50 protein-coding genes (2 of these 50 running past the window's edge) are annotated in these 57,671 nt (G+C 45.4%); 47 read left to right on the top strand and 3 right to left on the bottom strand.

Annotation, left to right across the window (positions count from 1 at the left end; all coding sequences use genetic code 11):
- The 37 genes from pnp to mutL form a co-directional block, all read left to right on the top strand.
- A protein-coding gene (gene pnp / locus NYE68_RS09165; RefSeq protein ID WP_007611468.1) for a polyribonucleotide nucleotidyltransferase crosses the window boundary here: on the top strand, positions 1-263 show its final stretch. It extends 1,861 nt beyond the left edge of the window; 263 of the gene's 2,124 nt are visible here — the last part of the coding sequence; its start codon lies off the left edge, out of view; its stop codon occupies positions 261-263.
- A 112-nt stretch (positions 264-375) separates the two neighbouring features.
- Positions 376-1,335, top strand: coding sequence for a polysaccharide deacetylase family protein (locus NYE68_RS09170; protein ID WP_015417486.1), 960 nt, complete (start codon positions 376-378; stop codon positions 1,333-1,335).
- A 39-nt stretch (positions 1,336-1,374) separates the two neighbouring features.
- Positions 1,375-2,610, top strand: a complete 1,236-nt coding sequence (locus tag NYE68_RS09175) for a pitrilysin family protein (RefSeq protein WP_324635849.1) — start codon at positions 1,375-1,377, stop codon at positions 2,608-2,610.
- A gap of 78 nt (positions 2,611-2,688) precedes the next feature.
- On the top strand, positions 2,689-2,946 hold the full coding sequence (locus tag NYE68_RS09180; protein WP_003154176.1) for a YlmC/YmxH family sporulation protein: 258 nt from the start codon (positions 2,689-2,691) through the stop codon (positions 2,944-2,946).
- A 156-nt stretch (positions 2,947-3,102) separates the two neighbouring features.
- Positions 3,103-3,993, top strand: coding sequence for a dipicolinic acid synthetase subunit A (dpaA, locus tag NYE68_RS09185; protein WP_015417487.1), 891 nt, complete (start codon positions 3,103-3,105; stop codon positions 3,991-3,993).
- 2 nt (positions 3,994-3,995) lie between these two features.
- Positions 3,996-4,586: a dipicolinate synthase subunit B gene (gene dpaB / locus NYE68_RS09190; RefSeq protein WP_007409809.1), complete on the top strand. Its 591-nt coding sequence runs from the start codon at positions 3,996-3,998 to the stop codon at positions 4,584-4,586.
- Between the two features lie 134 nt (positions 4,587-4,720).
- Complete coding sequence (gene asd, locus NYE68_RS09195; protein ID WP_007409810.1) at positions 4,721-5,761, top strand: aspartate-semialdehyde dehydrogenase; 1,041 nt, start codon at positions 4,721-4,723, stop codon at positions 5,759-5,761.
- An 88-nt stretch (positions 5,762-5,849) separates the two neighbouring features.
- Positions 5,850-7,064 carry an aspartate kinase gene (gene dapG, locus NYE68_RS09200; RefSeq protein WP_003154168.1) on the top strand — a complete coding sequence of 405 codons (1,215 nt, stop codon included), beginning with the start codon at positions 5,850-5,852 and terminating at the stop codon, positions 7,062-7,064.
- A 30-nt stretch (positions 7,065-7,094) separates the two neighbouring features.
- Complete coding sequence (dapA, locus tag NYE68_RS09205; protein WP_003154166.1) at positions 7,095-7,964, top strand: 4-hydroxy-tetrahydrodipicolinate synthase; 870 nt, start codon at positions 7,095-7,097, stop codon at positions 7,962-7,964.
- A 178-nt stretch (positions 7,965-8,142) separates the two neighbouring features.
- Entirely contained in the window at positions 8,143-9,810 is a 1,668-nt protein-coding gene (gene rnjB, locus NYE68_RS09210; protein WP_007409811.1) for a ribonuclease J2, read from the top strand.
- Positions 9,811-9,925: 115 nt separating this feature from the next.
- Entirely contained in the window at positions 9,926-10,663 is a 738-nt protein-coding gene (locus NYE68_RS09215; RefSeq protein ID WP_015417490.1) for a ClpP family protease, read from the top strand.
- Positions 10,660-10,869, top strand: coding sequence for a YlzJ-like family protein (locus tag NYE68_RS09220; protein ID WP_003154161.1), 210 nt, complete (start codon positions 10,660-10,662; stop codon positions 10,867-10,869). The genes NYE68_RS09215 and NYE68_RS09220 overlap by 4 nt, the downstream gene beginning before the upstream one ends.
- A gap of 134 nt (positions 10,870-11,003) precedes the next feature.
- A complete protein-coding gene (locus NYE68_RS09225; RefSeq protein ID WP_324635848.1) occupies positions 11,004-13,364 on the top strand; it encodes a DNA translocase FtsK in 2,361 nt (786 codons plus the stop codon).
- 124 nt (positions 13,365-13,488) lie between these two features.
- Entirely contained in the window at positions 13,489-14,214 is a 726-nt protein-coding gene (locus NYE68_RS09230) for a GntR family transcriptional regulator (protein WP_324635847.1), read from the top strand.
- Positions 14,215-14,325: 111 nt separating this feature from the next.
- Entirely contained in the window at positions 14,326-15,555 is a 1,230-nt protein-coding gene (locus tag NYE68_RS09235) for an MFS transporter (protein ID WP_007409814.1), read from the top strand.
- Between the two features lie 106 nt (positions 15,556-15,661).
- The gene (locus NYE68_RS09240) at positions 15,662-16,117 is read left to right on the top strand and encodes a MarR family transcriptional regulator (protein ID WP_003154157.1); all 456 of its coding nucleotides are present in this window, start codon (positions 15,662-15,664) and stop codon (positions 16,115-16,117) included.
- On the top strand, positions 16,117-19,236 hold the full coding sequence (locus NYE68_RS09245; RefSeq protein WP_324635846.1) for an MMPL family transporter: 3,120 nt from the start codon (positions 16,117-16,119) through the stop codon (positions 19,234-19,236). The genes NYE68_RS09240 and NYE68_RS09245 overlap by 1 nt, the downstream gene beginning before the upstream one ends.
- Before the next feature lie 151 nt (positions 19,237-19,387).
- Positions 19,388-20,668: a pitrilysin family protein gene (locus NYE68_RS09250; protein WP_012117578.1), complete on the top strand. Its 1,281-nt coding sequence runs from the start codon at positions 19,388-19,390 to the stop codon at positions 20,666-20,668.
- A complete protein-coding gene (locus NYE68_RS09255; protein WP_064107824.1) occupies positions 20,665-21,951 on the top strand; it encodes a pitrilysin family protein in 1,287 nt (428 codons plus the stop codon). Before NYE68_RS09250 ends, NYE68_RS09255 begins: the two co-directional genes overlap by 4 nt.
- 59 nt (positions 21,952-22,010) lie before the next feature.
- Complete coding sequence (locus NYE68_RS09260; protein WP_324635845.1) at positions 22,011-22,739, top strand: SDR family oxidoreductase; 729 nt, start codon at positions 22,011-22,013, stop codon at positions 22,737-22,739.
- 75 nt (positions 22,740-22,814) lie between these two features.
- Positions 22,815-23,072 carry a DUF3243 domain-containing protein gene (locus tag NYE68_RS09265; RefSeq protein ID WP_003154150.1) on the top strand — a complete coding sequence of 86 codons (258 nt, stop codon included), beginning with the start codon at positions 22,815-22,817 and terminating at the stop codon, positions 23,070-23,072.
- Between the two features lie 127 nt (positions 23,073-23,199).
- Positions 23,200-23,991: a YmfK family protein gene (locus NYE68_RS09270; protein WP_007409819.1), complete on the top strand. Its 792-nt coding sequence runs from the start codon at positions 23,200-23,202 to the stop codon at positions 23,989-23,991.
- 18 nt (positions 23,992-24,009) lie between these two features.
- Positions 24,010-24,906 carry a RodZ domain-containing protein gene (locus NYE68_RS09275; RefSeq protein ID WP_007409820.1) on the top strand — a complete coding sequence of 299 codons (897 nt, stop codon included), beginning with the start codon at positions 24,010-24,012 and terminating at the stop codon, positions 24,904-24,906.
- Positions 24,907-24,978: 72 nt separating this feature from the next.
- The gene (gene pgsA / locus NYE68_RS09280) at positions 24,979-25,560 is read left to right on the top strand and encodes a CDP-diacylglycerol--glycerol-3-phosphate 3-phosphatidyltransferase (RefSeq protein WP_007409821.1); all 582 of its coding nucleotides are present in this window, start codon (positions 24,979-24,981) and stop codon (positions 25,558-25,560) included.
- Positions 25,561-25,577: 17 nt separating this feature from the next.
- The gene (locus NYE68_RS09285) at positions 25,578-26,828 is read left to right on the top strand and encodes a competence/damage-inducible protein A (RefSeq protein ID WP_015417497.1); all 1,251 of its coding nucleotides are present in this window, start codon (positions 25,578-25,580) and stop codon (positions 26,826-26,828) included.
- A 170-nt stretch (positions 26,829-26,998) separates the two neighbouring features.
- Positions 26,999-28,042, top strand: a complete 1,044-nt coding sequence (recA, locus tag NYE68_RS09290) for a recombinase RecA (RefSeq protein ID WP_015417498.1) — start codon at positions 26,999-27,001, stop codon at positions 28,040-28,042.
- A 168-nt stretch (positions 28,043-28,210) separates the two neighbouring features.
- Entirely contained in the window at positions 28,211-29,392 is a 1,182-nt protein-coding gene (locus NYE68_RS09295) for a serine hydrolase domain-containing protein (protein WP_229041412.1), read from the top strand.
- Positions 29,393-29,684: 292 nt separating this feature from the next.
- Complete coding sequence (gene rny / locus NYE68_RS09300) at positions 29,685-31,244, top strand: ribonuclease Y (RefSeq protein WP_003154140.1); 1,560 nt, start codon at positions 29,685-29,687, stop codon at positions 31,242-31,244.
- A 60-nt stretch (positions 31,245-31,304) separates the two neighbouring features.
- Positions 31,305-32,099, top strand: coding sequence for a TIGR00282 family metallophosphoesterase (locus NYE68_RS09305; protein WP_003154137.1), 795 nt, complete (start codon positions 31,305-31,307; stop codon positions 32,097-32,099).
- Between the two features lie 199 nt (positions 32,100-32,298).
- On the top strand, positions 32,299-32,559 hold the full coding sequence (spoVS, locus tag NYE68_RS09310) for a stage V sporulation protein SpoVS (RefSeq protein WP_003154135.1): 261 nt from the start codon (positions 32,299-32,301) through the stop codon (positions 32,557-32,559).
- Between the two features lie 257 nt (positions 32,560-32,816).
- Complete coding sequence (gene tdh, locus NYE68_RS09315; RefSeq protein ID WP_039251466.1) at positions 32,817-33,863, top strand: L-threonine 3-dehydrogenase; 1,047 nt, start codon at positions 32,817-32,819, stop codon at positions 33,861-33,863.
- A gap of 12 nt (positions 33,864-33,875) precedes the next feature.
- Positions 33,876-35,054, top strand: coding sequence for a glycine C-acetyltransferase (locus NYE68_RS09320; RefSeq protein WP_029325912.1), 1,179 nt, complete (start codon positions 33,876-33,878; stop codon positions 35,052-35,054).
- A 142-nt stretch (positions 35,055-35,196) separates the two neighbouring features.
- On the top strand, positions 35,197-36,726 hold the full coding sequence (gene miaB, locus NYE68_RS09325; protein ID WP_012117585.1) for a tRNA (N6-isopentenyl adenosine(37)-C2)-methylthiotransferase MiaB: 1,530 nt from the start codon (positions 35,197-35,199) through the stop codon (positions 36,724-36,726).
- Between the two features lie 2 nt (positions 36,727-36,728).
- Entirely contained in the window at positions 36,729-37,160 is a 432-nt protein-coding gene (locus tag NYE68_RS09330) for a RicAFT regulatory complex protein RicA family protein (RefSeq protein WP_003154113.1), read from the top strand.
- Between the two features lie 252 nt (positions 37,161-37,412).
- Complete coding sequence (gene cotE, locus NYE68_RS09335) at positions 37,413-37,958, top strand: outer spore coat protein CotE (RefSeq protein ID WP_003154111.1); 546 nt, start codon at positions 37,413-37,415, stop codon at positions 37,956-37,958.
- Positions 37,959-38,076: 118 nt separating this feature from the next.
- Positions 38,077-40,662, top strand: coding sequence for a DNA mismatch repair protein MutS (mutS, locus tag NYE68_RS09340; protein WP_053104470.1), 2,586 nt, complete (start codon positions 38,077-38,079; stop codon positions 40,660-40,662).
- A 15-nt stretch (positions 40,663-40,677) separates the two neighbouring features.
- Positions 40,678-42,552, top strand: coding sequence for a DNA mismatch repair endonuclease MutL (gene mutL, locus NYE68_RS09345; RefSeq protein WP_324635844.1), 1,875 nt, complete (start codon positions 40,678-40,680; stop codon positions 42,550-42,552).
- Positions 42,553-42,603: 51 nt separating this feature from the next.
- Here mutL and NYE68_RS09350 read toward each other — a convergent pair whose 3' ends face one another.
- Positions 42,604-43,221: a site-specific integrase gene (locus NYE68_RS09350; protein WP_052250227.1), complete on the bottom strand. Its 618-nt coding sequence runs from the start codon at positions 43,219-43,221 to the stop codon at positions 42,604-42,606.
- A 438-nt stretch (positions 43,222-43,659) separates the two neighbouring features.
- Between NYE68_RS09350 and NYE68_RS09355 the strand changes: the two genes are divergently transcribed.
- The gene (locus tag NYE68_RS09355) at positions 43,660-43,962 is read left to right on the top strand and encodes a hypothetical protein (protein WP_007409833.1); all 303 of its coding nucleotides are present in this window, start codon (positions 43,660-43,662) and stop codon (positions 43,960-43,962) included.
- A gap of 1,222 nt (positions 43,963-45,184) precedes the next feature.
- On the opposite strand, the gene NYE68_RS09360 is transcribed toward NYE68_RS09355, so the two are convergent.
- Together NYE68_RS09360 and NYE68_RS09365 are read right to left on the bottom strand one after the other, a co-directional pair.
- On the bottom strand, positions 45,185-45,394 hold the full coding sequence (locus tag NYE68_RS09360; RefSeq protein WP_015239884.1) for a hypothetical protein: 210 nt from the start codon (positions 45,392-45,394) through the stop codon (positions 45,185-45,187).
- A gap of 86 nt (positions 45,395-45,480) precedes the next feature.
- Positions 45,481-46,002: a hypothetical protein gene (locus NYE68_RS09365; protein WP_015417503.1), complete on the bottom strand. Its 522-nt coding sequence runs from the start codon at positions 46,000-46,002 to the stop codon at positions 45,481-45,483.
- Positions 46,003-47,533: 1,531 nt separating this feature from the next.
- Here NYE68_RS09365 and NYE68_RS09370 point away from each other — a divergent pair.
- The 9 genes from NYE68_RS09370 to NYE68_RS09410 form a co-directional block, all read left to right on the top strand.
- Positions 47,534-48,211 carry an MBL fold metallo-hydrolase gene (locus NYE68_RS09370; protein ID WP_003154103.1) on the top strand — a complete coding sequence of 226 codons (678 nt, stop codon included), beginning with the start codon at positions 47,534-47,536 and terminating at the stop codon, positions 48,209-48,211.
- Between the two features lie 314 nt (positions 48,212-48,525).
- Positions 48,526-49,395 (top strand): ACP S-malonyltransferase, encoded by an 870-nt coding sequence (gene fabD / locus NYE68_RS09375; RefSeq protein WP_020955843.1) that lies wholly within the window; start codon positions 48,526-48,528, stop codon positions 49,393-49,395.
- Between the two features lie 136 nt (positions 49,396-49,531).
- The gene (locus NYE68_RS09380; RefSeq protein WP_113766237.1) at positions 49,532-50,506 is read left to right on the top strand and encodes an acyltransferase domain-containing protein; all 975 of its coding nucleotides are present in this window, start codon (positions 49,532-49,534) and stop codon (positions 50,504-50,506) included.
- A 1-nt stretch (position 50,507) separates the two neighbouring features.
- A complete protein-coding gene (gene fabD, locus NYE68_RS09385; RefSeq protein WP_324635842.1) occupies positions 50,508-52,748 on the top strand; it encodes an ACP S-malonyltransferase in 2,241 nt (746 codons plus the stop codon).
- A gap of 65 nt (positions 52,749-52,813) precedes the next feature.
- Positions 52,814-53,062 carry an acyl carrier protein gene (locus NYE68_RS09390; protein ID WP_007409841.1) on the top strand — a complete coding sequence of 83 codons (249 nt, stop codon included), beginning with the start codon at positions 52,814-52,816 and terminating at the stop codon, positions 53,060-53,062.
- A gap of 51 nt (positions 53,063-53,113) precedes the next feature.
- Positions 53,114-54,376, top strand: coding sequence for a hydroxymethylglutaryl-CoA synthase family protein (locus NYE68_RS09395; RefSeq protein ID WP_031379105.1), 1,263 nt, complete (start codon positions 53,114-53,116; stop codon positions 54,374-54,376).
- On the top strand, positions 54,373-55,146 hold the full coding sequence (locus NYE68_RS09400) for an enoyl-CoA hydratase/isomerase (protein ID WP_061861475.1): 774 nt from the start codon (positions 54,373-54,375) through the stop codon (positions 55,144-55,146). Before NYE68_RS09395 ends, NYE68_RS09400 begins: the two co-directional genes overlap by 4 nt.
- 9 nt (positions 55,147-55,155) lie before the next feature.
- Positions 55,156-55,905, top strand: a complete 750-nt coding sequence (locus NYE68_RS09405) for a polyketide synthase (protein ID WP_003154094.1) — start codon at positions 55,156-55,158, stop codon at positions 55,903-55,905.
- A 39-nt stretch (positions 55,906-55,944) separates the two neighbouring features.
- On the top strand, positions 55,945-57,671 hold the start of the coding sequence (locus NYE68_RS09410; RefSeq protein WP_324635841.1) for a non-ribosomal peptide synthetase. Its footprint extends 13,222 nt past the window's final position; 1,727 of the gene's 14,949 nt are visible here — the first part of the coding sequence; its start codon is at positions 55,945-55,947; its stop codon lies off the right edge, out of view.

Raw genomic sequence — 57,671 nt, forward strand, 5'->3', positions numbered from 1 at the left:
AAGTCGGCCAGCTTTACCTCGGTAAAGTCAAACGGATTGAGAAATTCGGCGCTTTTGTTGAAATCTTCAGCGGAAAAGACGGTCTCGTTCACATCTCTGAACTAGCGCTCGAACGGGTCGGCAAGGTTGAGGATGTTGTGAAAATCGGTGACGAAATCCTTGTGAAGGTAACTGAAATTGACAAACAGGGACGAGTGAATCTGTCGCGTAAAGCAGTGCTGCGCGAAGAGAAAGAAAAAGAACAGGAACAACAACAATCTTAAATGAAAACCTAACAAGGAGCCTGGGAGACCCGGCTTCTTTATTTTGAGAAAGACAACAGACGGGTTCTACCTTGTCCTCCTCATACATAATGTGTGGTGAGGGGGGAAGGACATGTTGAAAAAATTCGTGCCGTTTGCCGTTTTTTTATTTCTTTTTTTTGTTTCGTTTGAAATGTTAAAAAATCCGTATACAGTTGATTACATAGACGCAATGAAAAAAGACGCTGTAACTGTGTCAGCATCAAAAGATCCGCTCTATGAAGAATTACTGCAAAAAGCGTCAGAGTATGAAGTGAAGCCGCAAGACGCGCGGATTGATAAAATATGGAAGAGTATACCGGGATATAACGGTTTAAAAGTCAATGTGGAAAAATCCTATAAACAAATGAAAAAGGACGGAGAATTTCACGAAGACGGCCTTGTCTATGAGCAGGTAAAACCGAAAGTCCATCTTGATTCTCTCGCGCCCGAACCTATTTATAAAGGAAATCCCGACAAACCGATGGTCGCTTTCCTGATAAATGTCGCCTGGGGAAATGAATACGTGGAGCAAATGCTGCCTATTCTGAAGCAGCACCAGGTCAAAGCAACTTTCTTTCTTGAAGGGAAATGGCTGAAAAACAATCAGGAACTGGGGAAAAAAATAGCGGCAGACGGACATGAAATCGGAAATCATTCATACAATCACCCTGATATGAGCAAACTGACTTCAGGAAGCATTTCCGAACAGCTTGACAAAACCAATGCACAAATCAGCGAGACGCTCGGCATGAAGCCGAAATGGTTTGCGCCGCCAAGCGGCAGCTTCAGAAAAGCCGTGGTCGACCTTGCGGCGGAAAAAGGAATGGGCACCATCATGTGGACCGTTGACACCATTGACTGGCAAAAACCGTCTCCCGCTGTTTTACAAACAAGGGTGTTGAGCAAAATACATAACGGAGCCATGATTTTAATGCATCCGACTGATCCGACTGCGAAAAGCCTGGATACACTGATTGCAAAAATCAAAGAAAAAGGCTACGCGCTCGGCTCAGTGTCTGACTTAATGGATGAAAACAGGCTGATGAAGTAGCAGGCGGCAGTTGCCTGTCTTTGAATAGGAGGAACAGACTTGATAAAACGCTATACATGCCAAAACGGTGTAAGAGTTGTGCTTGAAAATAATCCAACGGTGCGGTCTGTGGCAATCGGCGTCTGGATCGGGACGGGGTCACGTCATGAAACGCCGGATACAAACGGTATTTCGCACTTTCTTGAGCATATGTTTTTTAAAGGAACAAATACCAGATCCGCACGGGAAATCGCAGAATCCTTCGATCGGATAGGCGGCCAAGTGAATGCCTTCACTTCAAAAGAATATACGTGCTATTACGCCAAAGTTCTGGATGAGCATGCAAACTACGCACTTGATGTGCTGGCTGATATGTTCTTTCATTCTGCTTTTGACGAAGATGAGCTCAAAAAAGAAAAGAACGTCGTATATGAAGAAATCAAAATGTATGAAGACGCGCCGGATGACATTGTCCACGATCTGCTGAGCAAAGCGACATACGGCAATCATTCGCTCGGCTACCCGATTCTCGGGACGGAGGAAACGCTTTCGTCATTTAACGGCGATTCTCTCAGACAGCATATGGATGCCTTTTACACGCCGGACCGCGTCGTCATTTCTGTCGCCGGAAATGTAACGGAACAATTCATTAAAGACGTGGAGAAATGGTTCGGTACATACGAAGCGAAGGGCAAAGCAAGCGGCATCAGCGAGCCTGAGTTTCATTATGAAAAGCTGACCAGAAAAAAAGACACCGAACAGGCGCATCTCTGTCTCGGTTTCAAAGGCCTGAAAGTCGGAGATCCGGACATTTACGATTTGATCGTCTTAAACAACGTGCTGGGCGGAAGCATGAGCAGCCGTCTTTTCCAGGATGTGCGCGAAGATAAAGGACTGGCCTATTCTGTATACAGCTATCACAGTTCCTATGAAGACAGCGGTATGCTGACGATTTACGGAGGCACCGGCGCGAATCAGCTCGGACTTCTGTCTGAAACCATTCAGGAAACGTTATCGGTTCTAAAACGTGACGGTATCACCCCGAAAGAGCTGGAAAACAGCAAAGAGCAAATGAAGGGGAGCTTAATGCTCAGCTTAGAGAGCACAAACAGCAAAATGAGCCGGAACGGGAAAAACGAACTCCTGCTCGGAAAGCATAAGACCATGGATGAAATTATCACTGAATTAAATGCGGTCAGCCTGGAAAGCGTCAACGGCCTCAGCCGCCGCTTATTTACGGATGATTACGCACTATCGCTCATCAGCCCGACCGGCAATATGCCGGCTTCATCTTAAGCGGAAAAGCAGTCTGCCTCTATACGGGGCAGGCATTTTTTTTTGCTCCGGGTCATATAGTACAAGGGGGTGGCTATCATGAGGCTCAGTGAACTGTCAGGTAAAGAAATAGTGGACATTAAACGGGCAGAGCGGCTCGGCGTGCTCGGCCAGACCGATTTGGAAATTAATGAACAGGACGGACAAATTACCGCGCTGTTGATACCGACGGTAAAATGGTTCGGATTGCGAAAACAAGGCCACGACATCCGCGTCCCCTGGAACCATATCCAAAAAATCGGGTCAGACATGATCATTTTAGACGTTCCGGGGGAGATCACGCCTCCCGAAGAGTAGATCTTATTCATTTTTTGCAAGCACCGGCTCATACAGCCGGTGCTTTTTTTATGAAAAAGACGCTGTACATTCACCGCCCTTTCTCTTCGCACATACGATGAAGAGGAGGATGACACTTAAAAGATCCAGTAACTGTAAAGAAGGTGAACGTTTCAGATGTTAACCGGATTGACAATTGCGATCATTGGCGGTGACGCAAGACAGCTTGAGATTATAAGAAAGCTGACAGAACAGCATGCCGATATTTATCTTGCAGGGTTTGACCAATTGGATGACGGTTTTACAGGAACCGTCAAATGCAAAATCGATGAGATTCCCTTTCAAAAAATAGACAGTATCATCCTGCCTGTATCGGCAACGACCGGAGAAGGCGTTGTTTCCACGGTTTTTTCAAATGAAGAAGTGGTATTAAAGCAGAGCTATCTTGAGCGGACACCGGAGCATTGCGTCATTTATTCAGGCATCTCCAACGCGTATCTTGAGGGGATCGCCAGCGAAGCGGGCCGCAAGCTTGTGAAATTATTTGAGCGGGACGATATCGCGATATTCAACTCGATTCCCACTGTTGAAGGAACAATCATGATGGCGATTCAGCATACGGATTATACCATTCACGGATCAAATGTCGCCGTTCTCGGCATGGGGCGCACCGGTATGACGATCGCCCGGACGTTTGCGGCGTTAGGGGCGAAGGTAAAAGTGGGCGCGCGGAGTTCGGCTCATTTGGCCCGTATAACGGAAATGGGGCTTTCTCCTTTTCAACTTGAAGAGCTTACTGAACATGTAAATGATATTGATATCTGCATTAACACCGTACCGAGCTTGATTCTGAATCAAAGCGTTTTATCGCGCATGACGCCGAAGACCTTGATTTTGGATTTAGCATCCCGTCCGGGCGGAACGGATTTCAAATATGCTGAAAAACAAGGCATTAAAGCGCTGCTTGCTCCGGGTCTTCCGGGAATTGTGGCCCCGAAAACAGCCGGACAGATTATTGCGAACGTATTGAGCAAGCTTTTGGCAGACTTAAAGAAAGAGGGGGAATAACCATGTCTCTGAAAGGGAAAAGAATCGGATTCGGATTAACCGGATCGCACTGCACATATGAGGAAGTTTTTCCGCAAATAGAGGCGCTTATCAGTCAAGGAGCTGAAGTCCGGCCGGTCGTGACGTCAACCGTTCAATCGACCGATACCCGCTTTGGGGAGGGGGGAGATTGGGTCAGAAAAATTGAAGAAGCAACAGGCTTTGAGGCGATTGATTCCATCGTAAAAGCGGAGCCTCTCGGGCCGAAACTTCCGCTCGACTGCATGGTCATCGCCCCCTTAACCGGAAATTCAATGAGCAAACTCGCGAATGCGATGACTGACAGCCCCGTCCTTATGGCTGCGAAAGCCACGATCCGCAACGGCCGCCCGGTCGTGCTCGGAATTTCGACAAACGACGGACTCGGTTTAAACGGAACGAATTTAATGAGGCTGATGTCTGCAAAAAACATATATTTCATCCCGTTCGGCCAGGACGACCACGTGAAAAAACCGACATCGCTCGTCGCCAGAATGGATCTCCTTCCGATTACGGTAGAAAAAGCTCTTTTGCACCAGCAGGTTCAGCCGGTGCTCGTACACCACCATGAATAAAAAATCATGATGACAGAAAATCATTCCCGAATAAAAAAATTCGATCAATCCGTGACTATTCTATGGTAAAATAAAACGTAAAATGCAAAGTCAATTCAACAAATGATGCTTAATTGGCGGAAGGAGTTTTACAGATGGGAAGAGGATTACACGTAGCAGTTGTCGGAGCGACGGGAGCCGTAGGACAGCAAATGCTGAAAACACTGGAAGACAGAAACTTTGAAATCGAAACACTCACACTACTATCCTCAAAGCGTTCTGCTGGTACGAAAGTAACGTTTAAAGGCGAAGAATATACAGTGCAGGAAGCCGTTCCTGAAAGCTTCGAAGGCGTTCATATCGCGTTATTCAGCGCCGGCGGAAGCGTATCACAAAGCTTGGCGCCTGAGGCTGTAAAACGGGGAGCCATTGTGATTGACAATACCAGCGCATTCCGTATGGACGAAAATACACCGCTCGTGGTGCCTGAGGTGAACGAAGGTGATCTGCACAAACATAACGGCATTATCGCCAACCCTAACTGTTCAACGATTCAGATGGTGGCTGCGCTTGAACCGATCCGCAAAGCGTACGGATTGAAAAAAGTCATTGTATCTACTTACCAAGCTGTGTCCGGGGCCGGCAATGAAGCGGCGAAGGAATTGTACAGCCAGACAAAGGCGATTTTAAACAATGAACCCGCAGAACCGTCCATTATGCCGGTTAAAGGCGACAAAAAGCATTATCAAATCGCATTTAACGCCATTCCGCAAATTGATAAATTCCAAGATAACGGCTATACGTTTGAGGAAATGAAAATGATTAATGAAACGAAAAAAATCATGCATATGCCGAATCTGGAAGTGGCTGCGACATGTGTCAGACTGCCGATTGAAACAGGGCACTCAGAATCTGTTTACATTGAGCTTGACCGTGATGACGCAACCGTTGAAGATATTAAACAGCTTTTAAAAGAAGCTCCGGGTGTTACGCTTCAGGATGATCCGGCGGAGCAGCTTTACCCGATGCCTGCTGATTGCGTCGGCAAACGCGATGTATTTGTAGGAAGAATCCGTAAAGATTTGGACAGAGCAAACGGTTTTCATTTGTGGGTTGTTTCTGATAACCTGTTAAAAGGCGCCGCTTGGAACTCAGTCCAAATCGCGGAAAGCCTGCAAAAACTGAACCTCGTATAAAACAAACGTATTTTCTATAGGCGAACAGAAGAGAGTAAGGCTCTGCCTGCTCTCTTCTGTTACGTCAGACTAATTTGGAGTGAAAATAGTGAAGATCATTGTTCAAAAATTCGGCGGAACATCCGTAAAAGATGACAAAGGCCGCAAGCTTGCGCTAGCACACATTAAAGATGCCATCAGTGAAGGTTATAAAGTTGTCGTTGTCGTATCGGCGATGGGAAGAAAAGGAGACCCGTACGCGACAGATTCTTTAATCGGGCTCCTTTACGGCAGCCAGTCCGACATTTCTCCGAGAGAGCAGGATATGCTTCTGTCTTGCGGAGAAACGATTTCGTCCGTTGTTTTTTCCAGCATGCTGAAGGAAAACGGCATAAAAGCCGCAGCTTTAACAGGAGCCCAGGCCGGCTTTTTAACCAATGCCCAGCATACTGACGCCAAAATTATAGAAATGAAAACAGAGCGGCTTTTCGCTGCACTCGCCAGCCATGACGCTGTCGTTGTCGCGGGATTTCAGGGAGCGACTGAAAAAGGCGACACGACGACGATCGGCAGAGGAGGAAGCGATACTTCAGCAGCGGCGCTCGGCGCGGCGGTAGATGCTGAGTTTATCGACATTTTTACGGACGTGGAAGGCGTTATGACAGCCGATCCGAGAATCGTGGAAAATGCTAAGCCGCTTCCGAACGTCACATATACGGAAATCTGCAACCTTGCCTATCAAGGCGCGAAAGTCATTCATCCGCGCGCGGTGGAAATCGCCATGCAGGCAAAGGTGCCGATCCGCGTGCGCTCCACTTATTCAAAAGACAAAGGCACTTTGGTGACGTCCCATCATTCGTCTAACATCGGCAGCGATGTATTCGAACGGCTGATCACGGGGATCGCCCATGTGAAAGATGTGACGCAATTTAAGGTTCCCGCCAAAATGGGGCAATACAACGTTCAGACTGAAGTCTTTAAAGCAATGGCAAATGCCGGAATCAGCGTAGATTTCTTTAACATTACGCCGAGTGAAATCGTATATACCGTAGCCGGCAGTAAAACGGAAGCCGCGCGCAGCATTTTGGCTGAATTAGGATATGAGCCGACAGTGACGGAGAGCTGTGCGAAAGTGTCGGCGGTCGGCGCCGGAATAATGGGTGTTCCGGGTGTCACGTCTAAAATCGTCTCCGCACTTTCTGATAAAGGCATTCCGATTCTGCAATCTGCCGACAGCCATACGACGATCTGGGTGCTCGTTCATGAAAAAGATATGGTAACGGCCGTAAATGCGCTGCATGAAGTGTTTGAACTTTCAAAGTAAATGTGATTGAATCATGATGAGGTGAAAAAAATGAATGTCGGAAATATATCTACAGCGATGATTACCCCCTTTGACAGTAAAGGGAATGTAGACTTTCAAAAACTGTCTACATTAATCGACTATTTGTTGAAAAACGGCACGGATTCTTTAGTTGTCGCAGGCACGACCGGCGAATCTCCGACACTTTCAACGGAAGAAAAAATTGCACTCTTTGAATTTACAGTCAAAGAAGTGAACGGACGCGTGCCTGTTATTGCGGGTACGGGAAGCAACAATACGAAAGACTCCATTAAACTGACAAAAAAAGCTGAAGAAGCCGGCGTCGATTGCGTTATGCTTGTCACGCCGTATTATAATAAGCCTTCCCAAGAGGGGATGTACCGTCATTTTAAAGCCATAGCTGAAGAAACGTCTCTTCCTGTGATGCTTTACAACGTGCCGGGCAGAACGGTCGCTTCGCTTGCGCCGGAAACGGCCATCAGACTTGCGGAGATACCGAATATCTCTGCGATTAAAGAAGCGAGCGGCGATCTTGATGCCATTACGAAAATCATTGCCGAAACACCGGAAGATTTTTACGTCTATTCAGGTGATGACGGGTTAACGCTTCCTATTCTCGCAGTCGGCGGAAGAGGAGTCGTGTCAGTGGCCAGCCATATTGTAGGTTCTGACATGCAGCAGATGATTAAAAACTATACGAACGGGCAGACGGCAACCGCGGCACTGATTCATCAGAAGCTTCTGCCGATCATGAAGGAGCTCTTTAAAGCGCCTAATCCGGCTCCGGTCAAAACGGCGTTACAGCTGAAAGGCCTTGATGTCGGATCTGTGCGTCTTCCTCTTATCCCGCTGAATGAAGATGAACGTCTGAGCCTGAGCAGCGTCATCAGCGAACTGTAAGAAAAAATTTATACAGTTAAAATACGCGGTCATTCTCATTTTTATCGTGAGTTTGACCGTTTTGTATACATATTGGTTTTCCCTAAACCTTCCGCTTCTTCTTGTTTTCTAAAATTGATATCAGTTATAATAGGAACAAGTGATGATGGACGGGTATGAGACTAGGAGGATACAGATTTTGAAAAAGAAAAATACAGAAAACGTCAGAATTATCGCCCTTGGCGGCGTCGGAGAAATTGGGAAGAACCTATATGTCATTGAAATTGACTCAGACATATTTGTAGTGGATGCAGGGCTGATGCACCCTGAAAATGAAATGCTCGGTATTGATGTCGTCATTCCGGATATTTCCTACTTAGTAGAACGGGCTGACCGCGTGAAGGCCATCTTTCTGACACACGGGCACGATGAAAACATCGGAGGCGTCTTTTATTTATTGAACAAGCTGTCGGTGCCGGTATACGGAACGAAGCTTACGCTTGCATTACTGAGAGAAAAACTCAAGCAGTACGGGCATAATCGAAAAGCTGATTTGCGTGAAGTTCACTCTAAATCAGTCATTACATTTGAATCAACGAAAGTATCGTTCTTTAAAACGATTCACAGTATTCCGGATTCAGTGGGAGTCAGCTTCAAAACATCACTTGGCTCTATTGTATGCACGGGAGACTTTAAATTTGACCAGACGCCTGCTTATCACCAATCATGTGATATTGGCGAAATTGCCAAAATCGGAAACAGCGGCGTGCTCGCCCTGCTTTCTGACAGCGCCAATGCGGAGCGCCCGGGGTATACTCCGTCAGAAGCATATGTAAGCGGTGAAATTTCCGATGCGATGAACAATTCAGAAAACCGTGTCATCATTGCTGTATTCGCGTCTAATATCAACCGGATCCAGCAAGTGATACAGGCTGCCGTCCAGAACGGCCGCAAACTTGCAATCGCCGGAAAAAATCTGCAAAACGTGCTTCAGCTTGGGCGCAAGCTCGGCTATATTGAAGCCGAAGATGAAATGTTTATTCCTGTGCAGGATGTGAAAAAATATCCGAAGCGGGAAGTGGCAATTGTTACAGCCGGAAGCCATGGTGAGCCGCTGGCCGCTCTTACGCGGATGGCCAAGCAGGCGCACAAGCAGCTTAACATTGAAGAAGGAGACACCGTTGTCATTGCATCAACACCGATTCCGGGGCATGAATTGATATATTCCAAAACCGTCAACCTGCTTGCCCGAGCCGGCGCTCAAGTCATTTTCGCCCAAAAGCGCGTGCATGTGTCCGGTCACGGTTCGCAGGAAGAATTGAAACTCATGCTTAATTTGCTGAAACCGAAATATTTAATTCCGGTTAACGGTGAATTCAGAATGCAAAAAGCGCATTCCAAAATCGCAGAAGAGATCGGCATGAAACGCAGCGACATTTTCTTGATTGAAAAAGGTGACGTCGTTGAATTCCGCGGCCAGAATGTGAAAATCGGGGATAAAGTCACGTACGGAAACGTTCTGATTGACGGCCTCGGAGTCGGCGACATCGGCAACATCGTGCTGAGAGACCGCCGCTTATTGTCACAAGACGGCATTCTCATCGTCGTGATTTCACTCGATAAGCAGAAAAAGAACCTCGTATCAGGTCCTGAGATCATTACGCGCGGTTTCGTATATGTCAGAGAATCAGAAGGTTTAATTGTACAAGCTACTGAGCTCGTCCGCTCTATCGTGACTGAAGCGACGGAAACATCTGCCGTAGAATGGTCCACGCTGAAACAAGCCATGCGTGATGCGCTGAATCAATTCCTTTATGAAAAAACAAAACGCAAGCCGATGATCATTCCGATCATTATGGAAGTATAATGTATACAAAGCCGGAGCGCATGATGCTCCGGCTTTGTTTTTGTTCATGTCCCGGATGGAAATCATCATCTTTGTTCATAATACAAAGAGACATTCGGAAAGGGTGAAAGATAAAATGGATCATCGTATGGAAAACACCGAAGAACAGCAGCCCGAAAAATCAGATGCGAAAGACAGCATTATGAGCAAAATTCAGCAGCTGGGAGAGACATCTCTGCCGCAAATGTCCCAAGATAGCAATATTCACTGCCTGACGATCATCGGCCAAATTGAGGGGCACGTCCAGCTCCCGCCGCAAAATAAAACAACCAAATATGAACACGTCATTCCGCAAATCGTCGCCATTGAGCAAAATCCGAAAATCGAAGGACTTCTGATCATCTTAAACACCGTCGGAGGCGATGTGGAAGCGGGGCTTGCGATTGCGGAAATGCTCGCATCCTTATCAAAACCGACCGTCTCAATCGTACTCGGCGGGGGACACTCGATAGGTGTGCCGATCGCCGTGTCATGTGATCATAGTTTTATCGCGGAAACAGCGACTATGACCATTCACCCCGTTCGGCTTACAGGTCTGGTTATCGGGGTTCCGCAAACATTTGAATACTTGGACAAAATGCAGGAGCGGGTCGTCAACTTTGTGACCCATCATTCAAATATTTCCGAAGAAAAATTCAAAGAGCTGATGTTTTCAAAAGGAAACTTAACCAGGGACATCGGGACGAACGTAGTCGGGAAAGATGCGGCTGATTACGGATTAATTGATGCCGTGGGCGGCGTCGGACAGGCGATAAAAAAGCTGAATCAGCTGATTGAGGAACGAAAGAGCGAGGAAGGAAGGATGATTCAATGATCCTTTATACCGTCATGCCCCAAGAAGTCGTTTACGGTCAGGATATAGAGCAAAGCGTGCATGAACAGGTAGATTACGCCGGCGTGCCGCTGCTAGTTGAGATGAAGGGAAATGAAGCTGAAGTCGTACAGATTTTAAGTACGAACCCGATGGATTTCTTGAATCCGGACATCGCTCCGGGACAAAAAATCAAGCTGAAAATCTAACCGGCATTCAGTCCGTTTCTCGGGGGCAAAATATGCTATAATAGGGGAATCCTACAGAAAAATGCAGCCGGCAAAAGGCTGCTTTTCTTCATGATGTATGATTTTACATTTTTTAACGCAGTAAGGTGATGAGTGTGGCAAAGAAAAAACGGAAATCTAAAAAGAAACAAGAGAGTAAGCTCAATCTAAAATACGAACTAAGCGGACTGCTCTGTGTTGCAATCTCAATTATTGCTGTTTTGCAGCTCGGCGTTGTGGGACAGACATTTGTGTACTTGTTCCGTTTTTTTGCCGGAGAGTGGTTTATTTTATGCTTAATTGCGCTCTTCCTTCTCGGAATTTCGCTGTTTTGGAAAAAGAAGAGTCCAAGCCTTTTAACGAGAAGAAAGACAGGGCTGTACTGTATTATCGCCAGTATATTGCTGCTGTCTCACGTGCAGCTCTTTAAAAATCTGTCTCATCACGGGTCGATTCGGTCGGCAAGTGTCATCGGCAACACGTGGGAGCTGTTTATGATTGACATGAAACAGCAGGCTGCTTCCCCTGATTTGGGCGGCGGCATGATCGGCGCGGTACTGTTTGCAGCTTCCCACTTTTTATTTGCATCAACGGGTTCACAGATCATGGCGATCGTGCTGATCTTAATGGGGCTGATTCTTGTAACGGGCCGTTCACTGCAGGAAACGCTCAAAAAGTGGACGAGCCCCGTCGGCCGGTTTATCCGCGGTCAATGGCAGGCATTTCTTGAGGATATGAAGACGGTCAGAACGAATATGTCTTCGCCGAAAACAAAAACAAAATCGGGCAAAAAACAAAAACGGGTTCAAAAGAAAAAAGAAGAGCCTGAACCGGAGGAAGAGGATGAGGAAATCATTTCGCCGATCATCCATTCAGAGCCGATTATTTCAAGCTTTTCAGACCGTCAGGAAGAGCCCGCCGAACCGCTGATTCCGGAAAAAACGCAGGAGGCTGCACAAGCGGCAAAAGATGAGCCTTCCGGCGGCGCTCAAGACAGTGGCGAAACGGCTGCGGCTCCGCCGATGACGTTTACAGAGCTTGAAAATAAAGATTATCAAATGCCTTCATTGGACATACTGGCTGACCCGAAACATACCGGCCAGCAGACCGATAAGAAAAACATTTACGAGAATGCAAGAAAACTCGAACGGACTTTTCAAAGCTTCGGCGTAAAGGCGAAAGTGACGCAGGTTCATCTCGGTCCGGCGGTCACAAAATATGAGGTGTATCCGGACGTCGGGGTCAAAGTCAGTAAAATCGTGAATCTGAGCGATGACCTCGCGCTCGCGCTTGCCGCGAAGGATATCCGGATCGAAGCGCCGATTCCGGGTAAATCGGCAATCGGCATCGAGGTGCCCAATGCTGAAGTTGCGATGGTTTCGTTAAAAGAAGTGCTTGAATCCAAGCTCAATGACAAGCCGGATGCGAAGCTTCTGATCGGCTTGGGACGAAATATTTCCGGGGAAGCCGTGCTTGCCGAACTGAACAAAATGCCCCACCTGCTCGTAGCGGGGGCAACGGGAAGCGGAAAAAGCGTCTGTGTCAACGGTATTATTACGAGCATTCTGATGAGGGCCAAACCGCATGAAGTGAAGATGATGATGATTGACCCAAAAATGGTTGAGCTGAATGTGTATAACGGCATTCCTCATCTGCTTGCGCCGGTCGTGACAGATCCGAAAAAGGCCTCGCAGGCTTTGAAAAAGGTCGTCAATGAGATGGAGCGCCGCTATGAGCTGTTCTCCCATACGGGTACGAGAAATATAGAAGGCTATAACGATCATATTAAGCGGTCAAATGCCGAAGAAGAAGTCAAGCAGCCTGAGCTGCCATACATCGTCGTCATCGTTGACGAGCTTGCCGATCTGATGATGGTCGCTTCTTCCGACGTGGAAGATTCAATTACGAGACTTTCACAGATGGCGCGGGCGGCGGGAATTCATTTGATTATCGCGACACAGCGGCCTTCAGTCGACGTTATTACCGGTGTTATTAAAGCCAACATCCCGTCAAGAATCGCCTTCAGTGTCTCATCTCAGACCGATTCACGGACAATTTTAGACATGGGCGGCGCTGAAAAGCTTCTGGGGCGCGGAGACATGCTGTTTCTGCCTGTAGGCGCAAATAAGCCGGTGCGTGTGCAAGGGGCATTCTTATCCGATGAAGAGGTTGAGCATGTCGTTGATCATGTCATTACGCAGCAAAAAGCGCAGTACCAAGAAGAGATGATTCCGGAAGAAGTTTCGGAAACACACAGTGAAGTAACGGATGATCTCTATGACGAAGCGGTCGATTTGATTATCGGCATGCAGACGGCATCAGTCTCCATGCTTCAAAGGCGGTTCAGAATCGGATATACGAGAGCTGCCCGTCTGATTGACGCAATGGAGGAACGGGGCGTCGTCGGACCGTATGAAGGAAGCAAACCGAGGGAAGTACTATTATCTAAGGAACAATATGATGAGCTCTCTTCTTAAAAAGGAGAGAGTTTTCACTGAAAATGATATCACCAAAATCATTCCTATTTATTTTTTTATCAAAACATGATATAGTTGTCCCAATTGTTCAATAATTTATGAAAGTGGTTTACGGAGGGGAAACATGTCTACAAAAGCTGACAATCGTCACTTGTATCTAAAAGTGATTGAGCGAATCAAAGAGGATATACAAAACGGAATTTACACCGAAAAGGAAAAGCTTCCTTCTGAATTTGAGCTTTCAAAATCAATGGGTGTCAGCCGGGCAACTCTGCGTGAAGCTTTGCGTATCCTTGAAGAGGAGCATGTGATTATCAGAAGGCACGGTGTGGGCACTTTCGTCCATACAAAACCGCTGTTTCTTTCAGGTATTGAACAGCTCAACAGCGTGACGAAAACGATTCAGCAGGCGAACATGGTACCGGGTACGATTTTTTTGTCGTCTCAGGTCATCACGCCGTCTGATGAAGATATCGCTAGATTCCGGCTTGAGCCTGAGCAGGAGCTTTTTTATGTGGAACGCGTGAGAACGGCAAGCGGCACTCCGGTCGTTTACTGTTTAGATACGATTCCGATGCACATTCTGCCGAATTCTTTCTGTCATGAACAGGAATCTATTTTTGATCTTTTGGAAAAAAACTCCGGATCTTTGATCAGCTATGCCGTTGCTGATATCGAACCGATCGGATATCACGATACGATTTCACCGGTTTTGGAATGCGAGCCGGAGACGGCGCTTTTATTGCTGAAGCAAACCCACTATAATCAGAATGATGAACCTGTGCTGTATTCATTAAATTATTTCCGGGCTGATAAGTTCAGTTTTCATGTTGTAAGAAAACGTTTTTAAGACAGACGCGTCATGTGTCTGTTTTTTTATTTGCCGTTTCAGTACATACTTTGTTTTCTGCAAGGCACAATAAAACAGGAAACAACCAAGTATAGTGAATGGGTGAATAAGTTGAGTAAGAAGAAAAATGGAACGAAAAATATCATTGCTCTGGCTTCTGTACCGCTCGTGATGACACTCGGGAATTCCATGCTGATTCCTGTGCTTCCGATGATTGAAAAGAAGCTGTCCATATCGTCTTTTCAAGTATCGTTAATTATAACGGTCTATTCGATTGTGGCGATTATTTGTATTCCGATTGCCGGATATCTGTCCGATAAATTCGGAAGAAAAAAGGTTCTTCTGCCTTGTCTTCTCATAGCCGGTGCGGGCGGAGCGCTTGCCGCGATAGCTTCCACCGCGTTCAAGCATCCTTATCCCATTATCTTGGCGGGGCGGGTGCTGCAGGGAATCGGTTCGGCAGGAGCGGCTCCTGTAGTGATGCCGTTTATCGGTGATTTATTCAAAGGGGATGATGAGCGGATTACCGCGGGGCTCGGCGATATTGAGACGTCTAACACTGCCGGGAAAGTAATAAGCCCGATTCTCGGTTCGCTCTTGGCTGCATGGTTTTGGTTTATGCCATTTTGGTTCATTCCGTTTTTTTCGCTCATCAGTTTTTTTCTCGTATTGTTTTTGGTGGCAAAGCCGGAGGAACAAAAAGAAGCGCCTTCTATTTCCGAATTTGTGAAAAATGTCGGCCGCATATTTAAGCGTGACGGACGCTGGCTCTTTACGGTTTTTATCATCGGCTGCGTGATTATGTTTTTGCTGTTCGGGGTTCTTTTTTATTTATCAGACTCACTGGAGAAGAAATACGGCATTGACGGTGTGGCTAAAGGAGCGCTTTTGGCAATCCCGCTTTTATTTCTATCCGTCAGTTCATATATAGCAGGCAGGAAAATCGGAAAAGACCAAGGCAAAATGAAGTTTTGCATCGTTTTCGGAATGAGTGCCGTGACACTGTCGTTTATCGGCCTATGGTGGAATCACAGTTTTTATTTATTATTTATCTTTTTGTGTGTCAGCGGTATCGGTATCGGAATGGCATTGCCGGCTTTAGACGCTGTCATCACAGAAGGCGTAGACAACGAGGAATCGGGAACCATCACCTCATTTTATAACAGCATGCGGTTTATCGGAGTAGCGGCGGGACCGCCGATCTTTGCTGCCCTGATGTCAAATGCAGGCTGGCTGATTTTTATTTTATCCGCTTTTTGCGGCATTGTGTCTGTATTTTTAGCGCTGTTAAATATCTCATCACAAGCAAAAGAAAAAAAGGAATCATTAAAGACGGTGTAATCTGCACTGTCTTTTTTTATTTTATTTTGAAGATTGACATGATACCGTCAAGTCGTTATCCTTTTTAATAGTTAAACATATTAACTACCGGAAGGAGGGGGAAAAGGTGCATGAAGAAAAAGTAAAGCAGCTGATTCAGCGTTATTCCGATGTATACCTGCACGTCTTAAAAAAAATTGACAGCATTATCGCTGAAAAAGTGAACAAAGAACTGACATTGGATCAATATTACATCCTCCGCTATATTATGCTCAATCCCGATTGCAAATCAATTGAACTGGCCGCGGTGTGCCACGTCAATAAAAGCGCCATTACATCTATGACGAACCGCCTGTATGAAAAAGGCTACATCAATAGAGAACGCAGCCAAAGCGACCGCCGGAGCATACTTTTAAATGTCACGGAAAAGGGGACGGAAGTATTTCACCGTGTGGAGCGGCGGATTGAGGAACTCGTCCGTTCATATATTATGTATTTTGATGAAGACGAGGCGGAGATGTTCGTAAATACATATGAAAAATTATATCGATTGATGATGACTGAGGAGGATCAGCAGACATAATGAAAAACATTATCCGAGCCCGCTGGATCATCGCCGCGGTGTGGGTCGCCGCAACGGTGATATTTATGCTTACAGCGCCTGATATGGCTGAATTGACACGGGAGAAAGGGCAGATTTCCGTACCGGACGGATATTCCTCTTCTTACGCCCATGAATTGCTTGATGAAATGTCTGATTCAGATGCACCGTCTTCTTCTGCCGTCATCGTATTTCACGAAAAAGGCTTAATGACAGACAAAAAAAATCGTCTGGAAGAAGCCGTCAGCACTTTGTCTGAACATAAAAAAGCGCTTCAGATTAAAACGGTGACTTCATACTTCGGGGAGAAAAATGACGACATTAAAAAACAGCTGCTCTCAAAAGACAGACAAACGATGCTCGTTCAGCTGCAGCTTGATACATCCAAAAACGATATCATCGAAATAAAAAATAAAATTGATAAACAGCTGAAACCGTACGGCGTATCATACGGCATTACAGGCCAATCGCTGATCGACGAAGATGTGTTAAAAAGCTCACAGGACGGCTTGAAAAAGACTGAATATATAACGGTCGCTTTTATCCTGATCGTGCTGATCCTTGTATTTCGGTCAGTGGTCGCTCCGTTCGTGCCGCTTTTATCAGTATTGATATCTTATTTAGTCAGCCAGTCGATTGTCGCATTTTTAGTCGATCAGCTGAATTTTCCGCTCTCAACTTTTACGCAGATTTTTATGGTTGCGATTATGTTCGGGATCGGCACAGACTACTGCATTCTGCTTCTCAGCAGATTTAAAGAAGAACTGTCGCATGGCGCTGATATAAGAGAAGCGATCGTCGTCACCTACAAAACGGCCGGAAAGACGGTTTTGTACAGCGGCGGTGCGGTGCTGATCGGATTTGCCTGCATCGGATTTGCGACATTTAAGCTGTATCAGTCGGCAGCGGCCGTTGCGGTCGGTGTCGCGGTGCTCCTGCTTGCGCTCATGACGATCGTGCCGTTTTTTATGGCTGTTTTAGGAAAAAGCCTGTTTTGGCCTGTTAAGGGCGATATTTCCCATCCTCAAAGCAAAGCATGGGAAACGTCAGGGCGGTTTTCATTTAAAAGGCCGCTCATCAGTCTTGCAATCGTTGCGGTATTCACCGTCCCGCCTATCCTTCTTTACAAAGGGTCGCTGTCTTACAACAGTCTTGACGAAATCGGGGATAAATATGAATCCGTCCGCGCGTTTAATAAGATTTCAGACGCATTCGGCCCGGGAGAACTTCTTCCGGCCACAGTCGTCATCAAAAATGATGAGACATTAAATACCGAAAAACATCTGATTGATATCGAAAAAATCAGCAGAGAACTTGAAAAAACAGAGGGTGTAAAAACGGTCAGAAGCGCCACGCGCCCCGCTGGAAACGGATTGAATCAATTATTTGTCACAAATCAGGCAAAGCAGCTTCAAGAAGGGCTTGATAAAGGCAATACAGGACTTGAAAAAATCACGGATGGATTAGGGCATGCCGCAAAGTCGTTAGCTGATTCACAGCCGCAGATCGAAGAGTCGGGCAAAAGCGTCAATCAGCTTATTGACGGAACATTGTCTCTGAAATCCGGGCTTTCTGATATAGGAGAAAACCTGAATAAACTGCAGGCTGGCGTGAACGAGAATAAAGCCGGCGTCGCCCAGATGAGAAAGCGGATTGAAGAGCAAAAACAAATGCTGACTTCACAGCTCAAACAAAACAGCGGTCTCGCTTCAGAAACGCAAAACGCTTTAAAATTGGTAAAAACCGTCCTGCCGATGAAAGATGAAGCCAGCAGACAGCTTGCCGATTTGAACAAGCAGCTTGCCCGGCTGCCGTTTGCAAAATTGGAAGCGTCAATACCGTCAGTCAAAACCGATCCCTCTTACCAAGAAATCAAATCGGCCTTTACGGGTGTACAGTCAGCCGTTTCCAAGGCAAACGCGGATGCAGAAGCGTTTTCTAAACAGGTCGACAGTCAAAAGGCTCATCTGCAGCAAGCGGAAAAACAATTTGCCCGACTGGCAGCCGCTCAGAAGAAGATTGACACTCAAATTAACGCAATGATCAACGGTCTGACCAGTATTGAAAACGGTCTGCAGCAAGTGTCAGACGGACAGGGGGCTCTCGCAGGACAAATGCCGCGCCTTGAATCGGCGGCAGGACAGCTCGCCGAGGGCCAGAAAAAAATGAAGAGCGGTCTCGGTGATTTTTCTTCCCGGCTCAGCGAACTTTCTTCCGGCCTTAACGACAGTGTAAAAGGGCTTAAGAAAGTATCAAGCGGCATGATGGGGGCGAATGATTACCTGGGTGAGCTTCACAAGGCGTCAGACAAAGAAATGACAGGCTGGTTTGTGCCGAAAGACGCGTTGACAAACAGTGATTTCACAAGCGTGTTTAATACGTACATGTCAGATGACAGAAAAACGACAGAATTGACCGTCGTTCTTGATAACAATCCTTACTCAAATACGGCCATTCAAGATATTCAAGCGATCAAAGCGAGCGTAAAAAGGGCCATTCCGAACACGGATCTGAAGAATGCTTCCTTCGGCGTTTCGGGAGTCTCCAGCATGAATGCCGATCTGAAGGAAGTATCGGATTCAGACTTCAAACGGACGGCCATGTTTATGCTGGCGGGAATTTTTCTGATTCTCATCGTGATGCTGCGCTCCCTCATTATGCCTGTTTATTTAGTGGCGTCGCTCGTACTGACGTATTTCGCATCCATCGGCGTGACGGAATACATCTTTACACACTTCTTCGGGTATCCGGGCGTAAACTGGGCCGTGCCGTTCTTCGGCTTTGTCATTTTGATGGCTCTAGGCGTGGATTATTCCATCTTTTTAATGGACCGCTTTAATGAGCTTAAAAAAGAAGGAACGGAACCCGCAATGATCAGCAGTATGAAAAATATGGGTTCCGTCATCATTTCTGCGGCCATTATTTTAGCGGGAACCTTTGCGGCCATGCTGCCGTCAGGCGTTCTTTCCTTATTACAGATTGCAACCGTGGTATTAACAGGCCTTCTCATGTACGCAATTGTCGTCCTTCCGTTTTTTGTACCGGTCATGGTGAAAATATTCGGAAGAGCCAACTGGTGGCCTTTCAATTTGAAAAAATAACGTTCAATGCCTCTGCCTGTTTTCGGGCAGAGGTTTTTTGTTTCCTTATAAATCCTCCAGTTGATATAATTACATCTGCGTACTCTTTTTTGCGAATGCTGAAATTTGGTCATAATACATACTATGAAAGAATGAACGAAGGAGGTTTCACATGACTTACGTAAATGAAATGAAGTCAAAGCACGGCGGGATCACCGCCCACATCGTAAAGACCGAGAAATTTAAAACCGTTTCGCTGACGTTTAAAATGCTGGCTCCTTTAACGAAAGAGCTTGTAACAAAAAGGGCGCTGTTTCCGCATGTGCTTCTGCGCGGAACAGAAAGCCGCCCGAAAACCGCTGATCTGCGGTCTTATTTTGATGAACTGTACGGCACATCCGTTTCAGCTGATCTGACAAAAAAGGGAGAACGTCATGTCATTACGTTCAGACTTGAGATTCCTAATGAAAAGTATCTGAAGGACCGCACACCGTTATTGGAAAAAGGCCTTCAGCTTTTATCAGAGCTTGTCTTTTCGCCCGCTTTGGAAAACGGCGCCTTCCTGCCCCTTTATGTCACGCAGGAAAAACGGACGCTGAAACAGCGGATTCAAGCCGTATATGATGATAAGATGAGATATTCTAATCTGCGTCTCGTTCAGGAAATGTGCAAAAGCGAACCGTATGCCCTTCACGTCAACGGCGAGTTCGATGATGTTGAACACATTACACCGCAAGATTTGTATGAAGCCTATCAAAAAGCCATACGCGAAGATCAGCTGGACCTGTACGTCATCGGCGATGTTGATACTGATCAGGTGAAAACGGCCGTTGATACGTATTTTAAAACGGAAGAACGGGAGCTGCAGCCTTTTGAAAGAAGCGCGGCGAATGAACAGCCCGATCCGAAGGAAGTCATTGATGAAGAGGACGTCAAGCAGGGCAAGCTGAATATCGGATTCCGGACCAATACGACATATACAGATCCGGATTATCCGGCATTGCAGGTGTTTAACGGGCTGTTCGGAGGTTTCTCTCATTCAAAGCTGTTTATAAATGTCCGTGAAAAAGCGAGCCTCGCCTATTATGCAGCCTCAAGGGTGGAAAGCTTCAAAGGGCTTTTGATGGTCATGTCGGGCATTGAGGTGAAAAATTACAAGCAGGCCGTCACCATCATTGAAGAACAGTTTCAGGCTATGCAAAACGGTGACTTTTCAGAAGATGATATCGCCCAAACGAAAGCCGTTATTAAAAATCAAGTATTAGAAACCATTGATACGGCATACGGCTTAGCGGAATTTCTGTATCAGCAGGCCTCAGCCCAAGTAGAGATACCGATCGAAAGATTCCTTGACAATATCGAGAAAGTGACAAAAGAGGACATTATCAATGTCGGAAAGAACATTAAGCTGGATACGACTTATTTCTTAAAAGGGACGGGGGGAGCATCTTGACTAAACCGATAAACTTCGAACAGCTTCAGGAAACGCTGTATCATGAAAAAATGGCAAACGGCCTTGATGTCTATGTGCTGCCGAAACAGGGCTTTAATAAAACATACGCTGTGTTTACGACAAAGTACGGTTCCATTGACAATCAATTCGTTCCTTTAAATAAGGAAGAAATGGTACACGTCCCTGACGGAATCGCGCATTTTCTGGAGCATAAACTGTTTGAAAAAGCGGACGGCGACGTGTTTCAGGACTTCAGTAAGCAGGGGGCGTCGGCAAATGCCTTTACATCATTTACACGAACCGCTTATCTGTTCTCCAGCACTTCTAATGTGGAGAAAAACCTGGAAACACTCGTAGATTTTGTTCAGGACCCGTATTTCACGGAAAAATCAGTTGAAAAAGAAAAAGGCATCATCGGCCAGGAAATCAATATGTATGATGATAATCCGGATTGGCGGCTGTTTTTCGGCCTTATCGAAAATATGTATAAAGACCACCCCGTGAAAATTGACATTGCCGGAACGGTGGAGAGCATCTCTCATATTACGAAAGATCTGCTGTATGAGTGCTATGAAACGTTTTATCACCCGAGCAATATGCTGCTCTTTATCGTCGGTCCCGTAGATCCTGAAGCGGTCATCAGCCAGGTGCGGGAAAACCAGGAGAAAAAGCCGTTTACAGACCAGCCCGAAATCAAACGTGAAGAAGTTCAGGAGCAGGAAGCGGTTTTCCGCCGGGAGCAGGAATTAAAAATGAACGTGCAAGGCTCAAAATGTCTTGTCGGTTTAAAGGCGAAAGACCCTTATAAAACGGGGCGGGAGCTGTTAAAGCACGAGCTCAGCATGAACCTCATGCTTGAATGTCTCTTCGGAAAAAGCTCACCGCATTACGGTGACTTGTACGACAAAGGCTACATTGATGAGACCTTCAGCTTCGATTACACGGCTGAATACGGATTCGGTTTTGCCTCTGTCGGAGGAGATACACCGGAGCCGGATAAGCTCGCTGACGAATTAAAACACATGCTGCTTGATGCAGAATCAGCCGTGACTGCGGAAAAACTTGATCTTGCGAGAAAAAAGAAGATCGGGTCATTCTTAAAAGCGCTCAATTCGCCTGAATATATCGCCAACCAATTCACACGCTACGCCTTTTTAGATATGAGTCTGTTTGATGTCGTAACCGTACTGGAGCAGATTACGCTGGATGACGTAAAGCGGGTCATTGAAGAAGAAATATCAGAAGACAGGCTGACAGTCTGCAAAGTCGTGCCAAAATCATAACAAAAACATCCCTCACGCCCTGAGGGATGTTTTTCTGGGGAAAGAAGGAGTATTGATTGATGAAACAGACAGCGCTCGTAACCGGAGCAAGCGGCGGAATCGGACAAAGTATAAGTGAAGTCCTCGCAAAAAACGGATATGACGTCCTCTTGCATTATCATTCTAATAAGGAAGCCGCACACAGGCTTGCGGAAAGGCTGAGCGCATCATTCGGCGTAAAAGTCTCCGTTATTCAGGCGGATCTGTCCTCACCGGATGGCGCGGAGACACTCAGCCGTTCCGTTAAGCAGCCTGTGGATGCTCTGATATTAAACAGCGGCAAAAGTCATTTCGGCCTGATTACGGACGTTACGGATGACACGGCGCGGGAGATGGTGCAGCTGCATGTAACGAGTCCGTTTCTTTTGGCGCGTAATCTGATGCCCGGCATGATCCGGAAAAAAAGCGGGGGCATCGTCGCGATCGGTTCCGTCTGGGGAGAAACAGGCGCATCGTGCGAGGTATTATACAGCATGGTCAAGGGAGCGCAGCATTCGTTCGTCAAAGCGCTTGCCAAAGAGCTTGCTCCGAGCGGCGTCCGCGTGAATGCGGTCTCGCCGGGTGCCGTTGACACAAATATGCTTGATCAGTTCACGTCTGATGAAAAAGAAGCGTTGGCAGAGGAAATTCCCGCGGGCCGGCTGGCAAAGCCGGAGGAAATCGCCGAAGCGGCGGCCTTTTTATTATCGGACAAGGCTTCCTATATTACGGGGCATATATTATCCGTAAACGGCGGCTGGCACTGCTGAAAAAAATGTGTGTATAGTTTGCATCTGTACGGACAAAATAATTTTGTAACAACAGATGAAATGGAGGAACCCAACATGTCAGTATTAGAAAACTGGGATAATTGGAAGAATTTCCTTGGCGACAGATTGAACTATGCGCAGGAAAAAGGGATGAGTGATGAAACGATCACTGACCTCGCTACAGAAATCGGCGGTTACCTTGCGAACGAAGTCGACTCGAAAAACCATCAGGAAAAAGTGCTTGCTGATCTTTGGAGCGTTGCTTCTGAAGATGAACAGCGCGCCATCGCAAATATGATGGTGAAGCTTGTTGAAAATAACAGCACTCATTAAGAGGGGGGATTTCTCCTCTCTTTTTTTATGTTTTCCTCTATAGAGCAACATTCTTCTTTCTAATTAGAGAAAAATGTTTTATGATAAAGGAAGGTAAAAATTTGCCACAATGGAGGGGGTATATCATTTGGCAAAGCTCGAATGGTATTTTGAATATGAAATTCAAGTGAACCGCCCCGGCCTGCTCGGGGATATTTCATCTCTTCTCGGGATGCTGTCAATTAATATTGTCACAATTAACGGTGTCGACCTTTCCAGAAGGGGAATGCTGCTCAGATGCCGGCATATAGATCAAATTAAACGATTGGAATCAATTTTAAAAACAATGGAGACCATTAAAGTAACGAAGCTGAGAGAACCGAGGCTTCGCGACCGTCTCGCAGTCCGCCACGGAAGATACATTCAGCGTGATGCCGATGACAAAAAAACCTTCCGTTTTGAAAGGGACGAGCTCGGTCTTCTGGTTGACTTTATGGCCGAGCTGTTTAAAAAAGAAGGGCACAAACTGATCGGAATCCGGGGAATGCCGAGGGTCGGAAAAACGGAGTCCATCGTTGCGTCAAGCGTTTGTGCCAGCAAAAGATGGCTTTTCGTATCATCAACGTTGCTAAAACAAACGATCCGGAGCCAGCTGGTTGCCGATGAATACAGCACGGAAAACGTGTTTATCCTCGACGGCATCGTTTCGACAAGACGGGGATCTGAGCGCCATCTTCAGCTCGTCAGTGAAATTATGCGGCTTCCGGCGACAAAGGTCGTGGAGCACCCCGATATTTTTGTTCAAAATTCGGAGTATACGCTCGATGATTTCGATTATATTATCGAACTCAGAAATGATCCTGACGAAGTTATTACATATGAACATGCAGAAGAACCGCAAATATTTGATCAGACCGGTTTTTCAAGCTTTGATTTTTAATATTGGAAGGTGTTTGTTGTGACAGAATTAGCAATCCGGCTTAAAGAAGCCAGAGAGGAAAAAGGGATGTCATTGGATGAACTCCAGGCGGCGACGAAAATTCAGAAAAGATACTTAACCGCTCTGGAAGAAGGCAATTATGACGTCATTCCCGGCAATTTTTATGTGCGGGCGTTTATCAAGCAATACGCTGAAGCTGTCGGGCTTGATTCAGATCAGTTATTTGAAGAATATAAAAAAGACATCCCTAACACGTACCATGACGATGTGTCGGAAAAAATCTCCGGTCTCGCCATGCAAAGGGAGCTTCCTAAGTCCGCTTCAAAGGCGGCGGAATGGCTTCCGACCGTCCTTGTCGTCATCGGTGTCATTATCGTCATCGCGATCATTTATGCGATTATTCAGCTCGGAATGAGCAAATCCGGGCAGACAGATGGAGATAAGGCAGTCACCCAAAGTGAGAGCAAGTATGAGATTCCTAAGGATTCTGCGCTGAAAAACGACGGCAATACAAATGACGAAGCGCAATCTGACAGCAAAAAAGACAAAAAGGACACAAAAGCGTCAGAGCAGAAGAAAGAAAAAAGCAGTGAAAAGACGGAGATCAAAGCGGCCGGAACGGAAGGCTCGGCTTCTTCATACAACGTCTCCGGGGCAGATAAGTATAAGCTTGAACTGATTGCTTCTGACAGCGCATGGATCCGCGTCCGTGATGACAGCGGCGGTTCTTTAAAAGAAGGAACGCTGCAAAAAGGCGAAACCTTTAAAAAAGACGTCACGGATCAAAAGCAGATTGAAATCCGCACGGGCTATGCCCCTAACCTGAAAATTAAAATCAACGGAGAGGTTCTGTCCTATGAACTCAATCCGCATGATGTGATGGCGCAGACCATCACAATCAAGATGAAAAAATAAAAGGGGAAAAGTCATCTGAACGATTAAGATGACTTTTTCTTCACGTCCGAGTACATATATTGGAGGGGCTTTATGTTTAACTTACCGAATAAAATCACACTGGCAAGAATCGCTTTAATTCCTGTATTTATGATTATCATGCTTGTTCCTTTTCAGTGGGGCAGCGTTCATATAGGGGATGAATCGATTCCGGTCGCGCATCTTACGGGAGCTGTTTTGTTCATTATCGCATCAACGACTGACTGGGTGGATGGCTACTATGCCAGAAAACTGAACCTCGTGACAAATTTCGGGAAATTTTTAGATCCGCTGGCTGACAAACTGCTGGTGTCCGCGGCATTAATTACGCTTGTGCAGTTTGACCTTGCGCCGGCGTGGATGGTCATCATCATCATCAGCCGCGAATTTGCCGTAACGGGATTAAGACTTGTGCTGGCGGGAACGGGGGAAGTTGTAGCCGCCAATATGCTGGGGAAAATTAAAACATGGGCTCAGATCATCGCTGTTGCCGCGCTTTTGCTGCATAATCTTCCGTTTGAGCTCGTTTCTTTCCCGTTCGGCGATATCGCTTTATGGGTGGCCGTGCTCTTCACAGTCATTTCCGGCTGGGATTATTTTGCGAAGAACTGGGATGCGTTAAAAACATCTAACTAAGAAAGAAGGACTTAAAGATGGAAATAGCAAAAAAAGCAGAAATCATTGCAGTCGGTTCGGAGCTTCTGCTCGGCCAGATCGCCAATACGAACGCGCAGTTTATCAGTAAAGAGCTGGCGGAAATCGGTGTAAACGTGTTTTATCATACCGCTGTCGGTGACAATCCGGAGCGGCTTAAGCAAGTCATCCGAATTGCCGAAGAGCGCTCAGACCTGATTATTTTTTCAGGCGGCCTCGGACCGACCAAGGACGATTTGACGAAAGAAACCATTGCAAACACACTGGGGCGTCCGCTCGTTCTGAATGACGAAGCATTCCGGTCGATCGAAGAATATTTCGCGAAAACAAAACGGACCATGTCGCCGAATAACCGCAAACAGGCGCTCGTCATTGAGGGCTCAGACGTTTTGGCGAATCATTTCGGCATGGCGCCTGGAATGCTTGCAGAGCACGGCTCAAGGCTTTATATGCTGCTTCCCGGGCCGCCGAGCGAGCTGCGTCCGATGTTTGAAAATGAAGCGAAGCCGCTGCTTCTTAAAAGGCTCGGTTCTAATGAGAAAATCGTTTCAACCGTGCTGCGGTTTTTCGGAATCGGTGAATCCCAGCTTGAAGCTGATTTAGAAGATATTATTGATGCGCAGACGAACCCGACGATTGCGCCGCTCGCTGCTGACGGAGAGGTCACGCTGCGTTTAACGGCGAAACATGCGGACGAAAAAGAAACAGAACGGCTTTTAAAAGAAACGGAAGCCGCCATTTTAGAACGTGTCGGTGAATTTTTCTACGGATATGATGATACGTCTCTGGTGAAGGAGCTTTCAAAAGCATGCAGACAAAACGGAATTACGATTTCTTCTGCCGAAAGCTTTACAGGCGGCCTGTTTTCAGAGTGGGTGACTGATTTAAGCGGTGCGTCTCAACTATTTGCAGGGGGCGTTGTCTGTTATTCCGACAGCGTGAAACAGCATGTGCTCGGCGTGAAAGCTGAGACGCTCGCAGAAAGCGGAGCGGTCAGCAAAGAGTGTGCGAAAGAGCTTGCAGCCGGTGTGAGAAAGCTGACCGGAAGCGATATCGGCATCAGCTTTACCGGGGTGGCGGGTCCCGACCCGCAGGAAGGGCATGCGCCGGGCCGCGTCTTTATCGGCATTGCGGCGGAAGGAAAAGAAGAGGTGCACGAATTTAACTTTGCCGGCTCAAGAACCGGAATCAGAAAGCGCGCCGCTAAATACGGCTGCCATCTCATTTTGAAAATGCTGGATCAAAAATAAAGTTTTAAAGAGGCGTTTTCTCTGATTTTTAAGTTTTACAAGGGAAATTATGCTCTTTTGCAGAAAAGCGAACGCGGAAAAAATCCGAATATGCGTTCGCTTTTTTCTTGGCAAATGCCAGTAAACAAGGTATAGTATATGTAGTGGCAAGATAAAGGAGGAAAAAATAAATGAGTGATCGTCAGGCAGCCTTAGATATGGCTCTTAAGCAAATAGAAAAACAATTCGGCAAAGGTTCCATCATGAAGCTCGGAGAAAAAACGGATACAAGAATTTCAACGGTGCCAAGCGGTTCCCTTGCACTTGATACCGCTCTCGGAATAGGCGGATACCCGCGCGGACGGATTATTGAAGTATACGGACCTGAAAGCTCAGGTAAAACGACTGTAGCGCTTCACGCAATCGCTGAGGTTCAGGAAAAAGGCGGACAGGCAGCATTTATTGATGCTGAGCATGCTCTTGATCCTGTTTACGCGCAAAAGCTCGGTGTCAATATCGAAGAGCTTCTGCTTTCTCAGCCGGATACGGGAGAGCAGGCGCTAGAGATTGCTGAAGCGCTGGTGCGAAGCGGAGCTGTTGATATCGTAGTCGTTGACTCTGTTGCGGCGCTTGTTCCAAAAGCTGAAATTGAAGGTGACATGGGTGATTCACACGTCGGTTTACAGGCGCGTCTCATGTCTCAGGCGCTCCGTAAGCTTTCCGGCGCCATCAATAAATCTAAAACAATCGCAATCTTTATTAACCAGATTCGTGAAAAAGTCGGCGTTATGTTCGGAAATCCGGAGACGACACCGGGCGGCCGCGCGCTGAAATTCTATTCTTCCGTGCGCCTTGAAGTGCGCCGTGCCGAGCAATTAAAGCAGGGCAATGACGTGATGGGGAATAAAACGAGAATTAAAGTCGTAAAAAACAAAGTCGCTCCTCCGTTCCGTACGGCTGAAGTGGACATTATGTACGGTGAAGGAATCTCCAAAGAAGGGGAAATCATCGACCTTGGAACTGAACTGGATATCGTGCAAAAAAGCGGTTCGTGGTATTCTTATGAAGAAGAACGCCTCGGTCAGGGCCGTGAAAATGCCAAGCAGTTCTTAAAAGAAAATAAAGACATCATGCTGATGATTCAGGAACAAATCCGTGAACATTACGGTTTAGACAATAACGGTGTTACGGAAAAATCGGAAGAAACTCAGGAAGAGCTTGAATTTGAAGAATAAAAAAGCACGATCAAAAGGGCGGAATAAGCAATTTCCGCTCTTTTTTTGTGTGTTTAAAAAAACACTGGCTGTTTCGGAAAATTTTATCTGAAATGTTATAACTTTTTTCACCCTTCACTCGTCTAACATCATGGCGAAAGTTGAAATTATATCTGAGGAGGAAAAAAGATGACGAGCCCCCGCCGCACAAGAATTAACAAAAAAAGAAAGAAGAAGCTTATGAAAACGGGAGGGCTGTTTCTTTTTCTGCTGCTTGTCACTGTTTTTATTATGATCTGGACCGTCACGGCGCATCACCGGGAGAAGGAATCCGTTAAAAACGCTCCCGCCGCTCAATCTGATACTTCAAAAGACCAGACTCAACAGAAAAAAGAAAAGACGCAAAAAGAGAAAACACCTAAATCAATCGATCACAATAAACAGATCAGCAATTACTTGCAACAGATCGGGTTCAGCGGCACGGCAATGATCGTAAAAGATGGAAAAGTTGTGCTGAAAAAAGGCTTTGGCTATGCGGACCGAAAACAAAAAATTAAAAACAATCCGGAGACATCATATTATATCGGTTCTTCACAAAAAGCGTTAATCGCGACGGCTGTCCTGCAGCTTGAAGAAAAAGGGCTGCTGCAGACGAGTGACCCCGTCAGTACATACTTGCCGAATTTTCCTAACGGCACGCGCATTACATTGAAAAACCTGCTCAATCATACGTCCGGCATAAGCGGGCATATTGAGGGACAGGGACCGATTTCTCCAATTGATTTAATCAAGGATATAGAATACCGCGGAATTAAACGGCAGCCCGGGGTTTGGGATTACAGGGATTCCAACTATTCAGTGCTTGCTTATATCGTATCTCAAGTCAGCGGGGAGTCTTATGAACAATATATAAAAGAACACGTGTTCAAACCGGCCGGAATGAAGCATGCCGGATTTTACAAAACATTTGTCAAAGCCAAATATCCTGCCGTCGGCTACAAAGTCGATGAGAGCGGCAGTCTTGTAACGCCGCACCTTCTGGACTTATCGCAGCTGTACGGGGCGGGCGACATGTATATGAGCGCTGAAGATCTCTATAAATTTGATAAAGCGATCGTAAATGGTACGCTCCTTTCAAAAGAAAGCTTCACAAAAATGTTTACAGCAGGAAGCAGTGCCGCTTACGGCATGGGGTTTTACATTGATCCGGGAAGCTATTCCAATCACGGTGTTATGCCCGGTTACAACATTTTGAACAGCTTCAGCCATTCGGCAAGCAAATATGTCATATTACTGTCAAACATTCAGAATAACGCCAAATTAGGACAGGTAAACAATAGAATTTACCAACTGCTTAACCAGCCGGACTGACAGAGCCGTCATTCACGAAAAGCGGATGAAGGTATGGTATGATATATACATGGGCGAAGATCCAAGCTGAAGGCGAATCGTTAAGCTGGCAAGCTTGACAAGTATTTCCGACACAATTACAATGAAGTTGTAACATTTGTTTTTTTAACATGATTGTTAAACCATTTAAACTTGACAAGGGCATGAGAGACTCATTCCCTGTGAAGGTTCTGTATGTTGAGAAAATCAGACAATGTACATGCCGGCACTTATTTAAGCAAAAACCAAGTTCATAGCAAGAGGAGGTGAAAGTATGACCCCAATGACGGTTCTCATCTCCATTTTGCTGACTCTGCTCGGTTTAGTTGTTGGCTACTATGTTCGTAAAACCATTGCCGAAGCAAAGATTGCGGGCGCACGCGGTGCTGCCGAGCAAATCCTTGAAGATGCAAAGCGTGATGCTGAAGCACTGAAAAAAGAAGCTCTGCTTGAAGCAAAGGACGAAATCCATACACTTCGAATAGATGCTGAACAGGAAGTTCGTGAAAGACGAAATGAGCTTCAAAAACAAGAAAACCGTTTACTTCAAAAAGAAGAAAATCTTGACCGTAAACATGAAGGAATTGATAAACGGGAAGCGATGTTGGAGAAGAAAGATCATTCTCTGAATGAACGACAACAACATATTGAAGAGATGGAAAGCAAAGTGGATGAGATGATTCGTATGCAGCAGTCAGAACTCGAACGCATTTCGAGCCTGACACGGGATGAAGCGAAACAAATCATTCTTGACCGGGTTGAAAATGAGCTTTCACATGACATCGCCATCATGACAAAAGAAACCGAAAACCGTGCGAAAGAAGAGGCAGATAAAAAGGCGAAAAACATTCTGTCGCTTGCTTTGCAGCGCTGTGCAGCAGATCATGTTGCCGAAACGACGGTATCGGTCGTCAATCTTCCGAATGATGAGATGAAAGGACGTATCATCGGCCGTGAAGGGCGTAACATTCGTACGCTTGAAACGCTTACAGGTATTGACCTGATTATTGATGACACACCTGAAGCAGTCATTCTTTCCGGATTTGATCCGATCAGACGGGAGACGGCAAGAATCGCTCTTGATAAACTCGTTCAGGATGGCCGTATTCACCCGGCGCGCATTGAAGAAATGGTTGAAAAATCCCGCCGTGAGGTAGATGACTATATCCGGGAAATGGGTGAGCAGACGACGTTTGAAGTCGGCGTTCACGGACTCCACCCGGATCTGATCAAGATCCTCGGCCGGTTGAAATTCCGTACAAGCTACGGGCAGAACGTACTGAAACATTCAATGGAAGTTGCGTTTTTAGCAGGTTTAATGGCTTCCGAGCTTGGAGAAGATGCAAAGCTTGCCAAGCGGGCCGGTCTTCTGCATGACATCGGAAAAGCAATTGACCATGAAGTGGAAGGAAGCCACGTGGAAATCGGAGTGGAGCTTGCGACCAAATATAAAGAGCATCCAGTCGTCATTAACAGTATTGCGTCACACCACGGAGACGAAGAGCCGACATCCATTATCGCCGTTCTGGTCGCTGCCGCTGATGCACTGTCAGCCGCAAGACCGGGCGCGAGAAGTGAAACGCTCGAAAACTATATCCGCAGACTTGAAAAGCTTGAAGAAATCTCCGAGTCTTACGAAGGCGTTGAAAAATCATTTGCGATTCAGGCCGGCCGTGAAGTTCGCATCATGGTGAAGCCGGACTCCATTAATGATTTAGAAGCCCATCGTTTGGCACGTGATATCCGTAAACGAATTGAGGACGAGCTTGATTATCCGGGCCACATTAAAGTGACCGTAATCAGAGAAACTCGAGCCGTAGAGTATGCAAAATAAAGTGATGCTTAGCGCATCACTTTATTTTTTTGAGTCCCTGAAAAGGAAGGAATGGAATGTATGAGAATTTTATTTATCGGAGATGTTGTCGGTTCCCCTGGCCGCGACATGGTAAAAGAATATGTCCCGAAACTGAAAGCGAAACATAAACCGCATTTTACAATTATTAACGGAGAAAATGCAGCACATGGAAAAGGACTGACAGAAAAGATCTACCACAGCCTGATGGAAGCGGGAGCAGATGCCATTACAATGGGAAACCATACGTGGGATAAAAGAGAGATCTTCGACTTTATTGATGATGTGCCGCATCTTGTCCGGCCGGCGAATTTCCCGGAAGGTACGCCGGGCAAAGGCATTACTTATATTAAATCGAACGGAAAAGAGCTTGCCGTCATTAATTTACAGGGGCGGACGTTTCTTCCGCCGCTTGATGATCCGTTTGCTAAAGCGGATGAATTAATAGAAGAAGCGAAAAAGCGCACGCCGTACATTTTTATTGATTTTCACGCCGAAGCGACAAGCGAAAAAATTGCGATCGGCTGGTACACAGACGGAAGAGCCTCTGCCGTGGTAGGCACCCATACACACGTGCAAACGGCAGATAACCGTATTTTGCCGAAAGGAACGGCATATATTACTGATGTAGGCATGACGGGTCCGTACGACGGAATTCTCGGTATGGACAGAGAAACGGTCATCAAGCGGTTTAAAACCAATCTTCCCGTCCGGTTTACGGTGGCGGAAGGTAAAACTACGCTGAGCGGAGTGCTCATTGACATCGACGATCAAACGAAAAAGGCCGTAAATATCGAACGGATATTAATCAATGATGACCATATGTTCTTTGAATAGGTGATCATGTGTTTATTTTATAAAAATATTAAAAGGAAAAGCAGGAATATAGCAACTTCTTAGTGAATATAGTAGAAATGGAAGGTAGCCCGCTATTTTTGAAAAGCATTGTGGGGATGGCTTTTTGGATAGCAACATCTAATAATGATTGTTCTAATGAACACTCACTTATCCATTGTAAAACTAAGGGGGAGCAGAAATGGAAATCTTAAAAGTTTCAGCAAAATCAAGTCCAAATTCAGTAGCAGGCGCGCTTGCCGGTGTATTGAGGGAACGCGGAGCCGCCGAAATTCAAGCAATTGGGGCGGGTGCCTTAAACCAGGCTGTTAAAGCGGTTGCGATTGCCAGAGGCTTTGTCGCGCCAAGCGGCGTAGATTTGATTTGTATTCCGGCTTTTACAGATATACAGATTGACGGAGAAGAAAGAACGGCGATTAAGTTAATCGTCGAACCCCGTTAAAAACAAAAACATGACATTCTCAACCTGCTTGCGTAAGGCGAGCGGGTTGTTTTTATTGTTGTCATATTTTCTCACAATATTATATTAATAGTACGAAGAGATGATAAATGGCTTTATTCATATAATATTCAAAAAAAATCCCGCCCATTTTTTCGGACGGAAGCAGTTGTTTTCTTGGAGTGGACACTGGTGTTTACCTCCTTTTTATCTCATGTTACAATCCAGTTATTACAGTGTTTTTTCGAGGAGGAGTGTACATGTTGGGAGGAAAGATGAAAGCTATCGTCAAAAATGAAAACGCTTTCGGAGCAACTCTGAAAGAAATTCCCATACCTTCCATTAATGAGAATGAAGTTCTCATTAAAGTACAGGCCGCATCTATATGCGGTACAGATGTGCATATTTATAATTGGGATCAATGGGCGCAGAAACGAATCAAAACACCTCAAGTATTCGGACATGAATTCAGCGGTATCATAGCGGAAACGGGCAAGCACGTCACAAATGTCAAAATAGGTGACTACGTTTCGGCTGAAACCCACTTCGTCTGCGGTACTTGTGTTCCTTGTTTAACAGGAAAACATCATGTGTGCACCCATACAAAGATCCTCGGCGTAGATACAGCCGGTTCCTTCGCTGAATATGTCAAAGTGCCGGCTCGAAATGTTTGGGAAAATCCCGCTGATATGGACCCAGCCGTCGCTTCTGTTCAAGAGCCGCTTGGCAACGCGGTGCATACAGTGCTGGAAAGCAGCCAGCTTGCGGGCGGTTCCGCTGCAATTATCGGCTGCGGACCGATCGGGCTGATGGCGGTGGCGGTGGCTAAAGCGGCCGGTGCATCCCGTATTGCGGCGATTGATAAAAATGATTACAGGCTGGCTCTTGCGAAGAAATTGGGAGCTGCGATCACCATTTCAGCTGATAAGGAAGATCCGCTTGAGGTGATCGACACCTTAACAGGCGGAGAAGGGATCGACCTTGTCTGCGAAATGTCAGGCCACCCGGCAGCTATCGCACAAGGATTAAAGATGGCGGCCAACGGGGGAAGGTTCCATATGCTGAGTCTGCCGGAACGTCCGGTGACGGTTGACCTGACAAATGACGTGGTGTTTAAAGGACTTACCGTCCAAGGCATCACAGGCAGAAAAATGTTTGAAACATGGCGGCAGGTATCGCACATGCTTGAATTCGGCCTTGTTGATCTGACGCCGGTGATCACGCATCAGTTTCCGCTTGAAGACTTTGAAAAAGGGTTTGACCTGATGAGAAAGGGCCAGTGCGGCAAAGTCATTTTGATTCCATAAGGGGAGGGTTCTATAATGAAAGAATTTGAATTTCTAAAAGCAGAGCTTGATAAAATGAAAGAAAATAAAACGTGGCAGCAAATGAAACAAATTGAAACGAAGCAGGGTCCGTCGGTGGAAGTCAAAGGGGAAAACGTGATACAGCTTTCATCGAACAATTATCTCGGTTTGACGTCGCATCCAAGGCTTGTCGAAGCGGCCAAACGCGCCGCGGAAGAATTCGGAGCGGGTACGGGGTCCGTCCGGACAATCGCCGGAACATTCACCATGCACAATGAGCTGGAGAAAAAATTGGCAAACTTTAAAAAAACAGAAGCGGCACTTGTTTTTCAATCGGGGTTCACAACGAATCAGGGCGTCTTATCAAGCATTCTTACAAAAGAAGATATCGTGATCTCTGACGAACTGAACCATGCTTCCATTATTGACGGGATCAGGCTGACGAAAGCAGATAAAAAGGTGTACCGCCATGTTGATATGGACGATTTGGAAAGGGTGCTGAAAAAATCAATGAATTACCGCATGCGCCTGATCGTCACCGACGGCGTATTCTCAATGGACGGCAACATCGCTCCTTTGCCTGACATCGTCAAACTTGCAGAGGCGTATGATGCCTTTGTGATGGTCGACGACGCGCATGCTTCCGGCGTACTCGGAAAAAACGGTAGGGGAACGGTTAATCACTTCGGGCTTGACGGAAGAGTCCACATACAGGTGGGCACATTAAGCAAAGCCATCGGAGTGCTTGGCGGTTACGCCGCAGGGTCGCAGGTTCTGATCGATTACCTGCGCCATAAAGGGCGTCCTTTCTTATTCAGCACTTCTCATCCGCCTGCGGTAACGGCCGCATGCATAGAAGCCATTGACGTCCTGCTGGAAGAGCCTGAGCATATGGAAAAGCTATGGGAGAACACGGCGTATTTCAAAGACAAACTGGTTCAAATGGGGCTGACCCTCACAAAAAGCGAAACACCGATCGTGCCGATATTAATAGGGGAGGAAGAAAAAGCCCAGGCATTATCAGACCTTTTATTGACCCGCGGCGTCTTTGCACAAAGCATCGTGTATCCGACGGTCGCCCAAGGAAAAGCGAGAATCCGCACCATTATTACGGCGGAGCATACAAAAGAGGAGCTTGACCGGGCGCTGGAAGTAATCCGTTCAGCCGCAAAAGAGCTTCAGCTTGTGTAAGGGGGAAATGATTCCCTCTTTTTTATTTCTTATTGATTCTTATTCTCAATAAGGTGTACAATAATAGGCTGGCGGTTGTGCCAAACGCTTTTAACCAGTATACTTGAGGGTGGAAGTTTCGGTTGAAAGGAGACATTCGAACATGAATGAAAAGCAAAAGCAGGAAAGCGGACAAGTGAATCCGGCGGACAAAACATCCGAAAAGGATTACAGCAAGTATTTTGAAGCCGTATATATTCCGCCTTCTTTAAAAGATGCGAAAAAACGGGGCAAAGAATCCGTTCAATATCATAACGATTTTAAAATCTCAGAAGAATTTAAAGGCCTCGGTGAAGGCAGGAAATTTTATATCCGCACGTACGGATGCCAAATGAACGAGCATGATACGGAAGTCATGGCGGGTATTTTTATGGCGCTCGGTTATGAAGCGACAAATTCGGTTGATGACGCGAACGTTATTTTATTAAACACTTGCGCTATCCGGGAAAATGCTGAAAACAAAGTGTTCGGAGAGCTCGGCCATTTAAAGGCGCTCAAAAAAAATAACCCGGACCTGATTCTGGGCGTCTGCGGCTGCATGTCACAGGAAGAATCAGTCGTAAACCGCATCCTTAAGAAGCACCCGTTTGTCGATATGATTTTCGGCACGCACAACATTCACCGTCTGCCGGAACTGTTATCAGAGGCATATTTATCAAAAGAGATGGTCATTGAAGTGTGGTCGAAGGAAGGGGATGTCATTGAAAACCTTCCGAAAGTCCGCAACGGGAAAATTAAAGGCTGGGTCAACATTATGTACGGCTGTGACAAGTTCTGCACATACTGCATCGTACCGTATACCCGCGGAAAAGAGAGAAGCCGCCGTCCTGAGGAAATTATCCAGGAAGTCAGAAGACTTGCAAGCGAAGGCTATAAAGAAATCACACTGCTCGGTCAAAACGTGAATGCGTACGGAAAAGATTTTGAGGATATGACGTACGGTCTCGGTGATTTAATGGACGAACTGCGTAAAATTGATATTCCGAGAATCCGATTCACGACGAGTCATCCGCGTGACTTTGATGATCATCTGATCGAAGTGCTCGCCAAAGGCGGCAACCTTCTTGACCATATCCATCTTCCGGTTCAATCAGGAAGCTCAGCGATGTTAAAAATGATGGCGCGCAAATATGACAGAGAACGCTATCTGGAGCTTGTCGGAAAAATTAAAGCGGCGATGCCGAACGCTTCACTGACGACCGATATTATTGTCGGTTTTCCGAATGAAACCGATGAACAATTTGAAGAAACGCTTTCGTTATATCGCGAAGTGGAATTTGACAGCGCATATACGTTTATTTACTCTCCTCGTGAAGGCACGCCGGCAGCGAAGATGAAAGACAATGTTCCGATGAGGGTCAAGAAAGAACGTCTTCAGCGCCTCAATGATTTGGTGAAAGAAATTTCAGCCAAAAAAATGAAGGAATATGAAGGCAGGACTGTCGAAGTATTAGTTGAGGGAGAAAGCAAAAATAACCCTGACATTCTTGCCGGCTATACGGAAAAAAGCAAGCTCGTCAACTTCAAAGGGCCGAAAGACGCCATCGGCAAGATTGTACGCGTCAAAATCGAACAGGCGAAAACATGGTCGCTTGACGGTGTGATGGCAGGAGAAGCAATCGAGGTGAAATAATAATGACGCTTTACTCTAAGAAAGACATTGTACAGCAGGCTAGGAACCTTGCGAAAATGATTTCTGAAACAGAAGAAGTTGATTTTTTCAAACGCGCCGAGGCGCAGATTAACGAAAATGAAAAAGTCTCTGCGATTATTAATCAGATTAAAACCCTGCAAAAGCAAGCCGTTAACCTGAAGCACTACGAAAAGCTTGAAGCGCTGAAACAAGTGGAAAGTAAAATTGACGCCCTGCAGGAAGAACTTGAAGGGATTCCGATCATTCAGGAATTCAGAGATTCCCAGATTGAGGTCAATGACCTTCTTCAGCTTGTCGCACATACGATCTCAAATCAGGTGACAAACGAAATCATTACATCTACCGGAGGCAACCTGCTGACGGGAGAAACCGGTTCAAAAGTAAAACATTCGAATAACAGCTGTTCTATTTAAACACAGGGCCTTCATCGGCCCGTGTTTTTTTGCTGTTTGAGAACTAATTGTAATATGTACTAAATTTTCATTGACTCACCGTTTTGTCCCATTTTACTGGAAAGTTTTATCATACTTAAAAGTAAAGTTTCTGGGCAGGGCTGCATACAATGAAACAGAAACTTTGTATTTTTATATTTTTATTATAAAAATGCACATGAGACAAATGCCCAGCATAAGATAACACGAAGAAGAACAAGGAGGCCTGCCGGAATGTCTGAATACAGGGAAATTATTACGAAAGCGGTAGTTGCGAAAGGAAGAAAATTCACCCAATGCACCAACACGATCTCACCTGGAGAAAAACCGTCAAGTATATTGGGCGGCTGGATTATCAACCACAAGTACGATGCCGAAAAGATCGGGAAGACTGTAGAAATTGAAGGGTATTATGATATAAACGTCTGGTACTCTTACGCCGATAATACAAAAACGGAAGTTGTAACCGAGAGAGTAAAGTATGTCGATGTGATTAAACTCAGATACAGAGACACAAATTACTTAGATGACGAACACGAAGTCATTGCCAAAGTGCTGCAGCAGCCGAATTGTCTTGAAGTCACCATTTCTCCTAACGGAAATAAAATCGTGGTTCAGGCAGAGAGAGAATTTTTAGCAGAAGTGGTCGGTGAAACGAAAGTCGTCGTCGAAGTCAATCCTGACTGGGAAGAAGACGATGATGATGATTGGGAAGACGATCTTGATGAAGAATTAGAGGACATTAACCCTGAATTTTTAGTCGGAGATCCTGAAGAATAAGTTGAGGCTAGGGGAGTTTAACACCCCAAGTCTCTTTTTTATATATAAAGATATCACTCTTTTGTTTATGTTATAATGGGATTCGGATAAGAGAAGATACATAGTGAGGGATTAAATGATGGCTAGTTACACGCCTATGATACAGCAATACTTGAAGATAAAGGCAGAGCACCAAGATGCCTTTTTATTTTTTCGGCTTGGTGACTTTTATGAAATGTTTTTTGAAGATGCAAAAAAAGCGTCACAAGAGCTTGAAATTACACTGACAAGCAGAGACGGAGGTTCGGCTGATAAAATTCCGATGTGCGGCGTGCCTTATCATTCCGCGGCGGCTTATATTGAACAGCTGATTAAAAAGGGCTATAAAGTGGCGATCTGTGAACAGACGGAAGATCCGAAGGCGGCTAAAGGCGTTGTAAAAAGAGAAGTCGTCCAGCTGATCACACCGGGAACCGTGATGGATGGAAAAGGCATCCACGAGTCGGAAAACAACTTTATCGCTTCCGTTTCCGAATTTCGTGACGGATACGGTCTCGCTTTATCGGACTTAACGACCGGAGAAAACCTGGCCGTATTTATTGAGCGGATTGAAGATGTCATGTCAGAAATTTACTCAGTCGGCGCAAAGGAAATTGTCGTATCGAGCAAGTTTAACGAACATACAGCTGCTCAGCTGAAAGAACGGTGCGGCGCCACGATTTCCATCGAAGACGGGGAAATAACAGAACGCATTGAAATCGCAAAGCACTTGCCGGGCGAAGAGCTGACAGAGACGTTTATGCGTTTATATACGTATTTGCAGAAAACGCAAAAACGGAGCCTGGATCACCTGCAGCCGGTTCAAGTATATGAATTGGAAGAAGCGATGAAAATTGACCTGTATTCAAAACGGAATCTTGAGCTGACGGAAACGATCCGTTCGAAAAGCAAAAAAGGGTCATTGCTTTGGCTTTTAGACGAGACGAAAACAGCGATGGGCGGCCGGCTTCTCAAACAATGGATTGACCGCCCGCTGATCAGGGCATCCCAAATCGAAGAACGCCAGGAAATGGTCGAGACGCTGATCAATCATCTGTTTGAGCGTGAAGATCTGCGAGAGCGCCTGAAAGAAGTATACGATTTAGAACGTCTGGCGGGCCGGGTCGCATTCGGAAACGTCAACGCAAGGGATTTAATCCAGCTGAAAGAATCTTTAAAACAAGTGCCGAGCATCAAAGAGCTTGTAGGGTCTCTTAACCATAAAAAAGCAAAAGAACGCGCCGGCTTGATTGATCCGTGCGGAGATTTGCTTGACCTGTTAGAAGATGCCCTTCATGAAAACCCGCCGTTATCGTTAAAAGAAGGCAATTTAATTAAAGACGGCTATCATCAGAAGCTCGATGAGTACCGTGACGCCAGCAAAAACGGTAAAGACTGGATTGCCAGACTGGAGCAGCAGGAACGCGCTTATACGGGCATCCGTTCATTAAAGGTCGGTTTCAATAAAGTGTTCGGCTATTATATTGAAGTCACAAAAGCAAACCTTCATCTGCTTGAAGACGGACGGTATGAGCGGAAGCAGACCCTCACAAACGCCGAACGGTACATTACGCCGGAATTGAAGGAAAAAGAAGCGCTTATTTTAGAAGCGGAAAACAACATCTGCGAGCTGGAATATGAGCTTTTTGCCGGACTGCGTGAAAAGGTGAAACAATTTATTCCGCGCTTGCAGCGTCTTGCCAAACAAATGAGTGAGCTGGACGCACTGCAATGCTTTGCTACGATCAGTGAAAACAGGCATTACACAAAGCCCGTCTTTTCTGATAATGAAGTAAAAGTCATTGAAGGGAGACACCCCGTCGTTGAAAAGGTGATGGACAGTCAAGAATACGTCCCGAACAACTGCCTGATGGGCGATTCGCGGGAAATGCTCCTGATTACGGGTCCGAATATGTCAGGTAAAAGCACGTACATGAGACAGATCGCACTTCTATCGATCATGGCCCAGATCGGCTGTTTTGTGCCCGCGAAAGAAGCGGTTCTGCCGATTTTTGATCAAATCTTCACGAGAATCGGGGCAGCGGATGATTTGATTTCCGGACAAAGCACCTTTATGGTGGAAATGCTGGAAGCGAAAAACGCGATTGTGAACGCCACAAAAGACAGCCTGATCCTGTTTGATGAAATCGGCCGCGGGACATCAACGTACGACGGAATGGCGCTGGCACAGGCGATTATTGAATATGTCCATGATCATATCGGCGCTAAAACACTGTTCAGCACGCATTATCATGAGCTGACGGTGCTTGAAGATAAGCTTCCTCAGCTGAAAAACGTTCATGTGCGCGCAGAGGAATATAACGGAACGGTCGTGTTTCTCCATCAAATCAAAGAAGGAGCCGCAGATAAAAGTTACGGCATTCATGTCGCCCAGCTTGCCGAGCTCCCGGACGATCTGATCAGCCGCGCGCAGGAGATTTTGAAACAGCTTGAGCAGACGGGAGATAAACCGGAGCTTCCGGCGGTATCTGAGAAAAAGTCCGCCGTCAGAGAAGAACCGGCACAGCTGTCCTTTTTTGCTGACGGTGAAAAAGAACAGAAGGCACCGGCAGTTTCTAATAAAGAAAAACAAGTGCTTGAAGCTTTTAAGTCAATCAATATTCTCGATATGACGCCGCTTGAGGCGATGAATGAAATGTACAAGCTGCAAAAAAAATTAAAATAGAAAGAGGTGACGGACTTGGCAAAAGTCATCCAGCTCTCAGATGAACTCTCGAATAAAATAGCGGCCGGCGAGGTGGTCGAACGGCCTGCCTCAGTCGTTAAAGAATTGGTGGAAAACGCCATCGACGCAAACAGCACAGTCATTGAAATCGACATAGAGGAAGCGGGGCTTTCGTCGATTCGGGTGCTCGATAACGGCGAAGGGATGGAAACCGATGATTGCAAGCGGGCTTTCCGCCGCCACGCGACCAGTAAAATCAAAGATGAAAACGACCTGTTCCGGGTGAGAACACTCGGTTTCCGCGGAGAAGCTTTGCCAAGTATCGCGTCTGTTTCTCATCTGGAAATAAAAACGAGTATCGGCGAGGGAGCGGGAACCCATCTCATTCTTCAGGGCGGGAATATCATTTCTGAGCAGAAATCCTCCAGCAGAAAAGGAACGGAGATTATCGTTACCAACCTGTTTTTCAATACACCCGCCAGATTGAAATATATGAAAACCGTGCATACGGAGCTCGGCAATATTACGGATGTTGTCAACCGGATCGCTCTTGCGCATCCGGAAGTATCGATCCGTCTCCGCCATCAGGGGAAAAATCTGCTGCAGACAAACGGTAACGGGGATGTGCGCCATGTGCTGGCCGCAATTTACGGGACGGCGGTTGCGAAAAAAATGATACCGCTCCATGTCAGCTCGCTTGATTTTGAAGTCAAGGGCTACATTGCGCTTCCGGAAATCACGCGTGCATCCAGAAACTACATGTCATCTGTCATTAACGGAAGATACATTAAGAATTTCCCGCTTGTAAAAGCAGTGCATGAGGGCTATCACACACTTCTGCCGATCGGCCGCCATCCGATTATGTTTATCGAAATTACGATGGACCCGATTTTGGTCGATGTCAATGTCCATCCGTCGAAGCTTGAAGTCCGCCTCAGCAAAGAGACGGAGCTGCATGAGCTGATCCGTGACGGGATAAAGGAAGTGTTTCAAAAGCAGCGGCTTATTCCGAGCGCCCAGCTCCCGAAAAAATCCGCGCCGGCACCGGCCAAAAACGAACAGCAATTTATGACATTCGAGGAAAGCGCGCCTGAGCGGAAACTTCCTGAAAAAACGCCGGAGCCGTCTTACTCACCAATGAAGCTGAGTTCGGTCGTAAAAGAGCCTGAGCCGGTAATAATAGAAGAAGAGATCCTCCCGAATGAAGCGGATCACGATGTGCCGCCGGAGATCGGCATGCCGGAACCGGAAGCGCCTGTTTCCGATACTCCGGAACCGGAAGCTGTCGCTGAAGAAATACGGGAAGAAAGAGTTCCGGTGATGTATCCGATCGGCCAAATGCACGGGACATATATTTTAGCCCAAAACGAAAACGGCTTGTATATCATTGACCAGCATGCTGCACAAGAACGGATTAAATACGAATATTTCCGGGAGAAAGTCGGGCAGGTCGAGCCTGAAGTGCAGGATATGATCGTGCCGCTCACCTTTCATTATGCGGCAAATGAAGCGCTGATCATTGACCAGCATCAGCATGAGCTTGAAAGCGTCGGAGTATTTTTAGAAGCATTCGGCACGAACAGCTACATCGTCCGCTGCCATCCGGCCTGGTTTCCAAAAGGGGAAGAAGCTGAACTGATTGAAGAAATCATTCAGCAGGTGCTTGACGCCAAACAGATCGATATTAAAAAACTGCGGGAGGAAGCGGCCATTATGATGAGCTGCAAAGGCTCAATCAAAGCGAACCGCCATTTGCGAAACGACGAAATCAAAGCGCTCTTGGACGATCTGCGCCGAACGACAGACCCGTTCACATGCCCGCACGGCCGGCCGATCATAATTCATCACAGCACGTATGAGATGGAGAAGATGTTTAAGCGTGTGATGTAGAAGGATTCTGTGAGGGATTTATCTCTCGTGCCCACATTTTGCCCACTGATTTTAGCTGTTTAGGTATTCATCAAACTGATTAATGCTTTTTTGATTGTGATTCTGCAAGATATGGATATAGACATCAGCTGTCATTTTCACATCCGTATGACCGAGTCTCTCACTTGCAAATTTGATATCTGCACCACTTTCTAGCAGCATAATGGCGTGTGTGTGTCTCAAACCATGTGGAGTAATGTGGTGCAGATCAGTTTTCTTTAGCAAGGAATCTATGACTTTATCAATTCCAAACGGTCCAAGGTCATCTCCCTTATGGTTGGTAATAAAAAAGGGAGACTGGTTATAATTATCACCGTGTTTTATTTTATTTTTTTCTTGCCATTCCTTAAACTTTTTCATCTCTTTAATTAAAGTGTCATCGATGCTTATAGTTCTAACACTTTTACGGGTTTTAGGTGCTATGATTCCAAACTCGTTCTTAGATTTAGCAATCCTTAAAGTTTTGTTATTAAAGTCAATATCGGACCAATATAAAGCAATGAGTTCACCTTTTCTTAAGCCGGTCCTTAAAAGAGTTAAAGCGATCATGTAATGATGATATTTAGAAGATTTTGCTGCCTCCATAAAGACAGATACTTGTTCCTTGTCCAGGTAATTGTCTTTAAGCATTCTATAATCCGAATCTTTTTTTATAGAAATGTTTTGATATTATCAGGAATTGTCTTAACCATCTTACTAAAGCCGCAAGCTGATGAGCGGACTGAATAACTTCAAATACAGATTCACAGCAGACCGCAATCATATTGCGGTTTTTCCATTTGTGCAAATTACGGGGATAGTAGTAAAATCAAATAAAAGAAAAACAGGGGAGGACTAAAAAACTTAATCGTGTAGCTTTAAAATAAAGATGATTATGTAAAACAAAGTCCGATAATTTATAAAAAAGTTTGATAGAATCACATTAACAATACAGATTTTTAGAATTCAACAAACGGTCCATTTAATGGCACAATTAATTTGTGATGCAAGTTAAAATTTGTTATCATCAATAACAATAGAATTAAACTAAAGATTATTTAAACAGCATAGAAAGGGGGGGGAAATGCTTTGAATATAAATTTAATATTATTTGTCTCATCAATTAATCAAGAACCTACAGAGGAAAATACTCAAACATTAGTGAAAACATTTGAATCTGACTTTCGCCCTCAAGTAGGAGATATAATTGACGATCCTGGATTTGATTCAGGTTTCCATAATGGATACGAGGTGGTAAAAGTTACAATAAATTATACTTCAAATGAGTGCCTTGTTTCACTGACGCCGTTAGCAATTGAAGTTGAAAAAATTAGTGTTGAAGATTATATAAAAAAGCTTAAAACACATGGGTGGAGTATTCAGTCTAGGTAGCACTCAGCAGTTTTTATTATAAGGTACTATTCCTCAGACTGCGCGTTTGTTGAAGATTCTAGACATAAAATGATCAAACTTTTTTATAAAACGATGATTGAAATGAATATAGAAAAAACGTGTTTTGATCAATCTTTTTTTCAAAACACGTTTTTTCTATTTGTACTTTTATCAAGGTTTATTAAGTTCATTTAATCAAACTTTATTTTAAGGCTACAAATCGCTTTCTCCCCGCTTAAATTAAAAGCCCAACTTTTTAGAGTTTGGGCTTTTTTAGATGATGCAATTTTGTATTTTGTCTTACGGAACCTCTCCTTGTCGCATGAGACTTTTTACAACTGCACGTAAATCTATTTCGCTTTTTCCTGTTTTTCTCTTTAACTGGCCTTTTACATCGGTAGCTCATGTTAAGTATAATACGGTATATTTCCTTTCAGAGTCAGCATATCTTTCATTCCCTTAAATTAAAAAGTTAAGACTATTTCTTAGATATAAACATCCGCTATATTTATAATAGGGGTTCGCTTAAATTTAATTTTGTAACCATTCTCGGTCCACTCATCATCATATTTATTATCATCAAAAAAGGAGGCTGCTCTCTTTATGTCTAACCATGCTAATTTAATAAAAATATTTACCCAGAAAACTATTAGAAGCTCTGAAATATCAATGTTTTGAGTAATCATGGTTTATTGTCAAAAAACTAAAATAACAGTACGTATGAGATGGAGAAGATGTTTAAGCGTGTGATGCAAGAACAATGATTTATGTGAGACTAAACCGTTATTTGCCCACAAGCAGCCTTACTAGTTTGAATGACCCAGCCTGTCAGAGATAACTTTTGAGTTTTTTAATTTCTGGTATAATTGTTGCATCTGTATGCCGTAAATCATGAAAATAATTTGTTTAACATCCAGCTGCTTTTCTTTCATATAAAAATTGTTTATGGATAGTATTTGGGGTGACAGCGCAGCATCTTGTGTTTGGTGTAACCGTCTATATGTCACTGCATTAATAGTGAAATAATGGAGAAAACGATTCCTTAAAATCTTAAAGTTATCTGTGAAGAACCAGATGACTACCCTGAGTTATATAGATGGGTACCTGCTTTTCCAAATTCACAGGGAGGAGATGGAGGGGGAATTTAAATAAAATTCGAATTTGGCAGGTTATACTATCCGCAAGTTAGTCAAGGGGGACTAGTAATTAGCCCCCCTTACATTTAGTTCTTCCTGCGGTTTTTTCTATTTTTGATCAAACTGAAAACCACTAAGAGAACCACACCGATAGCAACGATATAAAATGAAATTTCTGCTGCTGCGGTATTAATATTCTTAAGAACAAGGATAAGCCCTATTAAAACTATAGGAATAATGTAAGTTAGAATTTTTATAGCTTTTGGGCTCGGTTCAGCGTTACTTTTATCTTCCATAGTTACCTCCTGTCTTAACACTTTAGAAATAATCACTTTAAAGCTTAACACAGGATAAATTTGTTAAACACCAACAATAGTCCCGTTTAAAGGAAAAGCATAAGAGTTTTAGTAATCCACCAAGCGGCTGTTGGGTTCCCAGTTACTTTTAAAGCACCCGCATAGCACGCATCTTCAACCGCACCAGTAAAATTGTCGATGGTATTAAGAATTATTTCAAAACCGCCGATTCCGCCCATAGCAGCTTTAACCTTAGTAGGTATTGCATCCCAAGCTGCTCTGAGTGCTTTTACAGCCCAGGACAATTTACCTTGAGCAGTAAACTCCGACCCTTGTTTTTCTTTAACAGTTTTAACAGCTTCTTTAAGTTGATTTGTTTCACTTTTGGTTAATTCAAAGTGTTTAGCTATTTCGTCAAGACTAACGTTATCTTTCGGTAATTGTGCAGTTTTATGTAAGACTGCTTCGTTTTGGTATTGGCTTTGTATTGTTTGATTAGTTTGGACTTCTTTTTCTGCTGAAACAGCTCCTGCTAGTGGAACTAATGAAAAAATAGATACACTTGCGACAGTGGACATAATAAGACCTTTAGTTACAGACTTTTTCATTGTTAATCCTCCGTTTAATCTATATTATTGTTTTTTGATCTTCTCTGGAAACCCAAGATAACCAATATTGTAAAATGAGTAATGTTTTATCGATAATGTTTGGATTTGATAATTTACCGGAGAACCAATCAAATCTCTAAAGGCAGGTTCAATCTTAGTAAACCTGGCTTCAAGTTCAATTCTAATTCTGTTTCCTGCCAAAAACTTTGTTTTATGATTTAATACATACCTAATTACAACTTTTATAGATTGAGAAACACTTTAATTTGTAAGAAAATTTGTTTTATCTCCTGAAAAGTGATGCATAATTCATAGCTGTTTATTTAGAATCTGTAGCCCGATTGTTTGACAACATATAGAGAGAAAAGACTAAAGACCCTGTAAGTAAAATGCTTTTTGAAATAGTATGAGCCTCCAATATTAAACAGAGCTTAAAATGTTGATTTTCGGTTTATTCTCTGTTTTTGGATTGAACACAGTTAATTACTCCTCCTTCCTTAGTTGCTATTCTAGCAATATGGATTTTTTAGGTAAATAGGTATATCGTACCTAAATGGAAAATATTATAAGTGTAAATAATAGAATTATATATAAAAGTATGGATCTATCTCATTCTTATAAACGTATAATATTCGATTATTTGACAAGGAGATCAGATGTTTTTGTTAATTCTGATTAAAGATTTATTGGACAATTGAAGAAGATAAATGAGGTTTATCTTTTTACTGTGTAAATCAAAATTAATATAAAATCATTAAGTAAAAGTTTAGGCGAAAATATAGCAACTAGACTAGCTGTTCTAAAAGTATGTTGATCCCTGCCTTAAGGGAAGTCCCTAAGAATTTTAATTTTTATAAAACCTCCTTTTGGTAATCTGGATATTTTATGATCAATTATTGGGGCAATTGTTTTATCAGTTGATGTTGCGCCTGTTTGTTCAATTTGATCAAAATATGCTTAAATCATTGGGTAGCAGATCAAATATTAATCGTCTTCAACTGACGTCTTTTTTCATGCGCGACGCTTTCGTGAATTGTTGCAGCTAGACTGGTTTTTGAACGGTTTTCTCGCAAAAGAAATGAGTGTAAATTACGCTGTACTTTTCTAAATCTAATTATGTTAATGTCAACATAACGTTGCAATTCGGTATTATCTTGAAGAAAAGGATTGAGATAATAATCTTGATTGCGGGTCATTTCTAAAAACTGATCATCCCCTTCGGCCGCTTCGGCAATTGCTTTTCAAAACAAAAGCTCAATTTGTTTTCTTTTTATCCGAAACTCATATCCATTCTTGATTTTCTGAATAAAATTCCCTAAAGAATTCATCTAAATGAACATCCTGATTTCCTTATATATCAGCATAGCAATTTGTAAAAAAAGTCCAGACTGGTGCTTTTGGCGGGAGCAGAAAGTTTTTTTATCTTTACCGGAAAATCCATGGAAAAACGTGGTGTCATCTGGTAAAGTGGTTACAGTCGGCTGGGCGGCGGCAGCAGTCTGCCCGGATCTTTTAAATGGGAATGGTGACAATGGATCATACATATGAAGTGCATCAAATCAAAACTTATCACCAGATGTGGTCCAACTATTGTTATATTATCGCAGACCGCTCAAAAAAATCTGCGATAGCGGTGGACCCGTCCTGGGAAATCGATAAAATAACCGATAAACTGCATGAATTGGATGTTGATTTATCAGCTATTTTATTAACACATTCGCATTATGACCATGTAAACTTGGCGGAGCCGCTTCAGCAAATCTATCATTCTGATATATACATGTCGTCGGCGGAAATCGATTTCTATCAATTCCGGTGCAGAAACTTAATAGCGCTTGAAGACGGCCAAACCTTTGCGGCCGGAGGGTTTATCATCAGAAGTATACTGACCCCGGGACATACGGCCGGGGGAATGTGCTATTTGCTATCTGATCATCTTTTTACCGGTGACACCGTGTTTACAGAAGGGTGCGGTATATGTGAGGACAGGGGCAGCTCAGCTGAAGATATGTTTCACAGTATACAGAGGATCAAAGCCTCCATTCCGCCGCATGTGCGTGTGTATCCGGGGCACTCCTTCGGGGAGAAGCCGGGTCAAAAAATGGAGAGTCTTTTGAAAAACAATATTTACTTTCAGATTGAAAAAAAAGAACATTTTGTGAATTTCCGCAACAGAAAAAATCAAAAAGGGCTGTTTCATTTTAAGTAATGTGTGATTTAGTTCTTTCTAACTAGCTTTTCTTTTGAGGCAAAGAAGTTCTGAAATGGAATGGTAGTTATTACTAGATTTCTGGTGATGAATGGCTGAGTAACGGGAGTTTGCGGAAGAGAACGCCGGGCAGGCCGGATGGGACATTCTGCTTACGCCTGTTCCGAAAGCCCTGAGCCCGCCTTTCGACAGGGAAAAATAGGCATTATTCAGGAGTTCGCATAGGATAAATTAACTTGACATGGTATTTTTGTGAAGTTACTATCAACTTGAACATGCTTCTTATCTGAATCCGAGAAAGGATGGCTGAGAAAATGATCACATACTTATTCCCCGGACAAGGTTCTCAAAAGCAGGGAATGGGGAGCTCATTGTTTGATGAATTTAAAGACTTAACGGAGCAGGCTGATGAAACACTCGGATATTCCATGAAACGGCTTTGTCTTGAGAATCCGTATTCCAACCTTCACAAGACGCAGTTCACCCAGCCTGCTTTATATGTTGTAAACGCGTTAAGCTATTTGAAAAAAATCCAAGACAATGACATAAAGCCGGATTATGTGGCCGGCCACAGTTTGGGAGAATATAATGCGCTGTTTGCAGCAGGTGCGTTTGATTTTATTACCGGCCTGCAGCTTGTCCGTAAAAGAGGCGAATTAATGAGTATGGCCACTGACGGAAAAATGGCCGCTGTTATGGGGTTAACTGCAGCTCAAGTGTCAGACGCCCTTCAAACGCACGGATTACATACGATTGATATTGCCAATATGAATTCTCCTCACCAAGTTGTCATATCCGGACGCAAAGAAGACATTGAAAGAGCCAAAACCGTATTCGAAGGATTAAAAGACGTTACGATGTTTCATCCGTTAAACGTAAGCGGCGCTTTTCACTCGAGGTATATGAGTGAAGCAAAACAAGAGTTCGAAAAATTTTTACAGTCATTTCATTTTTCTGCTATATCAATTCCTGTCATTTCTAATGTGCATGCCAGACCTTATGAGCAAGACGGAATCCACTCCGTTCTGGCCGATCAGATCGACCATTCAGTGCGATGGAACGACAGCATCCGCTATCTGCTGGACAAAGGGCGGATGGAATTTGAAGAAGTCGGCCCGGGCCATGTGCTGACAGGACTTATTCACCGCATCAAAAAAGAAACTGAAGCTTCACCCGCCATGTAGCGGAACGCAAGTCAAAATTCTTATCTCACACAATAGTGCCAGCCATACAGCATCACGACCACTTCACCTGCACACGACATCACGAAAAACTCACAAATCAATATTTTGAAAAAATAAAGAGCAAAAAGGAGAACAAATGAACCAGCCAATTGTTTTCATGTTTTCTGGACAGGGTTCCCAATACTATCAAATGGGGAAAGAGCTGTTTGCACATAACGCCGCTTTTCGGCAGAAAATGCTTGACTTGGACGATTTTGCAGTCAGCCGTTTCGGTTACTCTGTCCTTAAAGAGATGTATCATACAGGCAATCGTCTGTCTGATCCATTTGACCGCCTTCTTTTCAGCCATCCTGCCATTTTTATGGCTGAGTACGCACTTGCATATGCTTTGGAGCAAAGAGGCATACGTCCCGATTATGTGATCGGAGCAAGCCTCGGAGAGTATGCAGCGGCCGCTGTGTCGGGCGTGCTGAGCGCCGAGGATGCTTTAGATTGCGTGCTGGAACAGGCCCGAATCGTTACGGAAACTTGCCGTAACGGCAGCATGCTTGCGATACTGGGTGATCCGGCTTTATATCAAGATGATCCGCTGCTCGGCGAACATAGTGAATTGGCATCTGTAAACTATCATTCTCACTTTGTCATCTCGGGGGAGCGGGAACATATCAAAAAGATCATGGACGATCTGAGAGAAAAGCAGATTCCTCATCAGCTATTGCCGGTATCTTACGGGTTTCACTCAGCGCTGGTTGATCAGGCGGAACAGCCGTACAAGCGCTTTTTAGCTCAGAAATCAATCCGGACTCCGTTTATACCGTACATCTCCAGTGCGACCGGAGAGGCTGAGACCGATATACAAGCGGACTTTTTCTGGGATATCGTAAGAAAGCCGATTCGATTCCGCGAAGCGCTTCAATTCGCAGACAGCCGCCAAAAAGGATTCTATATCGATGCCGGGCCTTCCGGAACATTGGCCGCATTTGCCAAACAGATTCTTCCCGCAGGATCGGCTGAACGCATCCGTGCCATTATGACGCCGTTTCATAAAGAACAAACACATTTGCAGCAAATCGAAGACAGCATTTTATCACCGCGCGGAAGGAGACTGTAAGATGATCAGCTTTGTTTTTCCAGGCCAAGGCTCGCAAAGAATAGGGATGGGGGAGGACCTGTTCGGCCGCTATCCTGAATTAACCGCAAAGGCCGATCACATTCTCGGATATTCCATTCAGGAGCTGTGCCGGGACGGAGAACGTCTCAATCAGACTCAATTCACTCAGCCGGCGCTCTATGTCGTCAATGCCCTCAGTTATTTGAAAAAAACAGAAGAAACCGGCTTGAAACCGGATTTTACCGCCGGACACAGTTTGGGCGAATATAACGCGTTATACGCTTCGGGCGCCTTTGATTTTGAAGAAGGCTTACAGCTGGTCAAAAAAAGGGGCGAACTGATGAGCCGCGCAAAAGGAGGCGGCATGGCAGCGGTGATCGGCCTGACTCATGAGCAGGTGACGGATGTTTTAAGAGAAAATCACTTGGATATGATTGATATCGCCAACATGAACACACCGCAGCAAATTGTCATTTCCGGATATAAAGAAGATATTGAAAAAGCAGCATCCGTTTTTGAAGCCGTAAACGGCGTAAAAATGGTTCACCGCTTAAATGTCAGCGGCGCCTTTCATTCCAGATACATGCTGGAAGCGAAGGAAGAGTTTTCACGGTTTATTGAATCTTTCCATTTTAAGCCGCTGTCCATCCCGGTCATTTCAAATGTGACGGCAAGACCCTATGAGCAGAGAGAGCTGAAAGAGACACTCACCGGACAAATAACGGGATCGGTGAACTGGACAGACAGCATCCGTTTCTTAATGGGAAGAAAGAACATGAGCTTTGAGGAAATCGGTCCCGGAAAAGTGCTGACGGGGCTGATACAAAGAATTACGGCTGAAGCGGAGCCGATAACAGATGAAATCAAAGTCCCGGCTGAGGCTGGAAAAAGCTCAATTACGGCGGCGTCTTTAGGAAATGAAGAGTTTAAGCGCGATTATCAATTGAAATACGCCTACTTGGCCGGCGGCATGTACCGCGGAATTTCTTCGAAGGAAATGGTCGTCAAACTGGCCGAAAAAGGAATGATGGGCTTTTTCGGAACGGGCGGTTTGAACATCGCGCACGTTGAGGACGCCATTTTGTCAATTCAGCATGAGCTTCGTGACGGCGGTTCCTTCGGCATAAATGTTGTACATAACATGAAGCATACAGATTCAGAAGAAAAAATGATTGATCTTTTACTGAAGCATGGGATTCAGAACTTGGAAGCATCAGCGTTTTTAACGGTTACTCCCGCTTTAGTAAGGTTTCGCGCTAAGGGGTTAAAACGCGGTGCCGGCGGACAAATAATAGCGCGTCAGCGGATTATCGCCAAGCTGTCCCGTCCGGAAGTAGCGGAAGCGTTTCTCAGCCCGGCGCCTGATCACATTCTGCAGAAACTTGCAGCCGAAAACAAAATTACCGCTGAAGAAGCAAGTCTGATGAGAGAAATACCCGTTGCGCATGACATCTGCGTAGAGGCTGATTCAGGCGGCCACACTGACGGCGGAGTTGCTTACAGTCTCATGCCGGCGATCATCCGTTTACGAGATGACATGATGAAAAAATACCGATACGGCAAAACCGTCCGCGTCGGAGCCGCAGGGGGAATCGGAACGCCCGAGGCTGCCATGGCCGCATTTATGCTCGGCGCTGATTTTATTGTGACCGGATCTATTAACCAATGCACCGTTGAGGCAGCGACGAGCGGCCTCGTAAAGGACCTCCTGCAGCAGATGAATGTACAGGACACGGCCTACGCGCCGGCCGGCGATATGTTTGAATCAGGCAGCAAGGTGCAGGTATTAAAGAAAGGGCTGTTCTTTCCGACCCGCGCCTCTAAGCTGCATGAACTGTATCAGCGTCACCGCTCAATTGAAGAAATTGATGAAAAGACACTCAGACAAATAGAAGAGAAGTATTTTAAGGCAAGTGTAAGCAGTATTTATGACAAAGTGAAGGCTCATTATTCGCATGAAGACATTTCAAAAGCCGAACGGAATCCGAAACAGAAAATGGCGCTCATATTCAAATGGTATTTCAGGCAAAGCTCTGCTTCGGCGATTAAAGGAGACCCGGATGCCAAGGTAGACTTCCAGATTCATTGCGGCCCGGCATTAGGCGCCTTTAATCAATGGGTGAAAGGTACGGAGCTGGAGTCCTGGAAAAACCGCCATGCCGATGGTATCGGCATGCGGCTTATGGAAGAGACGGCCTCGCTTTTGAATCAGAAGTTAGGTTCATTTTTGCAAACGTGTTGACAAGACGAAATGATAGATTGAAAACATGGAATATTCATAAAAGATGAAACAGGGAGGAACTGACAATGAGTAAAGAAAGAATCTTTGAATTGCTGCAGAACACAATCTACGAGGTTTTACCTGATTTAGAAGGCGAACAGCTTTCGCAGGAAGACCGGTTAGTTGATCTGGGGGCGGATTCAGTGGACCGCGCCGAAATTATCACGATGATGCTTGAAGAATTATCACTGCAGATCCCGCGTGTTGAGCTGACGGGAGTGTCAAACATCGGCGAATTGGCGGCAAAGCTTTATGAAAAGGTACAGGCTGTCTGATAAAACGGTGAAATAATCGGAAACTCAAAATTCATATTGGAGGCGAAGTTCATGGCGGCTGCCGGAATAGAAGCGATAAATGTGTTTGGCGGGACAGCATACCTTGATGTCATGCAGCTGGCGGAGTACAGAAACTTAGACCCTGCCAGATTTGAGAATTTACTGATGAAAGAAAAAGCGGTGGCGCTTCCGTACGAAGACCCCGTTACATTCGGCGTTAACGCGGCAAAGCCGATTATCGACCGATTGACAGAGGCTGAAAAAGACAGAATCGAGCTGCTGATTACCTGCTCGGAGTCCGGCATCGACTTCGGAAAATCACTCAGTACATATATTCATGATTACTTAGGCCTCAACCGGAACTGCCGTTTATTTGAACTGAAACAAGCCTGTTATTCAGGAACGGCGGGTTTGCAGATGGCGCTTAACTTTATTTTGTCGCAGACATCCCCCGGAGCGAAGGCGCTTGTCGTCGCGACGGATATTTCCCGGTTTTTAATTGCCGAAGGCGGTGATGCGTTAAGTGAGGATTGGTCTTACGCCGAACCCAGCGCCGGAGCGGGTGCCGTCGCCTTATTGATCGGTGAAAATCCAATTGTATTTCAGGCGGATGCGGGCGCTAACGGCTACTACGGCTATGAGGTGATGGATACATGCCGTCCGATCCCGGACAGTGAAGCCGGTGACGCCGATTTGTCATTGATGTCTTACCTCGATTGCTGTGAACAGACATTTCGCGAGTACAAAAACCGTGTGCCGGGCGCTGACTACAAAGAGACGTTTCACTATCTAGCCTTCCATACACCGTTTGGCGGCATGGTCAAAGGGGCCCACCGGACGATGATGCGCAAGCTTGCAAAAGCGAAAAACGCTGAAATCGAACAGGATTTTCAAACCAGAGTAGAGCCGGGGCTCCGCTACTGCCAAAGAGTCGGAAACATTATGGGAGCAGCCTCTTTACTGGCTCTTGCAAGCACGATTGACCAAGGGGCATTTGACACTTCTAAGCGGATCGGCTGTTTCTCCTACGGCTCCGGATGCTGTTCAGAATTTTACAGCGGCGTTGTGACGCCTGAAGGGCAAGCGCGGCAGCATTCTTTCAAAATAGAAGAGCATCTGAACAACAGATACAGGCTGTCCATGGAAGAGTATGAAGAACTGTTTAAAGGCAGCGGTCTGGTGAAGTTCGGAACCCGAAATGTCAAATTGGATATGAATATGATTCCGAACATTTTAGACCATCATGCCGGGAGCCCTCGTTTATATTTGGAAGAAATCACGGAATTTCATCGGAAATACAGGTGGATATCGTGACCTATGAAACGATAAACGTCCGTTTTCAGCAAAATGTCTGCTTCATCACCTTTGATCGGCCTGAAGCCAACAATACGATTAATGAGCGTTTAGTGGAGGAATGCCTGCATGTTCTTTCTGAATGTGAAGACTCCGTGACCTCCGTAGTGCTTGAAGGGCAGCCGGAGGTATTTTGTTTCGGGGCGGATTTTGATGAGATGTACCGGAAAATGAGGCAGGGAATGCAGCATGCGGAATCGCAGGAGCCGCTTTACCGTTTGTGGCTGGCATTAAAATCCGGGCCGTACATCACAATCGCCCGTGTCCGCGGAAAAGTAAATGCGGGAGGTGTCGGTTTTGCCGCCGCGTGCGATATCGTCATAGCAGAGGAGAATGCTTCGTTCAGTTTATCTGAACTGTTATTCGGACTTTATCCAGCCTGCGTTCTGCCGTTTTTAATTCAAAGAATCGGATGTCAAAAGGCGCATTATATGACGATCATGACAAAGCCCGTGCCGGCACGCCAGGCGCTTGAATGGGGACTTTGTGACGTATGCGTCCCGGACTCAGCAACAGAGCTGAGAAAGCATTTGCTGCGCCTCCGCCCGCTGTCGAAAAAAGCAGTCATCCGCTATAAACAATACATGGATTCCTTAAACGACCTTGTTCATCGTTCGAAATCCATTGCTCTAGCCGAAAATCAAGCGATGTTTTCAGATCCGGATAACCAATCAGCCATCACCCGTTATGCAGAAACGGGGCGGCTTCCTTGGGAAACGGAGAACAGTTAGGAGGATATCATGCCGAACGCCGCAGTTGAACTGCTCGAAATTGAACCGGATATTATCCAAGTGACAATGCAGGATAAAGCCCATAAAAACGCCTTCTCCAAAGAACTGACGGATGGATTGATGGAAGCATTCACCCGTATAAAAAAATCGTCAGTCTATAAAGCTGTGATTTTAACAGGATACGGCCATTACTTTGCTTCCGGAGGCACACAGGAAGGCCTGCTCAGGATTCAGCAGGGCATCACGAAGTTTACGGAAGACCGCATGTACTCTTTGGCGCTGGAATGTGATATCCCCGTCATTTCCGCCATGCAGGGACACGGAATCGGAGGCGGGTTTGTCATGGGGCTTTTCAGTGATTTTGTCATTTTAAGCAAAGAAAGCGTGTATACCGCAAACTTTATGAAATACGGTTTCACCCCCGGAATGGGCGCTACCTTTATCGTTCCGGAGAAGCTTGGGGCAAGCCTCGGCCATGAAATGCTGTTAAACGGCGGCCACTACCGCGGCGGTGACCTGGAGAAAAGAGGGGTGCCTTTTCCGGTGCTTCCTCGGCAGGAAGTACTAGACTATGCGCAGGAATTGGCCCGTGAGCTTGCGGAAAAACCGAGAAACTCTTTAATTACATTGAAAAGGCACTTGGTGACGCCGTTTCGCGAGCAGCTTCCGGCCGTCATTGAGAAGGAGTTAATCATGCACGATGAGACGTTTCATGATGATGAAGTGAAAAAACGAATCACGACGATGTACGGAGTATAAGACATACATCTTACATACAGATGAAATGGAGGCAGCTCTATGAAAAGTGATATGAAGGCAAGCGGGTTACTCAAGCCATCTGTCAGCTATGGAAAATCATTGCGGCTTTCAGCGGACCAGCCGATGACGATTCCTGAAGTCCTGCACAAAACCGCCGCGGCAGCGGGAGATCAAAAGGGCATCTCATATATACAGCCTGACGGAACCAAAGTGTACCAGACTTACAGCGGCCTGAAAAAGATCGCTCTTTCGATTGTGAAAGGGCTCCGCCAATCAGGAGTGAAGGCTCAGGATGAAGTCATATTACAGCTCAGTGACAATTCCCAGCTGATTCCTGCTTTTTGGGGCTGTGTTTTTTTAGGAGCGATCCCGGTTCCGCTTGCGGCCGCTCCGGCTTATACAGAAATGAACAGCGGGACGCAAAAACTGAAAGACGCCTGGATGCTTTTGAATCGGCCGTATGTCATCACAAGCCGTGACGTGCTGCCGGAGATGACTGAATGGGCGGAGGAGCAGGAGCTTTCCGGGTTTTGCGCTTTGGCGGCAGAAGATCTCAGTGCGCATGAAATGGATACGGACTGTCATCATCCCCGTCCGGAAGATTTGGCGATGCTGCTTTTGACCTCGGGAAGCACGGGCACGCCGAAAGCCGTGATGCTCAGCCATGAAAACATCGTCTGCATGGTCAAAGGAAATATTCAGATGCAGGGCTATACAAGTGAGGATGTCACGTTTAACTGGATGCCTTTTGACCATGTCGGCGGCATCGGAATGCTTCATCTGCGTGATGTTTATCTCGGATGTGAGGAAATCAACATACCGAGCGAATCCATTTTGATGGACCCTTTAAAATGGCTCGACCTGATTGATCATTACCGCGCTTCGGTCACGTGGGCCCCAAATTTTGCCTTTGGGCTGCTTGCTGATTTTGCAGAAGAGATTCAAACGCGGAAATGGGACTTATCTTCCATGCGTTACATGCTGAACGGCGGGGAGGCCGCGGTTGCGAAAGTCGGACGCAGAATTATGGAGCTTTTAGAGCCGCACGGTCTGCCGGCTAATGCCATCCGTCCCGCATGGGGAATGTCCGAAACGTCTTCGGGCGTTATTTTCTCAGATGAGTTTACACTGGAAAACACGAATGACGACGATCGTTTCGTCGAGATCGGTCTGCCGATCCCGGGATTTAATATGAGAATTACGGATGACCGCAATCAAGTGGTGGAAGAAGGAGAAATCGGCCGCTTCCAAGTGTCGGGTCTGACTGTAACGAGCGGATATTATGAGCGCCCGGACTTAAACGAGAGTGTCTTTACAGAAGACGGCTGGTTTGAAACGGGAGATCTCGGATTTCTGCGTGAAGGCCGCCTGACGATAACGGGGCGCACGAAAGATGCCATCATTATCAACGGTGTGAATTATTACAGCCATGCCATTGAATCAGCCGTTGAGGAATTGCCGGAAATTGAAACGTCATATACAGCGGCATGCGCCGTCCGGCCGAATCAAAGCACGACAGATGAGCTGGCGATTTTCTTTGTGACATCTGTTCCGTTGGATGAGAACCGTATGACGAAGCTTCTTCATCACATTCACCAGCACGTGACACAGAGAATCGGCGTTACCCCTGATTATCTGCTTCCGGTCGCAAAAGAAGACATTCCTAAGACGGCGATCGGGAAAATCCAGCGCACTCAGCTGAAACATTCATTTGAACAAGGGCAATTTGATTCATTACATAATAACAGACAAGAAGGCGGCAATTC

Origin of the sequence: Bacillus sp. FSL R5-0447, assembly GCF_038606125.1 — a bacterium.
GTDB classification, from domain to species: Bacteria; Bacillota; Bacilli; order Bacillales; family Bacillaceae; genus Bacillus; species Bacillus velezensis.

Excerpts from the sequence above, each read along its gene's own strand:
- mutS (WP_053104470.1), top strand. The coding sequence starts at position 38,077 with ATGGCTAGTTACACGCCTATGATACAGCAATACTTGAAGATAAAGGCA.
- dpaA (WP_015417487.1), top strand. The coding sequence starts at position 3,103 with ATGTTAACCGGATTGACAATTGCGATCATTGGCGGTGACGCAAGACAG.
- fabD (WP_020955843.1), top strand. The coding sequence starts at position 48,526 with ATGATCACATACTTATTCCCCGGACAAGGTTCTCAAAAGCAGGGAATG.
- NYE68_RS09285 (WP_015417497.1), top strand. The coding sequence starts at position 25,578 with ATGGAAATAGCAAAAAAAGCAGAAATCATTGCAGTCGGTTCGGAGCTT.
- cotE (WP_003154111.1), top strand. The coding sequence starts at position 37,413 with ATGTCTGAATACAGGGAAATTATTACGAAAGCGGTAGTTGCGAAAGGA.
- miaB (WP_012117585.1), top strand. The coding sequence starts at position 35,197 with ATGAATGAAAAGCAAAAGCAGGAAAGCGGACAAGTGAATCCGGCGGAC.
- dapA (WP_003154166.1), top strand. The coding sequence starts at position 7,095 with ATGAATGTCGGAAATATATCTACAGCGATGATTACCCCCTTTGACAGT.
- spoVS (WP_003154135.1), top strand. The coding sequence starts at position 32,299 with ATGGAAATCTTAAAAGTTTCAGCAAAATCAAGTCCAAATTCAGTAGCA.
- NYE68_RS09180 (WP_003154176.1), top strand. The coding sequence starts at position 2,689 with ATGAGGCTCAGTGAACTGTCAGGTAAAGAAATAGTGGACATTAAACGG.
- NYE68_RS09170 (WP_015417486.1), top strand. The coding sequence starts at position 376 with ATGTTGAAAAAATTCGTGCCGTTTGCCGTTTTTTTATTTCTTTTTTTT.
- dpaB (WP_007409809.1), top strand. The coding sequence starts at position 3,996 with ATGTCTCTGAAAGGGAAAAGAATCGGATTCGGATTAACCGGATCGCAC.
- tdh (WP_039251466.1), top strand. The coding sequence starts at position 32,817 with ATGTTGGGAGGAAAGATGAAAGCTATCGTCAAAAATGAAAACGCTTTC.
- NYE68_RS09405 (WP_003154094.1), top strand. The coding sequence starts at position 55,156 with ATGCCGAACGCCGCAGTTGAACTGCTCGAAATTGAACCGGATATTATC.
- NYE68_RS09230 (WP_324635847.1), top strand. The coding sequence starts at position 13,489 with ATGTCTACAAAAGCTGACAATCGTCACTTGTATCTAAAAGTGATTGAG.
- NYE68_RS09250 (WP_012117578.1), top strand. The coding sequence starts at position 19,388 with ATGACTTACGTAAATGAAATGAAGTCAAAGCACGGCGGGATCACCGCC.
- NYE68_RS09305 (WP_003154137.1), top strand. The coding sequence starts at position 31,305 with ATGAGAATTTTATTTATCGGAGATGTTGTCGGTTCCCCTGGCCGCGAC.
- fabD (WP_324635842.1), top strand. The coding sequence starts at position 50,508 with ATGATCAGCTTTGTTTTTCCAGGCCAAGGCTCGCAAAGAATAGGGATG.
- NYE68_RS09330 (WP_003154113.1), top strand. The coding sequence starts at position 36,729 with ATGACGCTTTACTCTAAGAAAGACATTGTACAGCAGGCTAGGAACCTT.
- NYE68_RS09260 (WP_324635845.1), top strand. The coding sequence starts at position 22,011 with ATGAAACAGACAGCGCTCGTAACCGGAGCAAGCGGCGGAATCGGACAA.
- asd (WP_007409810.1), top strand. The coding sequence starts at position 4,721 with ATGGGAAGAGGATTACACGTAGCAGTTGTCGGAGCGACGGGAGCCGTA.
- NYE68_RS09265 (WP_003154150.1), top strand. The coding sequence starts at position 22,815 with ATGTCAGTATTAGAAAACTGGGATAATTGGAAGAATTTCCTTGGCGAC.
- NYE68_RS09390 (WP_007409841.1), top strand. The coding sequence starts at position 52,814 with ATGAGTAAAGAAAGAATCTTTGAATTGCTGCAGAACACAATCTACGAG.
- NYE68_RS09245 (WP_324635846.1), top strand. The coding sequence starts at position 16,117 with ATGAAAAACATTATCCGAGCCCGCTGGATCATCGCCGCGGTGTGGGTC.
- NYE68_RS09370 (WP_003154103.1), top strand. The coding sequence starts at position 47,534 with ATGGATCATACATATGAAGTGCATCAAATCAAAACTTATCACCAGATG.
- pgsA (WP_007409821.1), top strand. The coding sequence starts at position 24,979 with ATGTTTAACTTACCGAATAAAATCACACTGGCAAGAATCGCTTTAATT.
- NYE68_RS09360 (WP_015239884.1), bottom strand. The coding sequence starts at position 45,394 with ATGGAAGATAAAAGTAACGCTGAACCGAGCCCAAAAGCTATAAAAATT.
- rny (WP_003154140.1), top strand. The coding sequence starts at position 29,685 with ATGACCCCAATGACGGTTCTCATCTCCATTTTGCTGACTCTGCTCGGT.
- NYE68_RS09365 (WP_015417503.1), bottom strand. The coding sequence starts at position 46,002 with ATGAAAAAGTCTGTAACTAAAGGTCTTATTATGTCCACTGTCGCAAGT.
- NYE68_RS09395 (WP_031379105.1), top strand. The coding sequence starts at position 53,114 with ATGGCGGCTGCCGGAATAGAAGCGATAAATGTGTTTGGCGGGACAGCA.
- NYE68_RS09295 (WP_229041412.1), top strand. The coding sequence starts at position 28,211 with ATGACGAGCCCCCGCCGCACAAGAATTAACAAAAAAAGAAAGAAGAAG.
- NYE68_RS09220 (WP_003154161.1), top strand. The coding sequence starts at position 10,660 with ATGATCCTTTATACCGTCATGCCCCAAGAAGTCGTTTACGGTCAGGAT.
- NYE68_RS09380 (WP_113766237.1), top strand. The coding sequence starts at position 49,532 with ATGAACCAGCCAATTGTTTTCATGTTTTCTGGACAGGGTTCCCAATAC.
- NYE68_RS09215 (WP_015417490.1), top strand. The coding sequence starts at position 9,926 with ATGGATCATCGTATGGAAAACACCGAAGAACAGCAGCCCGAAAAATCA.
- NYE68_RS09350 (WP_052250227.1), bottom strand. The coding sequence starts at position 43,221 with ATGCTTAAAGACAATTACCTGGACAAGGAACAAGTATCTGTCTTTATG.
- recA (WP_015417498.1), top strand. The coding sequence starts at position 26,999 with ATGAGTGATCGTCAGGCAGCCTTAGATATGGCTCTTAAGCAAATAGAA.